Annotated in this window: 56 protein-coding genes and 1 tRNA gene (1 of these 57 only partly in view); 25 read left to right on the top strand and 32 right to left on the bottom strand. The window is 64.8% G+C overall.

The genetic code is table 11. The annotated features are described in order from the left end of the window. The 8 genes in view from nirJ to MJ956_RS14110 are tightly spaced (at most 57 nt apart) and all read right to left on the bottom strand, a layout consistent with a single transcriptional unit that may run on beyond the window. Nucleotides 1-685: the 5' portion of a heme d1 biosynthesis radical SAM protein NirJ gene (nirJ, locus tag MJ956_RS14145; protein WP_253965082.1), read on the bottom strand. 524 nt of this gene lie to the left of the window's left edge; 685 of the gene's 1,209 nt are visible here — the first part of the coding sequence; it begins with the start codon at nt 683-685; its stop codon lies beyond the left edge, outside the window. After that, nucleotides 685-1,176 (bottom strand): siroheme decarboxylase subunit beta, encoded by a 492-nt coding sequence (gene ahbB / locus MJ956_RS14140; RefSeq protein WP_253965081.1) that lies wholly within the window; start codon nt 1,174-1,176, stop codon nt 685-687. Before ahbB (MJ956_RS14140) ends, nirJ begins: the two co-directional genes overlap by 1 nt. Continuing rightward, the gene (locus tag MJ956_RS14135) at nt 1,173-1,637 is read right to left on the bottom strand and encodes an Lrp/AsnC family transcriptional regulator (RefSeq protein WP_253965080.1); all 465 of its coding nucleotides are present in this window, start codon (nt 1,635-1,637) and stop codon (nt 1,173-1,175) included. The genes ahbB (MJ956_RS14140) and MJ956_RS14135 overlap by 4 nt, the downstream gene beginning before the upstream one ends. Further along, nucleotides 1,634-2,626: a siroheme decarboxylase subunit beta gene (gene ahbB / locus MJ956_RS14130; RefSeq protein ID WP_253965079.1), complete on the bottom strand. Its 993-nt coding sequence runs from the start codon at nt 2,624-2,626 to the stop codon at nt 1,634-1,636. The genes MJ956_RS14135 and ahbB (MJ956_RS14130) overlap by 4 nt, the downstream gene beginning before the upstream one ends. 3 nt (nt 2,627-2,629) lie before the next feature. Then, nucleotides 2,630-3,772 carry a cytochrome D1 domain-containing protein gene (locus tag MJ956_RS14125; RefSeq protein ID WP_279327043.1) on the bottom strand — a complete coding sequence of 381 codons (1,143 nt, stop codon included), beginning with the start codon at nt 3,770-3,772 and terminating at the stop codon, nt 2,630-2,632. Then, nucleotides 3,769-4,068, bottom strand: a complete 300-nt coding sequence (locus MJ956_RS14120) for a c-type cytochrome (RefSeq protein ID WP_253965078.1) — start codon at nt 4,066-4,068, stop codon at nt 3,769-3,771. The genes MJ956_RS14125 and MJ956_RS14120 overlap by 4 nt, the downstream gene beginning before the upstream one ends. Nucleotides 4,069-4,075: 7 nt before the next feature. Continuing rightward, complete coding sequence (cobA, locus tag MJ956_RS14115; protein ID WP_253965077.1) at nt 4,076-4,864, bottom strand: uroporphyrinogen-III C-methyltransferase; 789 nt, start codon at nt 4,862-4,864, stop codon at nt 4,076-4,078. 57 nt (nt 4,865-4,921) lie between these two features. Further along, nucleotides 4,922-6,676, bottom strand: a complete 1,755-nt coding sequence (locus MJ956_RS14110) for a nitrite reductase (RefSeq protein WP_279327042.1) — start codon at nt 6,674-6,676, stop codon at nt 4,922-4,924. Between the two features lie 131 nt (nt 6,677-6,807). On the opposite strand from MJ956_RS14110, the gene MJ956_RS14105 reads away from it, so the two are divergent. Beyond that, nucleotides 6,808-8,874, top strand: a complete 2,067-nt coding sequence (locus tag MJ956_RS14105; protein ID WP_253965076.1) for a NosR/NirI family protein — start codon at nt 6,808-6,810, stop codon at nt 8,872-8,874. Continuing rightward, entirely contained in the window at nt 8,871-9,803 is a 933-nt protein-coding gene (locus tag MJ956_RS14100; RefSeq protein ID WP_253965075.1) for an FAD:protein FMN transferase, read from the top strand. The genes MJ956_RS14105 and MJ956_RS14100 overlap by 4 nt, the downstream gene beginning before the upstream one ends. 74 nt (nt 9,804-9,877) lie before the next feature. Here the strand turns inward: MJ956_RS14100 and MJ956_RS14095 are convergent, their stop codons facing one another. Both MJ956_RS14095 and MJ956_RS14090 read right to left on the bottom strand, forming a co-directional pair. After that, nucleotides 9,878-10,447 carry a DUF4202 domain-containing protein gene (locus MJ956_RS14095; protein ID WP_253965074.1) on the bottom strand — a complete coding sequence of 190 codons (570 nt, stop codon included), beginning with the start codon at nt 10,445-10,447 and terminating at the stop codon, nt 9,878-9,880. Then, nucleotides 10,444-11,151 carry a Crp/Fnr family transcriptional regulator gene (locus tag MJ956_RS14090; RefSeq protein ID WP_253965073.1) on the bottom strand — a complete coding sequence of 236 codons (708 nt, stop codon included), beginning with the start codon at nt 11,149-11,151 and terminating at the stop codon, nt 10,444-10,446. Before MJ956_RS14090 ends, MJ956_RS14095 begins: the two co-directional genes overlap by 4 nt. Nucleotides 11,152-11,386: 235 nt before the next feature. On the opposite strand from MJ956_RS14090, the gene MJ956_RS19025 reads away from it, so the two are divergent. Further along, complete coding sequence (locus tag MJ956_RS19025) at nt 11,387-11,614, top strand: hypothetical protein (protein ID WP_423724878.1); 228 nt, start codon at nt 11,387-11,389, stop codon at nt 11,612-11,614. Beyond that, a complete protein-coding gene (tviB, locus tag MJ956_RS14080; protein WP_253965072.1) occupies nt 11,614-12,888 on the top strand; it encodes a Vi polysaccharide biosynthesis UDP-N-acetylglucosamine C-6 dehydrogenase TviB in 1,275 nt (424 codons plus the stop codon). Before MJ956_RS19025 ends, tviB begins: the two co-directional genes overlap by 1 nt. A gap of 149 nt (nt 12,889-13,037) precedes the next feature. Here the strand turns inward: tviB and MJ956_RS14075 are convergent. Then, nucleotides 13,038-13,112 (bottom strand) — tRNA-Gln (locus MJ956_RS14075). 163 nt (nt 13,113-13,275) lie between these two features. Here MJ956_RS14075 and MJ956_RS14070 point away from each other — a divergent pair. After that, nucleotides 13,276-13,767 carry a hypothetical protein gene (locus MJ956_RS14070; protein WP_253965071.1) on the top strand — a complete coding sequence of 164 codons (492 nt, stop codon included), beginning with the start codon at nt 13,276-13,278 and terminating at the stop codon, nt 13,765-13,767. A gap of 35 nt (nt 13,768-13,802) precedes the next feature. Beyond that, the gene (locus tag MJ956_RS14065; RefSeq protein WP_253965113.1) at nt 13,803-14,666 is read left to right on the top strand and encodes an MBL fold metallo-hydrolase; all 864 of its coding nucleotides are present in this window, start codon (nt 13,803-13,805) and stop codon (nt 14,664-14,666) included. Nucleotides 14,667-14,696: 30 nt separating this feature from the next. Here the strand turns inward: MJ956_RS14065 and MJ956_RS14060 are convergent, their stop codons facing one another. Beyond that, nucleotides 14,697-15,635, bottom strand: coding sequence for a DUF1499 domain-containing protein (locus MJ956_RS14060; RefSeq protein ID WP_253965070.1), 939 nt, complete (start codon nt 15,633-15,635; stop codon nt 14,697-14,699). A gap of 48 nt (nt 15,636-15,683) precedes the next feature. Beyond that, nucleotides 15,684-17,312, bottom strand: coding sequence for a fatty-acid--CoA ligase (locus MJ956_RS14055; RefSeq protein ID WP_253965069.1), 1,629 nt, complete (start codon nt 17,310-17,312; stop codon nt 15,684-15,686). Nucleotides 17,313-17,482: 170 nt separating this feature from the next. Here MJ956_RS14055 and MJ956_RS14050 point away from each other — a divergent pair, with 170 nt between their 5' ends. Continuing rightward, on the top strand, nt 17,483-17,887 hold the full coding sequence (locus MJ956_RS14050) for a hypothetical protein (RefSeq protein WP_253965068.1): 405 nt from the start codon (nt 17,483-17,485) through the stop codon (nt 17,885-17,887). Between the two features lie 206 nt (nt 17,888-18,093). After that, nucleotides 18,094-19,878: an SLC13 family permease gene (locus tag MJ956_RS14045; protein ID WP_253965067.1), complete on the top strand. Its 1,785-nt coding sequence runs from the start codon at nt 18,094-18,096 to the stop codon at nt 19,876-19,878. Here the strand turns inward: MJ956_RS14045 and ppdK are convergent. The 5 genes from ppdK to MJ956_RS14020 form a co-directional block, all read right to left on the bottom strand. Then, the gene (ppdK, locus tag MJ956_RS14040; RefSeq protein WP_253965066.1) at nt 19,866-22,538 is read right to left on the bottom strand and encodes a pyruvate, phosphate dikinase; all 2,673 of its coding nucleotides are present in this window, start codon (nt 22,536-22,538) and stop codon (nt 19,866-19,868) included. The genes MJ956_RS14045 and ppdK overlap by 13 nt on opposite strands. 174 nt (nt 22,539-22,712) lie before the next feature. Further along, nucleotides 22,713-23,474, bottom strand: a complete 762-nt coding sequence (locus MJ956_RS14035) for a DsbA family protein (protein ID WP_253965065.1) — start codon at nt 23,472-23,474, stop codon at nt 22,713-22,715. Between the two features lie 111 nt (nt 23,475-23,585). After that, a complete protein-coding gene (locus MJ956_RS14030) occupies nt 23,586-24,083 on the bottom strand; it encodes a DUF721 domain-containing protein (protein ID WP_253965064.1) in 498 nt (165 codons plus the stop codon). Beyond that, the gene (locus tag MJ956_RS14025; protein ID WP_253965063.1) at nt 24,080-25,312 is read right to left on the bottom strand and encodes an O-antigen ligase family protein; all 1,233 of its coding nucleotides are present in this window, start codon (nt 25,310-25,312) and stop codon (nt 24,080-24,082) included. Before MJ956_RS14025 ends, MJ956_RS14030 begins: the two co-directional genes overlap by 4 nt. Continuing rightward, nucleotides 25,309-26,058, bottom strand: coding sequence for a glycosyltransferase family 25 protein (locus MJ956_RS14020; RefSeq protein ID WP_253965062.1), 750 nt, complete (start codon nt 26,056-26,058; stop codon nt 25,309-25,311). Before MJ956_RS14020 ends, MJ956_RS14025 begins: the two co-directional genes overlap by 4 nt. A gap of 87 nt (nt 26,059-26,145) precedes the next feature. On the opposite strand from MJ956_RS14020, the gene mutY reads away from it, so the two are divergent. Further along, complete coding sequence (gene mutY, locus MJ956_RS14015) at nt 26,146-27,288, top strand: A/G-specific adenine glycosylase (RefSeq protein ID WP_253965061.1); 1,143 nt, start codon at nt 26,146-26,148, stop codon at nt 27,286-27,288. Beyond that, entirely contained in the window at nt 27,285-27,917 is a 633-nt protein-coding gene (locus MJ956_RS14010; RefSeq protein WP_253965060.1) for an HAD family hydrolase, read from the top strand. Before mutY ends, MJ956_RS14010 begins: the two co-directional genes overlap by 4 nt. A gap of 6 nt (nt 27,918-27,923) precedes the next feature. Here the strand turns inward: MJ956_RS14010 and MJ956_RS14005 are convergent, their stop codons facing one another. Further along, complete coding sequence (locus tag MJ956_RS14005; RefSeq protein WP_279327041.1) at nt 27,924-29,057, bottom strand: site-specific DNA-methyltransferase; 1,134 nt, start codon at nt 29,055-29,057, stop codon at nt 27,924-27,926. A gap of 191 nt (nt 29,058-29,248) precedes the next feature. Between MJ956_RS14005 and MJ956_RS14000 the strand changes: the two genes are divergently transcribed. Continuing rightward, nucleotides 29,249-29,935, top strand: coding sequence for an HAD family hydrolase (locus MJ956_RS14000; protein ID WP_253965059.1), 687 nt, complete (start codon nt 29,249-29,251; stop codon nt 29,933-29,935). A 10-nt stretch (nt 29,936-29,945) separates the two neighbouring features. Here the strand turns inward: MJ956_RS14000 and MJ956_RS13995 are convergent, their stop codons facing one another. Then, complete coding sequence (locus MJ956_RS13995) at nt 29,946-30,479, bottom strand: hypothetical protein (protein WP_253965058.1); 534 nt, start codon at nt 30,477-30,479, stop codon at nt 29,946-29,948. A gap of 147 nt (nt 30,480-30,626) precedes the next feature. On the opposite strand from MJ956_RS13995, the gene thrC reads away from it, so the two are divergent. Genes thrC through MJ956_RS13975 form a run of 4 tightly spaced genes read left to right on the top strand, consistent with a single transcriptional unit; the run spans nt 30,627 to nt 36,922 of the window. Further along, nucleotides 30,627-32,036: a threonine synthase gene (gene thrC / locus MJ956_RS13990; RefSeq protein ID WP_253965111.1), complete on the top strand. Its 1,410-nt coding sequence runs from the start codon at nt 30,627-30,629 to the stop codon at nt 32,034-32,036. Then, on the top strand, nt 32,033-33,343 hold the full coding sequence (locus MJ956_RS13985) for a M16 family metallopeptidase (RefSeq protein WP_253965057.1): 1,311 nt from the start codon (nt 32,033-32,035) through the stop codon (nt 33,341-33,343). The genes thrC and MJ956_RS13985 overlap by 4 nt, the downstream gene beginning before the upstream one ends. An 8-nt stretch (nt 33,344-33,351) precedes the next feature. Further along, nucleotides 33,352-33,975, top strand: coding sequence for a GNAT family N-acetyltransferase (locus MJ956_RS13980; protein WP_253965056.1), 624 nt, complete (start codon nt 33,352-33,354; stop codon nt 33,973-33,975). A 49-nt stretch (nt 33,976-34,024) separates the two neighbouring features. After that, complete coding sequence (locus MJ956_RS13975; protein WP_253965055.1) at nt 34,025-36,922, top strand: EAL domain-containing protein; 2,898 nt, start codon at nt 34,025-34,027, stop codon at nt 36,920-36,922. Between the two features lie 77 nt (nt 36,923-36,999). Here the strand turns inward: MJ956_RS13975 and MJ956_RS13970 are convergent, their stop codons facing one another. Beyond that, nucleotides 37,000-37,608 (bottom strand): YqgE/AlgH family protein, encoded by a 609-nt coding sequence (locus tag MJ956_RS13970; RefSeq protein WP_253965110.1) that lies wholly within the window; start codon nt 37,606-37,608, stop codon nt 37,000-37,002. A 202-nt stretch (nt 37,609-37,810) separates the two neighbouring features. On the opposite strand from MJ956_RS13970, the gene MJ956_RS13965 reads away from it, so the two are divergent. From MJ956_RS13965 to MJ956_RS13955, 3 genes are all read left to right on the top strand, one after another. Then, entirely contained in the window at nt 37,811-38,647 is an 837-nt protein-coding gene (locus tag MJ956_RS13965; protein ID WP_253965054.1) for a protein-disulfide reductase DsbD domain-containing protein, read from the top strand. 92 nt (nt 38,648-38,739) lie between these two features. Next, nucleotides 38,740-39,225 (top strand): peroxiredoxin, encoded by a 486-nt coding sequence (locus MJ956_RS13960; protein ID WP_206455423.1) that lies wholly within the window; start codon nt 38,740-38,742, stop codon nt 39,223-39,225. A gap of 46 nt (nt 39,226-39,271) precedes the next feature. Beyond that, nucleotides 39,272-40,051, top strand: a complete 780-nt coding sequence (locus MJ956_RS13955) for an HNH endonuclease (protein WP_253965053.1) — start codon at nt 39,272-39,274, stop codon at nt 40,049-40,051. On the opposite strand, the gene rnhA is transcribed toward MJ956_RS13955, so the two are convergent. The 3 genes from rnhA to ispH are packed head-to-tail and all read right to left on the bottom strand — an operon-like array spanning nt 40,029 to nt 42,453. Beyond that, entirely contained in the window at nt 40,029-40,508 is a 480-nt protein-coding gene (gene rnhA / locus MJ956_RS13950; protein WP_253965052.1) for a ribonuclease HI, read from the bottom strand. The two genes, MJ956_RS13955 and rnhA, sit on opposite strands and share 23 nt — an antisense overlap. Then, nucleotides 40,505-41,485: a homoserine kinase gene (locus MJ956_RS13945; RefSeq protein WP_253965051.1), complete on the bottom strand. Its 981-nt coding sequence runs from the start codon at nt 41,483-41,485 to the stop codon at nt 40,505-40,507. The genes rnhA and MJ956_RS13945 overlap by 4 nt, the downstream gene beginning before the upstream one ends. Nucleotides 41,486-41,487: 2 nt before the next feature. Next, on the bottom strand, nt 41,488-42,453 hold the full coding sequence (gene ispH, locus MJ956_RS13940) for a 4-hydroxy-3-methylbut-2-enyl diphosphate reductase (protein ID WP_253965109.1): 966 nt from the start codon (nt 42,451-42,453) through the stop codon (nt 41,488-41,490). A gap of 287 nt (nt 42,454-42,740) precedes the next feature. Here ispH and MJ956_RS13935 point away from each other — a divergent pair, with 287 nt between their 5' ends. Then, entirely contained in the window at nt 42,741-43,076 is a 336-nt protein-coding gene (locus tag MJ956_RS13935; RefSeq protein WP_253965050.1) for a PilZ domain-containing protein, read from the top strand. A gap of 5 nt (nt 43,077-43,081) precedes the next feature. Here the strand turns inward: MJ956_RS13935 and MJ956_RS13930 are convergent, their stop codons facing one another. From MJ956_RS13930 to coxB, 7 genes are all read right to left on the bottom strand, one after another. Continuing rightward, on the bottom strand, nt 43,082-43,888 hold the full coding sequence (locus MJ956_RS13930) for an SURF1 family protein (RefSeq protein WP_253965049.1): 807 nt from the start codon (nt 43,886-43,888) through the stop codon (nt 43,082-43,084). Next, nucleotides 43,878-44,264 carry a DUF983 domain-containing protein gene (locus MJ956_RS13925; RefSeq protein WP_253965048.1) on the bottom strand — a complete coding sequence of 129 codons (387 nt, stop codon included), beginning with the start codon at nt 44,262-44,264 and terminating at the stop codon, nt 43,878-43,880. Before MJ956_RS13925 ends, MJ956_RS13930 begins: the two co-directional genes overlap by 11 nt. 92 nt (nt 44,265-44,356) lie before the next feature. Further along, nucleotides 44,357-45,235, bottom strand: coding sequence for a cytochrome c oxidase subunit 3 (locus MJ956_RS13920; RefSeq protein ID WP_253965047.1), 879 nt, complete (start codon nt 45,233-45,235; stop codon nt 44,357-44,359). A gap of 118 nt (nt 45,236-45,353) precedes the next feature. Continuing rightward, nucleotides 45,354-45,989, bottom strand: coding sequence for a cytochrome c oxidase assembly protein (locus MJ956_RS13915; protein ID WP_253965046.1), 636 nt, complete (start codon nt 45,987-45,989; stop codon nt 45,354-45,356). Nucleotides 45,990-46,121: 132 nt separating this feature from the next. Next, nucleotides 46,122-47,066 carry a heme o synthase gene (locus tag MJ956_RS13910; RefSeq protein WP_256477885.1) on the bottom strand — a complete coding sequence of 315 codons (945 nt, stop codon included), beginning with the start codon at nt 47,064-47,066 and terminating at the stop codon, nt 46,122-46,124. A 137-nt stretch (nt 47,067-47,203) separates the two neighbouring features. Further along, nucleotides 47,204-48,805 carry a cytochrome c oxidase subunit I gene (gene ctaD, locus MJ956_RS13905; RefSeq protein WP_253965045.1) on the bottom strand — a complete coding sequence of 534 codons (1,602 nt, stop codon included), beginning with the start codon at nt 48,803-48,805 and terminating at the stop codon, nt 47,204-47,206. Nucleotides 48,806-48,834: 29 nt separating this feature from the next. Next, the gene (gene coxB, locus MJ956_RS13900) at nt 48,835-49,746 is read right to left on the bottom strand and encodes a cytochrome c oxidase subunit II (protein ID WP_256477884.1); all 912 of its coding nucleotides are present in this window, start codon (nt 49,744-49,746) and stop codon (nt 48,835-48,837) included. 373 nt (nt 49,747-50,119) lie between these two features. Between coxB and MJ956_RS13895 the strand changes: the two genes are divergently transcribed. The 3 genes from MJ956_RS13895 (at nt 50,120) to MJ956_RS13885 (ending at nt 52,989) form a co-directional block, all read left to right on the top strand. Next, nucleotides 50,120-50,638, top strand: a complete 519-nt coding sequence (locus MJ956_RS13895) for an invasion associated locus B family protein (RefSeq protein WP_253965044.1) — start codon at nt 50,120-50,122, stop codon at nt 50,636-50,638. Nucleotides 50,639-50,768: 130 nt separating this feature from the next. Continuing rightward, on the top strand, nt 50,769-52,184 hold the full coding sequence (gene tldD / locus MJ956_RS13890) for a metalloprotease TldD (protein WP_253965043.1): 1,416 nt from the start codon (nt 50,769-50,771) through the stop codon (nt 52,182-52,184). A 100-nt stretch (nt 52,185-52,284) separates the two neighbouring features. After that, complete coding sequence (locus tag MJ956_RS13885; protein ID WP_253965042.1) at nt 52,285-52,989, top strand: NAD-dependent deacylase; 705 nt, start codon at nt 52,285-52,287, stop codon at nt 52,987-52,989. Between the two features lie 50 nt (nt 52,990-53,039). Here MJ956_RS13885 and pdxH read toward each other — a convergent pair whose 3' ends face one another. Beyond that, nucleotides 53,040-53,660 (bottom strand): pyridoxamine 5'-phosphate oxidase, encoded by a 621-nt coding sequence (gene pdxH, locus MJ956_RS13880; protein WP_253965041.1) that lies wholly within the window; start codon nt 53,658-53,660, stop codon nt 53,040-53,042. A 70-nt stretch (nt 53,661-53,730) separates the two neighbouring features. Here pdxH and MJ956_RS13875 point away from each other — a divergent pair, with 70 nt between their 5' ends. From MJ956_RS13875 to MJ956_RS13865, 3 genes are all read left to right on the top strand, one after another. Continuing rightward, nucleotides 53,731-54,159, top strand: coding sequence for an RT0821/Lpp0805 family surface protein (locus MJ956_RS13875; RefSeq protein ID WP_253965040.1), 429 nt, complete (start codon nt 53,731-53,733; stop codon nt 54,157-54,159). Between the two features lie 127 nt (nt 54,160-54,286). After that, nucleotides 54,287-55,252 (top strand): DnaJ C-terminal domain-containing protein, encoded by a 966-nt coding sequence (locus MJ956_RS13870; protein ID WP_253965039.1) that lies wholly within the window; start codon nt 54,287-54,289, stop codon nt 55,250-55,252. Nucleotides 55,253-55,389: 137 nt separating this feature from the next. After that, a partial coding sequence (locus MJ956_RS13865; protein ID WP_253965038.1) for an SDR family oxidoreductase occupies nt 55,390-56,070 on the top strand: 681 nt, incomplete at its 3' end.

Here is a 56,070-nt window from a genome sequence, read left to right as displayed (position 1 = left end):
GATCGATCAGAAGCTCCATCGCATGACGCGACCGCGACCAGCCGGCGTCCTCGCCCCGGTGCTTGTCGCCCCGTCCGGCATAGACCAGATGCGACAGGTAGAACTTGTCCACGCCTTCGGCATCGGCCAGCGCCAGCATCTCGGATAGCTGATGGGCGTTGTCCTCGGTGATGGTGAAGCGCAGACCGACCTTGATGTCGCGCTCCTTGCAGGCCCTAACGCCCGCCAGCGCCTCGTCGAAGGCGCCGACCTTGCCCCGGAACCAGTCGTTGGTCTCGCCGATCCCGTCGAGGCTGATGCCGACATAGTCGAAGCCGATCTCGGCCACCCGGTCGGCCGCCGCGCCGACGATAGCGGTGCCGTTGGTGGAAAGCGCGAGATACATCTTCATCTGCCGCGCCCGCTCGGCAATCTCGAAGACGTCGCGGCGGGCCAGCGGTTCACCGCCGGAAAGGATCAGCGCGGGGATACCGAACCCGCCGAGATCCTCCAGTACGCCCATCGCCTGCTCATGGGTCAGCTCTCCGGGAAACGCCACATCCGCAGAACTGGTGTAGCAGTGGCGGCAGCGCAGGTTGCAGCGCCGGGTCAGGTTCCAGATCACCACCGGCTTGACCGGCCCGCGGCGGGAGCGCACCGGGGTCGGGTCGACCAGCTGACGCATGTAATGCGAGAGGCGGAACATCAGCGCCCTCCTTTGCGGCCAAGCCGCAGACCGGTTTTCTTCAGGATGCGGGTCGAATAGAGGATGTCGCCGGACCGGCGGGCGGGACCAAGCAATGCCGCGATGCGCTCGCGTTTCGCCTCGACCTCGTTGCGATCGCTGCCATGCACCATGGCGAAGAGATTGTAGGGCCAGACGGGTCGCGCACGGGGCCTCAGATAGCAGTGCGAGACGAAATCCAACGCGCCCACCTCGGCGCCGAGGCGCTCTGCTGCGGCGTCCTCGACATCCCAGACCGTCATGCCGTTGGCGATCATGCCGAGCGCGTAATGATTGGGCGCCGCCCCGATGCGGCGGATCACGCCGCGTTCGCGCATGGACGCCAAGCGCTCGATTACCTCAGCTTCGTCCAGGCCCAGCTTCGCCGCGATCGCGGCATAGGGCGCGGGCGTCAGCGGAAGCCCCGCCTGGGTTGCCTCGATGATCCCGCGGTCGATCGTGTCGATGCTCATGCCGCCACCCTGAAACCGATGAAGAATTCCCGCAGCTTCGGAAACCGCAGCACGGCAAGCCCCGTCTCCGCCTCGATTTCTTCGGCGACGGCCTCGATCGCCTCCGCCGTTTCGGTCGCCAGCACGAACCACATGTTGAGACGATGCTCGCGTTGGTAATTGTGCGCGACCTCCGGATGGCCATTGACCATCGCCGCCACCGCCTCGAAACGTCCGGCCGGGACCTCCATCGCGCAGAGGCAGAAGGCCCCTCCGATCGCGGCCGCGTCGTAGAACGGGCCGAAGCGCGTGATGACGCCGGTTTCGCGCATACGCCCCAGCCGCTCGATCAGTTGGGCCTCGCTCAAGCCAAGCTGCGTCGCCGCCTCCGCATAGGGACGTGGCGTGAGCGGAAACCCTTCCTGCAAACCGTTGACGATCCGCCGGTCGGTCGCGTCGAGTTCAGGCGCGGGACGCCTCATGCCGCTGCTCCTTCCGTGGACACAACCAGCGCGCCCGTCTGCTTGAAGCAGCGAATGCTGAACAGCACCCGATGCGGCGTATCCTCAAGACCGACCTCGCGGCTGGCCCGCTCCAGCACCGCCATCGCCTCGTCGCGGCTGCGGGCATGGATCATGCAGTAGAGCGTATAGGGCCAGACACCGGGCGCGGCGCGCCGTTGATAGCAGAGCGTGACGCCGGGCACGGCGGTCAGCGCCGGGCCGACGCGATCCAGATCGGCCTCGTCCACCTCCCAGACAACCATGGCGTTGGATCGCCAGCCGAGCGCGCGATGGCGCACGATGACACCGATCCGCGACAGGATACCGGCGGCGGCAAGCGCCTTGACCCGTGCCAGCACCTCCGCCTCGGTGCGGCCGATCCCGCGGCCCAATTCGGCGAAAGGACGGGGCACCAGCGCCAGCCCGGTCGAGAGCGCCTGCATGATTGGCCGGTCCTCCGGTTCCAGTACGCCCGCGTCGATATGCTCGCGTGCCGGCGGTACGTGGCCGCCGCCGTCGAGCGAGAAGCCCAGATCGACATTGAACGCGCGCACCAGCGGCAGATCGAGAACCTCGCGTTTCGGTCGCACGCGAATCCGGTCAAGCGTCGCGTCGACATGGGGTCGGTCGGGGCCGGTCACGACGAACCAGAGGTTCCAGCGGTTCTCGCGCAGATAGGAGTGGTTCACGCCCGGCTCGCCGCCGATGACGGCAGCGATCTCGTCGATCCGCCATTCGGGAGCCGCGACGGCGGCCAGCGTGCTCGCGCCGGCGGTGCCCGGCCGGCAGGTCGCGCCGACGCGGCTGACAGCGCCAGCGGCCATCAGCTCCGCGAGCCGTTTCAGAACGTCCTCCTGACGAAGATCCATCCGCTCGGCGATGGCGGCAAACGGTCGTGGCACCAGCGGAAAATCCCGCTGCCAATTATCGAGCAGCGCGCGATCGATGGCGTCGACGGTCAAGCTCATCGCTCAGAGCCCCGTCCGATGGGCGCGCGCGGTGAAGAAAATCCCCGACGGATTCTCCGCCGCGATCTCGCCGAGCTTCTCGAAACTGCGGGCGTCATAAATGTCGACGCGCCCGGCGTCGCGGACCGAAACCCAGACCTCGTGGCCGCGGGCGGTGAATTCCATGTGCAGAACGGCGGGTCCCGGCGTCAGCGTATCGATCACCTCGATCGTATCGTTCAAGGGGTGGGCGAAATTGACCCAGACCTGACGCCCGTCCGGGCGGGCGACGGCGAAGACGGGCTGGCCGTGGGTCGCCGTGCGACCCGCCTCCGCCAATGTCCGGCTGTCGACCCAGAGCACTTCGTGCCGCCCGACGGCGGGCAGAACGAAACGCTCGCCCGCCAGCGCCCAGCCTTCCAGATGCGGCATCTTGTAGACGGGCAGCGCTTCCTCGCCCTTGCCGTAGCCCGACAAAATCCGCTGCGGGACCGGCGGATCCTGCCACAGATCGAGCGCTGTCAGCCCGTCCTCGCCGAACAGCCCCGCGATGTAGCGCCGCCCGTCGCCGGTGATCAGCGCGTCATAGGGGTTTCGGCCGATCCCGCCGATCCGGGTGATCGCCGGCTCCTCGCCGGAAAAGTCCGCGATCCACGTCTCCCCCGCGTCCCAGAGGGTGAAGACGAAGCGCCGCCCCGGCGCGTCGACCAAGCCGATGGTCTTCGACCCGGTCGGAATATCGGCGACGCTCTCCAGCGTTTCGGCGTCGAAGACGCGCACGCCGCCCGGCTCGTAATTCGAGACCGCGACGAGTTGCCCATCGTCGGAGATCGCGCCGCCGATGGCGTTGCCCGATTGCACGACGCGGCCATCGATCGACTGGGTCAGCAGATCGACTTTGGTCAGCCCGCCGTCGCGTCCGAAGACGAAAGCGAAACGCTCATCCGCCGAGAACACCACCGAGGCATGGGACAGATCGCCCAGCCCCTCGACCCGCCCGATGGCGGCGTGCTCGGACTGGTCGATGATCAGCAGCGAGCCGGTGGCCCGTTCCACCACCACGCCCAGATCGCCCGTGGCGCGGAGATCCTGCGCCGGGGCGACACCGAGGAAGGCCGCGGAGATCGACACCAGCATGATCAGACCAAGGGAAAAGCCGCAGCTCATTCATTGCCTCCGTCCAAGAGATAGCCGGCGATCCAGGCCGCCTCTGCATCGCTAAGGAGCGGGCGCCACGGCGGCATCGCGGTTCCCGGAACGCCATCGAGAATGATGGCGGCAAGCCCCTCGGACGGCGTCCCGGCCAGCGTCTCGGCCCGGATATCCGGGCCCAGCCCGCCTTTCAGCGTCATCCCGTGGCATGAGCCGCAATCCTGCAGCACCAAACGCTCGAGTTCGGCGGCCCGGCCCGGCGGCAGTTCCTGCGCCAACGCCGGTGCCCCGAAAACGAGCAGAAGCGCCACCAGAACCTCACGCATGAGCCAACGGCGGATGAACGGCGGCAAGTTGCGTGAACATTTCGGCGGGTGACGAGCGGTAGAGCGAGACGACATCGCCGATCAGGAACAGCACCGGGCCGGTCAGACGCGCCGCGGCCATGTCGCTCGCGATCCGGTCCAGACGGGAGGCCAGCCGCCGCTCGCGCGGCGTCGTCGCATTGGCGATGGCCAGCACGGGCGTCGCCGCGGGCATGCCGTGCGCGATCAGCCGTTCGGAAATCTCGGCGATGTTGGCGGCTCCCATATAGATGACCAGAGTGGTCCGGGCATCCGCCAGTCCTTGCCATTCGTAGTCGAGCGGCCTGTCACTCCGGCAGTGTCCGGTCACGTAGCGCACGCCCGTCGCCAGCCCGCGATGGGTCAGCGGCACACCGGTGACGGAGGCCGCCCCCTGCGCCGCCGTAATGCCGGGGACTATTTCGACCGGAACTCCCGCGGCCCGCAAGGCTTCGGCCTCTTCCGAACCGCGTCCGAAGATGAAAGGATCGCCGCCCTTCAATCGCACCACCGTCTGCCCTCCGAGTGCCAGATCGACGAGGATTTCGTTGATCCGCTCCTGCGGAACCGGATGGGAGGTCGGCGCCTTGCCGACCGGCACAAGCCGCGCCGTCGGCGGTGCCAGCGCCAGCACTTCGGGCGACACCAGACGGTCATGGACGACGACATGCGCCAGTTCCAGAACGCGCGCCGCTTTCAACGTCAAAAGCTCCGGATCGCCCGGACCCGCCCCGACCAAAAACACCCGTCCGCGCGTCTTCATGGCATTCTCCCCGACAGATCGAGTCGGGGGCGGCGTGTGTCGCCGCCCCCGGGCGCGTCAGTAGACGTCCTGGCGCGTGTTGAAGACGTTGAACTTGCCGGTCGGCGTGACCAGGCGCGGATCCTTGATCACATGCTTGAGTTCCAGCGTCTTGTCGTCGACGATGACAATGGCCGATTCCAGATCCTTGGCGTTCCAGACCGAGAACCAGATCTCGTCACCCGCCTGATTGAATTCGCCTTGCACGACGCGGGGCTGGCCTTCGGCGATCCCCGCCCACTCGACGATCGGCAGAACCGCGTATTCGGGCTCTTCCTTGTCGAGTTCGTCGATCTTGAAGACCGCGATTGAGGCGGTCACCTCAGCGTCGGGATTCAGCGGCGCGTCCACATAGAGATGGTTCGAGGTCGGGTGTGACTTCACGAACAGCGAACCGCCGCCCAGTCCCTCAAGCTGCTGCACCACTTTCCAGGCGTTTTCGGGGTTCGCCTCGGGGTCGGTCCCGATCAGCGCGATGGTCTCGTCGCCCAGATGCGAGGTCGCCCAGACCGGCCCGTAGACGGGATGGTTCAAATTGGCGCCACGGCCGGGATGCGGCGTCTCGCCGCCGGTCTCCAGCAACGCCGTCAACTCGCCTTCCTTGGTGTCGATCACCGCGACCTTGCCCCGCGCATTTGCGGCGGTCAGGAAATAGCGCTTGGTGGAGTCGAATCCGCCATCATGCAGGAACCGCTCGGCCTCGATCTCGGTGACCTTGAGGTTCTGGATGTCGGAGTAGTCGACCAGCAGGATCTTGCCGGTCTCCTTGACGTTCACGATGAATTCGGGGCGGTAGTGCGACGCGACGATCGCCGCCACGCGTGGCTCGGGGTGATATTCCTGGCTGTCGTAGATCATGCCCCGCGTCGAGACGATCTTCTTTGGCTCCAGCGTGTCGCCGTCCATAATGACGTATTGCGGCGGCCAATAGGCGCCCGCGATCGCGTATTTGTCCTCCCAGCCCTCCATCTTAGAGGTCTCGACCGAGCGTGCCTCGGCCCCGATCTTGATTTGGGCCACCGTCGCCGGCGTTTCCAGCCACAGGTCGATCATGTTGACCTTGGCGTCGCGGCCGATGACATAGAGATAGCGGCCCGACGCCGAGATGCGGCTGATATGCACCGCGTAGCCGGTGTCGATCACCGTATGAATCTCGTAGGTCGCGCCGTCGATCAGCGCGATCTGGCCAGAGTCGCGCAAGGTCACGGAAAACAGATTGTCGATATCGATATCGTTCATCTTTTCCGTGGGCCGATCCTCGGGCGCGACCAAGACCTTCCAGGTTGCGCGCATCTCGGGCATACCGAACTCGGGCGGTGCCGGCGGCTCGATCAGCAGGTAACGCGCCAACATGTCGATCTGCTCTTCGGAGAGCTCACCCGAAGTGCCCCAATTCGGCATGCCGGCAGGCGAGCCGTAGGTCATGAAATCCCGCAGATATTCGTAGCCGTTCTCGCGGGTGATGTCGGGGGTCAGCGCCTTGCCGGTGGCGCCCTTGCGCAGCACCCCGTGGCAGCCGGCGCAGCGCTCGAAGTAAATCGTGGCGGCCGCGTTGAATTCTTCCGCCGTAATGACCGGATCATCGGGCTTGAGGCCCGGAATTTCCACGCTGATGTCAGCGAGTGAAGTCGCGCTGTAGACATATTTCGCGGCCGGCGTGTCGCCATGCCCCTGCGGTTTTTCCTGTGCGACGGCGCCCGTCGCCCCAAGCGCGAGCGGTAAGGCGATGCCTGCGAGGAGCTTCAAGCTCCGCATTTCGCAAATGGTTTTCATGGGGCGTCCTCCGTTGGCGGGCAGGTTCAAAGCGGAAGATGCCCGCCCAGGCGGCGACGTTCCTTGACTTTCATCAAGGTGCCGGTGGGGAAGCGGCATCATCGTGGTGAAAAGCGAAAGGATGATCCGTGATGCGGCCGAGGCTGGCCTTGATCATATTCGCCATGGCCTTCGCGTTGCCGGGACTGGGAGGTGGCGCGCAGGCCGATGGCCTGCTGCAATTCAATAGCGAGCACGTGACGGTCGCGCCCGACCCGGCCCTGGCCGCGCGTCTGTTCGGTGTTGAGGGAACTCTCCGCGTAACGCGGCAGGAAGGGGCGGTGCCGAGTTGGTCGGTCACGGCACCGGACGGCCCGATCGGCCATATCGCCTCGACCTGGGAAATCACCGAATCCGTCGGCTATTCGGGACGCCCGATCGATATCCTCGTCGCTGTGACGCGCGAGGGCCGGATCGCGGGTGCCCGGCTCATCCGCCAAAGCGAGCCGGTCCTGACTCTCGGAATTTCTGAATCGGACATCGCCGACTATGTCGACGGCTTCGCCGGGGTCGATCTGACCCGCCCGCCGACCATCGACTTCGCCGACCGCCCCGACCTTCCTGATGTGATCTCGCGCGCGACCGTGTCGACCGGCGTGATCCGCGATGCCATTTTGCGGACCGCCCGCACGGTTGCCCTGGCGCTGGGGCGGGGAACGGCGATCGACCAGATCGGGTTCAGACCGATGTCCTGGGATGCGTTGCTGGCCGAAGGCGCGCTCGCGCGCACCACCGTCAGTCTCGATCAGGCGCGCGCGGCGCTCAGCGCCGCCAAGATACCGCCACCGCCGGGCGAGGCGTCGTTTCTCGATCTCTGGGTCGGGCTTCTCGACCCGCCGACGATCGGACGGAACCTGCTCGGCCAGGCGCTTTTCACCCGGGCGATGGCGGTCTTGGGCCCCGGCGAAACGGCGTTGTTCGTAGCCTCCCGCGGCCTGCATTCGCATCGGGGCACAGACTGGCGTCGCACCGGCGATTTCGACCGGATCGCGGTGATCCAGGATGAGGAAACCATCACCTTCGACAGCGGGGACTATCTCAGGATCGACCGGCTCGCGGCCGCCGGCGCACCCGACTTCAAGGAAATGAGCGTCTTTCGGCTGCCCGCCGACGGCTTCGATCCGACACAATCGTTTCGGGTCGAGGTGACGGCGAGCCGCGACACCGACGGCGAACCGGTCTCGATGCGCATAGCGGTCGATTACACCCTGCCCGGCCAGTTTCTTCTGCCACCGGAGATCATGCCGGACACGGAGCCATTGTGGGTCTCGGCCTGGCAGCGCAAGCAACCCGAGATCGTCGGCGTCGGCCTGATGCTGACCAGCCTCGCGGTGATCCTCTTCCTTCAGGAGGCGTTCGTGCGCCGTCCCGCACTCTGGCGCTGGGGCCGGATCACATTCCTGACGGTGACGCTGGTGTGGCTGGGCTGGATCGCCGGCGGGCAACTGTCCGTCGTTCAGGTGGTGGCGTTCCTGCAATCGCTGCTCACCGGCTTTCGCTGGGAGACATTCCTGATCGAGCCGGTGATCTTCATGCTCTGGGGCTTCGTCGCTCTCGGGCTCCTGTTCTGGGGACGCGGCGTATTCTGCGGCTGGCTCTGCCCCTTCGGCGCGCTGCAGGAGTTGACGAACGAGATCGCCAAGCGCCTCCGCGTTCCGCAGATCACCGTGCCGTTCGGCGTTCACGAGCGTCTCTGGGCGATCAAATACACCGCCTTCGTCGCGATCCTCGGCCTGTCGTTCTACTCGATGGATCAGGCGCTGGTGCTCGCCGAGATCGAGCCTTTCAAAACGGCCATGTCGATGCACTTCATGCGGGCCTGGCCCTTTGTCCTCTTCGCCGTAGCGCTTCTCGTCGCCGGGCTTTTCATCGAGCGGTTCTACTGCCGCTACCTCTGTCCGCTTGGCGCGGCGCTGGCGATCCCGGCCAAGCTCAAGCTGTTCGACTGGCTGCGCCGCCGCCCCCAGTGCGGACGGGAATGCAGGCTTTGCGAAACCAGATGCATGGTCGGCGCCATCGACCCGATCGGTCGGATCAATCCCAATGAATGCGTTCTTTGCCTGCACTGCCAGACGATCTACCACGATCCGAACACCTGCCTGGTGCTGAAGCGACGCGCCCGTCCGACGGCCCCGAGCGCGCGGGAGAACCCACCATGAGACCTTGCCTGACCCGGCGCCGCTTCATGACGATCTGCGCCGCCGCCGCCCTGCCCCGCCAGGCTCTGGCCGAGGCGCCGGTGACGCGCTGGCGCGGCGCGGCACTCGGCGCCGAGAGCGCCATGACGCTGGTCGGAATAGGGGATGACGCCGCCGACGAGATTTTTGCCGCCACACGGGCCGAGATCGACCGGCTGGAAGGAATCTTCAGCCTGTATCGCGCTGGTTCCGCACTGGCGCGCCTGAACACTACGGGAAAGCTGGATACTCCGCCGAGCGAGCTGGTCGAACTCCTCGCCCTGTCGGATTCGCTCCATCGCTTGACCGGCGGCGCGTTCGATCCGACGATCCAGCCCCTCTGGCAATTGCTAGCTCTGGCCGCCCAGGAAAGGCGGCGGCTCGAAGCCGGAGAGATTGCCGAGGCCAAGAGACGAACAGGTTGGATGCATCTGCGTCACAGTCGGGACGCGATCCGCTTCGAGCGCGAGGGCATGGCTTTGACGCTCAACGGCATCGCACAAGGATACATCGCCGACCGGGTAGCAGCGCTGGTCCGGGCGCGCGGACTGACCGACGTGCTGATCGACATGGGCGAGATCGCCGCTCTCGGCCGCCGCCCCGATCATAAACCCTGGCGTGCCGCGATCGCGACGCCGGACGGCGAGTTCGTCGGCGCAACCCCGCTCTGTGATCGCGCGCTGGCGACCTCGGCGCCGCTCGGCACGCAGCTGGACAAGGCCGGTCGCGTCGGCCACATCCTCGATCCGCGGACAGGGCGCGCCGAAGCCCGCTGGCGGCTGGTGTCGGTGGCGGCCGACAGCGCGGCGCTGGCCGACGGGCTGTCGACCGCCTTCTGCCTGATGCCCGGCGATGCAATTGATTCGCTGCTGCAGGCCCATCCGGATGTATCGCTCGAAGCCATCCTTTGACCTGTGATCGTTGATGGGCGCGCGAACCGGAGACGAGACAGTTCTTGGCCTGCCTTGCCGCGCCAGCCGGTTCCTCAGACCGCCAGCGCGGGCGCAAGCTCGGGCGGCAAGTCGAATTCGGCGGCGACGCGGGCGCGTCCCTTGGCCGACATCTTGCGCGCGGTCTTGGCAATGATGCCGAACACCTTTGCAGGCTCGTGCCTGGCGGCGAAATCCGCGAAATACCAGCGCAGGAACACCAGGCAGATCACGTCCTCCAGCATCTGCACCTCCGGATCGCGCTTGATCCCTTCCTTCCGCAGCATCTGGGCGACACGCACTCCGTCCGCTTCGCTGTAGCCCGCGGCCATCATCAATTCCGCTACCCGCGCGCCATGCGCCAACGCCTGTGCCCTGCGCCAGGCGTGATAGCCCTCGCGACCGTCGGGATAGGCGCTTCGCGGCAGCTTCCAGCGCTCGATGTGCTGACCGCGCGTGGCGATCCGCAGATGTTCGGACGCATCCGGGCAGATGCGGTCGAGTTCCTCCGACATCCGCCGGCCATAGACGAGTGCCGCTGGTTCGCAGGTCTCCTGCTCCAGCGTCGGATCGGCGGCATTGGCCCTGTCAATCGCCGAGATGACCGTTTCGATTTCTCCGCTCACTGGGCCTTGCTCCACGCCTCGGCGCGGTCCTCTTCGACATAGGAGCGCAACCGCCCGACATCGGCGATGGCGGCGTGATTGTGGCTGATCGCCACGCCGCGCTGTTTCAGCCGCGAGAACGCGCGGGAGAGGCTTTCCGGCTTCATGCCCAGCCGCCCTGCGATCAGCACCTTGTCATAGGGCAATGTGACGGTACATGCCCCTTCGGCGACGGGGCAGAGGTCGAGCAGGAATTCGGCCAGCCGTTGCGCGCCGGTCTGGGCCTTCAGTTGCTCGACCTGTTCGACCAGCGCGTGGAGGTGCTTGAAGGTCGCCGCCAGCATTGAGATGCAAAGCTCCGGCTGCGACTTCATCATATGCAGCACCAGTGCCGCGGGAACCTGCATCAGCCGGCAATCGGTGACCGCCTCGGCGGCGACCGGATAGACGTCGCCGCGAAACGCCACCGCCTCTCCGAAGCTTCGGCCCTTGGTGAAGGTGCCGACCACCGCCTCCGCCCCGTTATGCGCTATCCGGAAAAGCTTCACCCAGCCTTCCAGCACGATATAGACGCTGTGGGCGGTATCGCCCTGCAGGAAGATCGTCGCCGACCGGCCAAACTCGCGGATATCGGAACGGGCCAGGATCATGTCGGCGACATCCCCGGGTATGCTGGCCAGGAGGATGGACCCCTTTGCGATCTTCCAATCGCCTTCCCGCTGCATGGATTTCTCCGGTTATGGTCTGGGATCAACGAATGCCCGAACCTAACACCCGATGCCGCTATGGAATCAATGCGGAGAAACCCGGAACCGGTCCCCGTGCCGGAAACATTGCTGGTGAAGTCGAGTCTGCGATGCAACGCCACCTGGCAGGTCCTGGGCAACCCGATGAGAAGACGATGCGCTTTCGCATTCCTCACCGCAGCCGAAAGACCTTGATCCGCATGAGAGGATGGACATGAGCGAATCCGTCCACTTAACCTTCTCGGCCTACGAGCGACATAACGGCCTCGAAAGGCCGTCGACCCCTGTGTTGACCTCCGACGTCTGGTCGCTCGGCATTGTAGTGGACGAGCCAGACATCGATATCGCATTGAAAACACTGACCTTCCATCGGCCACAGACGGATCTCAGCGTTGGCGTCGCGCGGTTTGTCGACGGCCAGCGGGAAAATTCGGGAAAATAATGTCGGACCATGAAAAAAAGATCGCGATCATCGGGCTCGGTTATGTCGGTCTTCCGCTCGCCGTAGAATTTGGCAAGACCCGCCCCGTTATCGGCTTTGACATCCAGGCAGACCGTATCGAGGCATTGCTCGCGGGGCGCGACCGCACACTGGAAGTATCCGGTGATGAACTTCGAGATGCTGTGTTTTTGTCGTTCACGAGCGACCCCGCGGATCTTTCCGCAGCGGGTATTTATATCGTCACAGTTCCTACTCCGATCGACTCGCACAAGCGCCCGAATTTGTCGCCGCTGATCCGAGCCTCCGAAACAGTGGCTAAGGTTTTGAAACGCGGTGACATCGTGATCTACGAATCCACCGTCTACCCGGGTGCCACAGAAGAAGAATGTGTGCCGGTGTTGGAACGCGGTTCGGAATTGATCTTCAACAGGGATTTCTTCGTGGGATACTCTCCCGAACGGATCAACCCCGGCGACAAGTCCCACCGCTTACGCGACATTCGCAAGGTGACTTCCGGTTCGACCCATGAGGTTGCCGAAGCTGTCGATCGTCTCTATGCCAGCATCATCACCGCCGGCACCTATAAGGCGGAAAACATCCGCGTCGCGGAAGCCGCCAAGGTAATCGAGAATACACAGCGCGATCTGAATATCGCCTTGGTCAACGAGTTGGCGATCATCTTCAACAAGATGGGCCTCGACACCGAGGCTGTGCTGAAAGCGGCCGGCACCAAGTGGAATTTTCTGCCCTTTCGTCCGGGTCTGGTCGGCGGCCACTGCATCGGGGTAGATCCCTATTACCTGACCCACAAGGCCGAGGCGATCGGATACCATCCACAGGTCATCCTTGCCGGGCGGCGCATCAATGATGGCATGGGGGCCTATATTGCCGGACAGCTGGTCAAGGCCATGCTGAAGCGCCGAATCCAGGTGGATGGCGCACGGGTTCTCATTCTGGGCCTGGCATTCAAGGAAAACTGCCCCGACCTGCGCAACACCCGCGTCGTCGATGTGATCTCGGAATTGCGTGAATACGGCGCACAGGTCGATGTGCATGATCCGTGGGTCGCTACGGAGGCGGCTGTCGAGGAATTCGGGCTCACCCCCGTCGCCACGCCGCAGGTGGGCGCCTATGACGGCATTGTGGTCGCGGTCGCCCATGACGTTTTTCGCGCCCGTGGGACGGAGGGTCTGCGCGCACTGGGCAAGCCGAACCACGTGATCTATGACCTCAAATACGTCCTGCCCGTTGGGGCCTCGGATCTGCGGCTGTGATCAAGTCCGCAACCCGGCCGAGATGACATGCATTTTCTTCGCGAGCCCACTTCGCTCCCGATCACGACAAGCTGGAGTGGGGGCCATGAGGGTGAAAAGGATCAGGCAATTCAATGAATTGGGCGGTCTGGCGGGGGAGTTGGGCGGTCTGGCTGGGGCGGCAGGATTCGAACCTGCGAATGGCGGCACCAAAAGCCGCTGCCTTACCACTTGGCGACGCCCCAAAGCTTCGCGTCCGGTGGCGTGCTATAGCCGCTGGCCGGCCGTCATGCAACGACCGACCGCGCGGTAAATCAGTCCCGTGTCGCGTCGATGGCCGTCGACGGCTTGCATCGTCGGCAGCCCGCCCGATGTACCGCCTGAACAACAACGGCCGGATGACACACCATGGCAATCAACAAGTTGCCGCGACTCCGCCAACGGACCAGCGCGGAAAGCCAGGCAGACCTGCCGCTCGATCGCGGGCCGACGACCATGACCGCCCTGTTCTTCCTCGATCCGGACCGGCCGTGTGTTGTCGACGATTCGACTTGGTCGGACGTATCGGCGCCCGCCGTCACTGGCCGCCCGATCATCCGCGCATGCGACGAGGCCGCGACCATCGAGCGGGTGTCCTTCGAGCCGAAATCCGGCGATGACGGCTTCGACAATGTCGAGGATATCGACCGGGACGCCGTCCGCGGCTCCGACCATGCCGAGGGGATCGCCGCGATCGCGATCGACGGCGTAGCCAAGTTCCCGGTCGCCCATCGATTCCCGCATGCGGATCGGATCGGCCCCAAGACCCCGCATTGGACCACCGACATCCGCCAGATCGGCTCGGCGAAGGCCGCGGCGGCGAGTCGCGCGGCGACCGGCAAGGGTCGGGCGGCGCGGTGACGGACTTCGACGCCGATTTCGACCCCGCCTACGGAATGGCGGTGCCGCTCGACGAAACCATCCGGAGGGTGACGGCGCGCAATCCGAGCCCGTTCACCTTTCACGGCACCAACAGCTATGTCGTCGGCGAAGATCGTTGCTTCGTCGTCGATCCCGGCCCCGACGATACGGCGCATCTGGATGCCCTGCTCGCCGCGATCGATGGCCGGCCGGTCGATGCGATCCTGTTGACCCACACCCATCGCGACCACACCGGCCTGGTCGCCCGGCTGAAGGACGTCACCGGCGCGCCGCTTCTCGGCGGCGGGCCGCACCGCCCGATGCGCCCGCTGCTCGCCGGCGAAGCCTCATGGATCGAGGCCGCCGGCGATGCATCCCTCGTCTTCGAACGGATGCTGTCGGATGACGAGACGCTGGTCCTCGGCGGCACGACCCTGACCGTGATCGCCACCCCCGGCCATTGCGCCAACCATCTGGCCTTCGCGGTCGGCGACGATGGGACGGTGCTGTCCGGCGATCACGTCATGGCCTGGTCGACGACGATCGTCGCGCCGCCGGACGGCGCCATGCGAGACTACATGAACTCGCTCGATCGGCTGCTGAATCGCGACGATTCGCGCTATTTGCCCGGCCATGGTGGCGCTGTCGAACGGCCGAAGGCCTTCGTGCGGGCTCTCATCGGCCATCGCCGGATGCGCGAGAACGCGATTTTGACGCGGCTACGCGCGGGCGATCGGACGATCCCCGCGATCGTCGCGGCGATCTATCGCGCCACCGATCCGAAACTGCACGGCGCCGCCGGATTGTCCGTGCTGGCTCATCTGGAAGACCTGGCGGAGCGCGGACTGGTGTCGGCCGACGGGCCGCCGACGCTCGGTGCCCGCTACGAGCCGGCGTGACGGCGACGGGCCGCGCCGGGAACGACGGGTTCAGTTCCCGGTCTCGACCGTCTCCAGTCCGGCCATCGCGGTGTCCATATTTTCGAGAAACCGCTCGATGAAGCGGCGGTTCTGACCGAAATCGATATCGATCGAGCGCGATACAGACTGCAGATCGACGAAGCTTTCGTCGCCATCCTGGATGATCCGGATGCTGATGTCGCTCGGCAGGGCGAAGAGAAGATCGCGGGCGACGGCGCTGATCCGGTATCGTTCGCTATCCGGCCGGTCGAGTGGGTCGGAAGCGGCCGCGGCGTCGATTTCCGCGCGCGCCGTCGGAATCGGGATGTCGCCTGCCCCGCTGACGCCAAGGTCACCGCCGGCCAAGCCCGGGGTAGCGGCGACGGCAGCGGCCGGGCCTTCGGCGACAACCCCGCCGACCTGCCAGCCAAGATCGTCCAGCACGATACGCGCGGCGGCGTAAACCCGCGGCGCGGCGGCGACGAATCGCCGTCCCGGGACGACGCTCGGCTCCGCCAGGGCCGTTTCCGGCGCGACCGTAACCGGCGCGTCGGCCGGTGTTTGCACCACGGTCACCATGGCGGCGCCATCGGGATCCATGCCGTCGGTATAGGCGGCATTGGTCCTGGGATTTACGGCCGCGAGATAGGCCGTGTAGGCAAAGGGAGAGAGTCCGATGCTGGCCAGAACAAAGGCGCCGAGCGCCGCGCCGCCGCCGGCGACGCCCTGGAACCAGGCGCGTAGGAGCCCGTACAGGGAGATCAGCAGCGCCAGCGCAGCGGCGGCGGCGGTCAAGAGGAGAAGACCGATCAAGGCCTGCGGCAGGATCGCCCCGAGCCTGTAGATGACGAGCGTGGTCATCAGCAGGATCAGCGCGAAGGCCGCCAGCTTGCGAGCGAACCCCGCCAACCGCAATCGCTTGCGCAGGTAGTGCCCGGAAACCGGCAGGCGTCCATAGATGGAACTCATCGGCGATCCTCAAATGCAACGACCCTGTCTGTCCGGGTCGCGGATATATCAGGCGGTGGGCAGGCGATAGTCACGAAACTGATCCCTCAGCGCCGTCTTCTGGATCTTGCCAGTGGCCGTATGGGGAATTTCCGCCACGAAGGCGACGTCGTCCGGCATCCACCATTTGGCGATCTTACCGTTCAAAAAGCCGAGAATGTCCTCTTTGGAAGGCTCCCGGCCTTCCTTGCGGACGATGATGAGCAGCGGCCGCTCGTCCCATTTGGGATGGGCGAGGCCGATCACCGCGGCTTCCGCCACATCGGGATGGCCGACGGCGAGATTTTCCAGGTCGATCGTCGAGATCCATTCGCCGCCCGACTTGATGACATCCTTGGCACGGTCGGTGATCTGCATGTAGCCGTGCTCGTCCATATGGGCGACGTCGCCGGTGTCGAACCACCCCTCGGCGTCGAACGCTTCGGGACCGGTGTTCTTGTAGTAACTGCTGGCGACCGATGGGCCGCGCACCTTGAGACGGCCGAAGGTCTTGCCGTCCCACGGCCGCTCGACATTGGCATCGTCGGTGACCTTCATTTCGACGCCGAAGGGCGGGTGACCCTGCTTCTGTTCGAGATCGAGCAGCGCTTCGCCCTCAAGATCGGCATATTCCGGCTTGATGGTGCACAGGCTGCCGAGCGGACTCATTTCGGTCATGCCCCAGGCATGGATGACCTGGACCCCGTAATTGTCCTGGAATTTCTGCGTCACGGCCCGCGGACAGGCCGCGCCGCCGATGACCACTCTCTCGAGGGTGGGCAGTTCGCCACCCTCATTCTCCAGATGCTGCAACAGCATGAGCCAGACGGTGGGAACGGCGGCGCTGAAGGTGACCTTTTCCCGGGTGAGCAATTCGAAAACCGAGGCGCCGTCCATCTTCGCCCCGGGCATCACCATGGCGGCCCCTGCCATCGGGCAGGTCAGCGCGAGTCCCCAGCCATTGGCGTGAAACAGCGGCACGATCGGCAGCAGCCTGTCGCGCGAGGACAGGCCCATCGCATCGGGCTGTTGCGCCATCATCGAGTGCAGGACGTTCGAGCGATGGGAATAAAGCACGCCCTTGGGATTACCGGTCGTACCCGACGTATAGCACATGCCCGCCGCGGTGGTTTCGTCGAATTCCTTCCAGGCAAAGTCGCCGTCCGCCTCGGCAAGCCATTCCTCGTAGCAGACCACGTTGGCCAGATTCGTCTCGGGCATATGGGCGGCGTCGGTCAGAACGATGATCTTTTCCAGGCTCGGAACCTTCGGCGCGATCGCCTCGATGATGGGCATGAAGGTCAAATCGACGAAGACCAGGCGATCCTCGGCATCGTTCATGATCCAGGCGATCTGATCGGGGAAAAGCCTCGGGTTCAGCGTGTGATAGATCGCGCCGATGCCAAGGATGCCATACCAGCATTCGAGATGACGCCAGGTGTTCCAGGCCAGGGTGGCGATGCGGTCGCCGAGCTTGACGCCCTCGCTCTCCAGTCGCTGGGCGAGTTGCAGGGAACGCGCCCGGACTTCGCGATAATTGGTGCGGTGGATCGGCCCCTCGACCGAGCGCGTGACAATTTCACGGCGCGGGTGATAGGTCGCGGCGTGGTCGATCACCTTCGAGCAAAGCAGCGGCCATTGCTGCATCAAACCCTGCATCTATGTTCCTCCCCGGCGTCGAGGGTCCCTGACGGTTCCCGTTCGCGCCGCCAATGTCGGCAACGGCCTGGCGTTTGTCCAGACACCGCAAGCGAGAGGCCGCCACAGTTCGGCCGCTTGCCGGAGTCAGATTTCGATCCAGGCCGAGGTCGGTACCGGGAGCGATTGGGATGCAGGCGGACGCACAGGCGGCGATCGGCGCGGAGGCCGGGGCGGAGGTTCAGGGCGCGGTCAAGTTCGAACTTGCCCTGAACATGCAGGATCCGACACGGATCTCCTTTCAGGAATGCGTGCGTTCGGCGGCCGCCGTGGTCGGCGGGGATTTCCTTTTCGACATGCCAGCGGACGGCTCCGTCGAGGACGCATCCCGCATTGCCGCGATCCGGGTGGCCGGTCCCCAGCGCGATGACATTTTGTTCGCGATATTGAACGAGGCCGGCGACAGCATCCGTATTCCGGATCGCGAGGAGGTCGGCGAGCGCTTTTACGGATTTGCCCGCGCCTTCGTCGGCGTTCTGACCCGCATCCGCGACGCCATGCCCTTCGGCGGCATGGAAACCGAGGGCTCGGCCTGACGGGCGGCAGTCCGATGGCGGCCGGACAAGGCATGGATGGGGCCGGCCGCTTCGACCAAGGACGCCGCGCCGGCCGAATTCGGACCGCGCCGGGACCACTTGCCGAATAATCGATCTTTTATCTGGCGCGATAGGCGCGGCGGGCTTGTCAAACCTCGCGCTCGTCGCAGTTCTGATTTCTGCCGGGACCTCGCCGACGGAATTTCATGAACGCCTTCCTCACGGACTATTCCTCCTACATTGCACTGGCAGTGATAGGCGTCGTTTTCGTGGCCTTCGCGCTCGAACTCTATCCGCCGGAGGTGACCGCGGTCGGTGGCGCCGTGAGCTTCCTGGTGCTCGGCTATCTGGACGCGGACGAGTTCGCCTCGGTGTTTTCCAATCCCGCGCCGATCACCATCGCCGCGATGTTCGTGCTGTCGGGCGCCTTGGTGCGAACCGGCACGCTGGAGGGGGCGGCCGGCTGGCTTGTCGCCACCGTCGAGCGACATCCGCTCATGACCCTTGCCGTTACGGGTCTCGGCGTGATGGTCGCCTCCGCCTTCATGAACAATACGCCGGTGGTGATCGTGTTCATCCCGATCATGATGGAGGTCGCCAAGAAACTAGGCGTCGCATCGACGCGGCTGCTGATCCCACTTTCGTTCCTGACCATTCTCGGCGGCACCCTGTCGCTGATCGGCACGTCGACCAATCTTCTGGTGGACGGTGTCGCGCGCGGCCAGGGGATGGAGCGGTTTTCTATCTTCGAGATCACCCCGATCGGTATCGTCGCGTCGATTACCGGGATTATCTACCTCCTGATCGTCGGACGGTTCCTGTTGCCCGACCGCAGTTCGGCCGAGGACGTCCTGGGAGACGACACAAGCAATCTTTATCTCAGCGAGATCGTCGTACGAGACGGGGCGAGTTCGATCGGCAAACAAATGAAGGACGCCGCCTCGTTTTCGGCCAGGGGCGTTCGTCCGATCGCCATCCTGCGCGGTCCGGAAACGCTTCGCCGCGACATCGGCGAGGCGGAGATACGCAAGGGTGATCGCATCGTGCTGTTCGCGACGGCCGAAGAACTCTTGACGCTTCATGCGAGCCCGAATTTCCGCATTGCCCGGGTCGCGCCCACGGTGACCAAGGATGAGGAGCGGGTCGTCGTCGAAGCAACCGTCGCGCCGCATCGGCGCGGCATCGGCCGCCGCATCTCCGAACTGACCGGCATCTCGGGGTCCGGCGTCGCGGTTCTCGGCGTCCAGCGCCATCGACACGTGCCAGGACCGACCCTCCTCGACACCAAATTGCGGCCAGCCGACCGACTGCTGCTCGAAGGACGCCCGGAAGCGCTGGCCCGCATCGCCGAGGCCAACGACCTGATCGGTGTCGGCGTCAGCGAAGCCAGGCCGTTCCGCCGGCGCAAGGCACCCTTGGCTATCGGCGCGCTTATCGCCGTCGTCGGGGTCGCCGCCTACGGGCTTGCGAGCATCCAGATGCTGGCCTTCATCGCCATCGCCGCCCTGCTCCTGGTGCGGGTGATCGACGCCGACGAGGCCTGGCGCTCGATCCGCGGTGACATCCTCATCCTGATTTTCGCCATGCTGGCGATCGGTCTCGGAATGCAGAATGCGGGCGCCGTCGACCTCCTGGTCGGCATGATCGAGCCGCTCCTGCGCGATGCCTCGCCCTTCATCGTCCTGCTCAGCATCTATGCGATCTCGTCGGTGCTGACCGAGATCGTCACCAACAACGCGGTCGCGGTGGTGGTAACGCCGATCGCGATCAGCCTGGCCGCGGCGCTCGGACTCGATCCGAGGGCGGCCGTCGTCGCCGTGATGTTCGGCGCCTCCGCCTCCTTCGCCACACCGATCGGATACCAGACCAACACGCTGGTCTATACCGCCGGCAACTACCGGTTCTTCGACTTCGTCAAGATCGGCGCGCCGATGAACATCGTGGTCGGCATCACGACCTGTATCGCGATCTACTTCTACTACGGTTCCTGACGCCGGCCACGGCCCCGGAGCGAGCGCCCCGCGCGGATCGCCGACTGAGCCGCCGCAAGCCGGGCGATCGGTACGCGGAACGGCGAACAGGATACGTAATCGAGCCCGGTCTGCTCGAAAAATGCGATCGACGCGGGGTCGCCGCCCTGCTCGCCGCATACGCCGAGCGAGATGTCCGGGCGCGTGCGCCGCGCCTTCTCGACAGCGAGACCGATGAGCTCGCCAACGCCTTCGACATCGACCGTCTGGAACGGATCGCGCTCGATGATCCCCTGGCGCACATAGGTCGAGAGGAAATTGCCGGCGTCGTCGCGCGATATGCCGTAGACGGTCTGGGTCAGGTCGTTGGTGCCGAAGGAGAAGAATTCGGCGACCTCCGCGATCGTATCGGCGCGCACGATGGCCCGCGGCAACTCGATCATCGTGCCGACGAGATAGTTGATGCTGCAGCCGCGCTCAGCCATGACGAGTTCGGCAACGCGGTCGACCCGTTCCTTCACGAAGTCGAGCTCCTTGCGCAGGCTGATCAGAGGAACCATGATTTCCGGAACGACCGCGTCGCCGGTCTTCTCGCCGGCCTCAACGGCAGCTTCCAGGATCGCGCGCGCCTGTGTCTCGACGATCTCGGGATAGGAGATCGCCAGGCGGCAACCGCGATGGCCGAGCATCGGGTTGAATTCCTCAAGCGCGGCGATCCGGTGCTTCACGACGGCCTCGTCGACGCCGAGCATCGCCGCCGTCTCGGTGATCTCCGCATCGCTCTTGGGCAGAAACTCGTGCAGCGGCGGATCGAGCAGGCGGATGGTTACCGGCAATCCCGCCATGATCTCGAACAGCTCGATAAAATCGGAGCGCTGGATCGGAAGAAGCTTTTCGAGCGCTGTCCGCCGCCCGGCCTCGTCCGACGACAGGATCATCTCGCGCATCGCGCGGACGCGATCGCCCTCGAAGAACATATGCTCGGTCCGGCACAAGCCGATGCCCTCGGCGCCGAACGAGCGGGCAGAGCGGGCCTCGATCGGCGTATCGGCATTGGCCCGCACCCGCATGCGCCGCGCCCGATCGGCGAACTCCATAAGCGTCGCGAAATCGCCGGTAAGCGAGGGCCGGACCAGAGGCACCGCTCCCTCGATCACATCGCCGATGGAGCCATCGATGGTGATCCGGTCGCCTTCCTTAAGCACCCGGCCAGCGGCATGGAGCGTCTTTCGCTCGGCGTTGATGCGCAGCGACCCGACGCCTGTCACACACGGTTTGCCGATGCCCCGGGCGACCACCGCCGCATGACTGGTCGTTCCGCCACGAATGGTCAGGACGCCATCGGCGACGTGCATGCCGTGGATGTCTTCCGGGTAGGTTTCGTTTCGCACCAGGATCACCGGGCGATTTTCGTTGGCCAGCGCCTGAGCCCGCTCGGAGGTGAACACGATCTCGCCCGTCGCCGCGCCCGGCGAGGCCGGCATGCCGCGTCCAAGCACGACGAAATCGGCCGAGCGCTCGATGGTCGGGTGAAGCAATTGATCCAGCGACGCCGGGTCGATACGCAGAATCGCTTCCGATTCCTCGATCAGCCCCTCCTTGACGAGTTCGACCGCGACGCGGATCGCCTCCGGCGCGGTCCGCCGGGCGATCCGCGACTGCATCAGGAACAATTCGCCGTCCCCGACCATGAAATCGACTTCCACCGCATCGCCGGCATGGGCTTCGATGCGGCGAACGTGGCGGGTCAGCTCGCTCAAGTCGGCCGGAAACTCGCGACATGCGCCGGTCGCCAGTTCCGCCATGTCGAGGACCGGCGGTTTCTCGCCGATGGCGCTGGAGCCGCGGGCGCCGAATCCGAATTCTCCCGACAGCCGCGATTGCCCGCTGCGCAGGTCGCGCGAGACCGCGCGTCCGGTCCCGGAGTGATAATTGCGCTCGTTGAAGATCATCGCGTGCACGGTAACGGCCAGACCGGCATTTTCGGGAATGCCCTGGATCAGTCGGTGCGCCACAGCGAGCGGATTGCGCCAGCTTGCATAGCTCGCGGTGATGACGCTGAAGAGTTGCTCAAGCGGGGTTTGCGGCAGCACGGCACCCATCTCGCTGTCCAGGTGGTCCTGGTAACGCGCGACGAGCGCCCGCCAATCGACGGGCGTTTCCGGCTCGACGATCCAGCCCGCGCGCTCGCGTTCCTCGTCCGCGATCTCCTCGAACTGGGACGGATCGGCGTCGAAGACGAGCGCGGCGTAGCTTTCGATGAAGCGGCGGTAGCTGCGATAGGCGAAGGCGGGGTCGCTGAGCTCGCTGGCCAGACCCTCGACGGTCCGGTCGTTGAGACCGATGTCGAGGACCGTCTCGGCCACGCCCGGCATCTGCACCCGGGCGCTGCTGCGCACAGCCAGAAGCAAGGGTCGTCGATCGCCGTCGAAGCGGCGGCCGGTGACGCTTTCGAGCCACTCGATCGCCGCCCTCAGTTCAGCCCGCAACGCCTGCGGTAAACCGCCCTCGGCCCCTTGCGCCTCGCGCCAGACCGAGGTCGCGATGGTGAAGCCTGGAGGGACGGGCACATCGAGAGAAGCCAGCAGCGCCAGGTTGGCGCCCTTCAGCCCCAGCGCTTCGGCGGCGTCGGCCGTGCGATCGGCCGCTCCGCGCCTGAAGGTGAATATCCGTTTGGACATTGAATGCCGCCGACCGTCTCCCCGGTGAGTCGGGCCTTCCGCCGGAAACCCCGCCCACCTCTAGAAGAAACTCGCCGACGCGCCAATTGCTGCAATGCAGAAACCCGACTCGGTCGATCGGCGGATACCGGCTCCATTGAGAACAGGTATCCGCAATGCGATGGATCGCGGCTGTTACAGATGCGACTCGATCACCGCCGCCATCTCCTCCGGCCCAAGCGCGCCGGAATATTTGTCGCCATTGACGAAAAAGGTGGGCGTGGCGTTCACGCCGAACTCGTTCTGGCCGCGCTCCTGGGTTTCAACGACCTTCTGCCGCAATTCCTTGTCGTTGAGACACGCGGTGAAGTCATCCTGGCTCATCCCGGCCAGCTTGGCGAATTTGAGCAGTGCCGCGGAGGCGTTTTCCGCCCGGGCCCATTCGTCCTGCTGCTTCATCAAAACGTCGACCATCGCGGTGCGTTTGGCGTCATCGCCGGTGCACCGCGCCAGCATGGCGGCCGCCAGCGCGCGCGGATCGAACGGGAATTCGCGAAGAATCAGCTTGGCCTTGCCGGTATCGATGAAATCCTTCTTGATCTGCGGGTAGGAATTCACATGAAAAGCCGCGCAATATCCGCAGGTCATCGACGCATATTCGACGATGGTGACCGGCGCCTCTGGGTCGCCGACGACGATATCCGGCAGAGGCCCTTCGGCCATCAGGTCGTCGACGTCGACGGAGCCCAAGGACGGCGGCGCCTCGACAGCCGACGCCGGGGGAGTGGCAGGGGCGGTCTCGGCCTGCGCGATCCGGATTTCCTTGGCCGGCTCGGCGGAGGCGCCGGCGGCATGAGCCAGGCCTCCGGTGCCCGCCACAAGCCCGGCACTGGCGAGAAGCGCGGCGATCTTGAAAGCCAGCGGGCGGCGGGATGCGGTGGAAAACATGCTCGTCATCGATCGGAACCTTTGAGAATAGGGTGGCGTCAGTCTTTGCGATCTATGGAAGATTTGCGGTTTTTCCAATGAACTCTTCATGAACGGGCAACGTGGCGTCGCAAAGACCCATCATCCATCATTGCGCCGTATTGTCGTCTCGGCAAAGGCCCGCAAGGCGTCCCGAAGCTTCGGATCCTCGATGCGCGCGACCATGTCGTCGATGCGGCTGTAATCGCCGGGGCCGAGTTCGCGCAGCTTGGGCCTGCGGTTCGGACGCGCCTGCCGGACGGCTTTTTGCACGATCTTGATGCGCTCGACGGCCGCGAAACCGAAAAACGCGTTCACCCGGGCGATCAATTCGCTGGTCTGATGCTGTAGACGCAGGGCCGCGGCCGCCTCGCAGGCGACCACGAGCGTCGCCGGTTCGAAGGCGTCGGCATCGGGTCGCCGGGCCGGCCAGACCAGCTTTTCCGGTCGCGTCATGTCCTGCAAGCGAGGGCCGGCGATCTCGGACCAGGCGGTGACGAGGCCGCTCGTCATGCCCGCCTTGCGCCTCAGGATCGGATCCATCAGGCCGCCGATGAGATCGGCGAGCGGAACCGGCGAGGGCGCCCGGGGCCGTCTCACCCTCCGGCTCCTGCATGGCTGCTCCCATACCGCGCCCGGAACGCGTCCCGGCGGATCGCGACAAGGATGAGGGTCATGAAGGAAAAGATCGACAGGATCATCCACTCGTTCAGGAGGACACCGTGGAACGATCCGAAGGTGACGACCAGAAAGACGAAGGCATAGGAGGTCTCCGGCACGAGATGGCCGGGCGAACATCGCGTGACGCGGACGAGGAAGACCGCGAAGATCGACATGAGCAGCGCCAGCCCGACGAGACCGTTGGACGCCGCCTCGTCGACGAACAGGTTGTGCAAATGCGTGAAGGAGGCGACGAAGGCCGCGTCCGCAGCCGAGACCGCCGCGGCGACCGCATCCATTCGCTCCATTCCACCGACGCCCACGATCGGATTTTCGGAGATGACCTGGATAGCTCCTGTCCACATGACCATGCGGATGTCCATCGATCCGATCCCGACGCCCAACGCCTTCATCTGCTCCAGTTCGATCATAGCCGCGCTGATGCGCTGGTTGACAACCGAAGCAACGGGGACCGCCGCCACGATCACCACTGCGGCGGTCAAAAGCGCCAGCGAACGCCGGAACGGAATTTTCCGCCAATGTCGTATCAACGCCAGTCCGTCGAGCAGCGCGACCAAAAGGTACACGAACCACGCCGCGCGGGTGCCCGATAAAAGGACTGGCACGAAGGAAAGATAGAACCAGAGCCGGCTGTTGGGAAGAAGCGTGGCTGGACGTCGAGCGTTCAGCCGGGCGGCAAGACCGGCCGTCGCGCTCAGAAACGCGAGGATCGCGGCGTTGCCGCCGAGATCGAACCGGCCGGTGATCATCGGGTCGAAGGGAAGCAGTGCCAAGACCCCCAGGATGGCCGCGCGCGAGCCGAGGATCAGCGCGTCCAACGGTTCCCGAACCAGGCTGATCGACAGAGGCAGAAAGGCGAAGCCGAGCATGATGAGACTGTAGGAGAACATGCGGTTGCCGGCCACGGGTTCGTTCCGGAACACCATCAGCCCGATCGACCAGCTCGCATAGGCGACGATCGCCGCGCAGAAGGCCGTGTCCGCATAGCGCCAGGTCCGATGCCGGGCAAACGCCAGGTTCGCCCCGATCAGGCCGAAGAACAGAAACGTCCCCTTGGCGATGGGATTGCCGATCGCCAGCAAGGCGATCGCCAGGGCCAGGAGCGGCGCATCGAAGGACCGTCGCGCCAGTAGCCATCGCTTGATCATCGAACGCGCCGCGTCACAAGGCCGGAACGCGCCCGTCTCAGCGCTTCCGCGGTCCGAAAGAGCAAGGTGGTCAAACGCCGCCACGGCGCCAGCCGCATCGCCGCGTATTTCTTGCGTCCGCCGATCAAGCTCCGCTCGGTAAGCGGATTGCCGGCAACCAAATCCGGTTTGACGTGGCGAACCCTGACGCCGAGCGCCCAGCCGCGTTCCAGCGCCACATCATAGGGAAGCCGCATCGGAACGAGCCGCTGCCGCAGCGCCTTCGCGCCCTGCCGATTGACCAGATAGGCGGCCGAGCTGCCGGTCGGGCCGAACAGCGACGTCCCCAGCCGGCAACCGCCCCCGATCGAACGATGGGCGCGGAACGCCGGCAGGCGATGGTGCATCAGTTTAACCACGTCCCAATCATCCACGGCGACGATCCGTTCGAGCGCCGGCAGGAGCGCGGGCGTCAGCCGCACATCGTCCTCGAGAATCACCGCGATGTCGGCTTCGCTCGCCAGGAAGGCGTCGAAGACATCGATATGGCTTTGATAGCAGCCATATTCGCCGTCCATCGGAATCTTGCCGTGGAGCCGGCGGAACCCCGGCTCGTCGAGGATGTCGCGCGCCTCCGGCGCCACGGTCTTCCCATCGACCGCCTTCACCCGTATCAGGTCGATGCCGATCGCGGCGGCGTCGGCACCGATCGCCGCAAGGCGTTCCGGAGACCGATCCAGATTGATGACGTAGTAATTGATCTTCAAGACAACTCTTTCGCGGACGGGCCGCCGGTCCCTCGTTTCGGGTGTCGATTGCGCGAACATCAGGCAAAGTCAAGGCAAGCTCAGTCGATGCTCCAGCCCGAACAGCAACCCCTCTCGGCCGCTCCCGTCCCTTCGGTGGCCGGGCCGCTTCTATTCTGGTACGACCGTCACGCCCGCGCATTGCCGTGGCGCGTTTCGCCGGAGAGCCGGACGGCGGGAACTCCGCCGGAGCCCTACCGCATCTGGCTATCCGAGGTCATGCTGCAGCAAACCACGGTCGCCACGGTAAAATCCTATTTCGCCCGCTTCGTCGATCGCTGGCCGACGGTCGGGGCCGTCGCCGCCGCCCCGGAAACGGATATACTCGGCGAATGGGCAGGCCTTGGCTATTACGCACGCGCCCGCAATCTTCACGCCTGCGCCAAGACCGTCACTGACGACTTCGATGGCTGTTTTCCGCGGACCGCCGCCGAACTCAGAGCGCTGCCCGGCATCGGCGAGTACACGTCCGCCGCGATCGCGGCGATCGCCTTCGACGAGCCGGTAGCCGTGGTCGACGGCAATGTCGAACGGGTCGTCACGCGACTGTTCGCGATCGAGGCGCCGCTACCGGGGGCGAGGAAAACGATCCGCGCCCACGTCGCGGCGCTGACGCCGGATTCGCGCCCCGGTGATTTCGCGCAGGCCATGATGGATCTCGGCGCCACCGTCTGCACGCCGACGGGCCCCGCCTGCATCCTTTGCCCCCTCCGCGTCCATTGCCGGGCGGCGACCCAAGGTCGCGCGGCGCAATTTCCGGTTAAAAAGCCCAAGGCGGCCCCGCCGGAGCGCAAGGGCGCGGCCTTCGTCGCGGTGCGGCCGGCGGACGGCGCGATCTGGCTGCGCCGACGCGCCCGGAGCGGCATGCTCGGCGGCATGAGCGAACCGCCGACGACGGAATGGAGTGCGCGCGCCGATGGAGCAACCGGCGCCGAGGCCGCGCCCTTCGCGGCGAATTGGCGATACCAGGGCGCCGTCACGCACGGCTTCACGCATTTCCGGCTGGAACTGGAAGTCTACCGGGCCGAACTGACGCAGGAGCCGCCCATTGCCGGATGGTGGTCAAACGAGGCCGCGCGGGGCGGCGAGGCGCTGCCGACCCTGATGCGCAAAGTGCTCGACCGTGCGCTTGCCGATCCGGCCGAACCGCGACAATCACCAAAGGCGCAACCACGAAAGAGGGCCGGATGACCGTCGCGCACGTCGTTTTCGACATCGGCAAGGTGCTGATCCATTACGATCCCCACATTCCGTTTCGCCAGATCATTCCCGACGACGACCGCCGGGCGTTCTTCCTCGGCGAAGTCTGCTCGCACGAGTGGAACCTGGAACAGGATCGCGGCCGGCCATGGCCGGAGGCGGAAGCCGAAGCGATCGCACGTCATCCCGAGTGGGCGGAAGAGATCCGCGCCTTCCGCCGCGACTGGCGTCAAATGGTGCCGCATGCCTATGAGGGCAGCGTTGCAATCCTGCGCGGCCTTATCGCGGACGGCGTCGACGTGACGCTGCTGACCAATTTCGCCTCGGACACGTTCCGCGAGGCGCAAGAGAAATTCCCATTCCTGACGGAAACAAGGGGGGTTACCGTCTCCGGCGATATCGCGCTGATCAAGCCGGACCGCGCGATCTACGACCACCACGCGGCGCGCTTCGACCTCGACCCGGTGAGAACGGTCTTCATCGACGACAGCGCGCCGAATGTAGACGGCGCCCGCCAGGCCGGCTGGCAGGCGATCCATTTCACGGATGGCGAGCTGCTCTGCCAGGAACTCGCCACCCTCGGCCTGCCGGTCCCTTCGAGGTCGGCCCCGGCGGGCTAATTGGCCTCATGCGCTGACGGCGCCAAGCGCGTCGCGGATGCGCTGTCGCAACGCGTCGATCGGGGTCAGCGATTCGCCCGAACGCACATGCCAGAACGTCCAGCCATTGCAGGCGTCGAGGCCTTGAACCTTCGCCCCGATCCGGTGGATCGACGCGGCGTCCTCGCCGATGGCGATGGTTCCGTCGGCGCGAACCCGCGCCGTCCAGCGACCTTTCGCGTCGGTGAGTTCCGCGCCTGGCGAGACCAGTCCGGCCTCGAGAAGGCTGGCAAACGGAATTCGCGGCTCCGCCCGTTTGCCCGCCGCCATTTTCAGCGCCGAAGCGTCGAGCGGTTCAACCGCCGCGATTCGCGCCTCGGCCGCTTGGATGTAAGCGTCCTCGCGCTCGATGCCGACGAAATGACGCCCCAGCCGCTTGGCGACGGCGCCCGTGGTGCCAGTGCCGAAAAACGGATCGAGGACGACATCGCCGGGCTTCGTCGAGGCGAGAATGACCCGCGCCAGCAGCGCCTCTGGCTTTTGCGTCGGATGGGCCTTGCGGCCCGCCTCGTCCTTCAGCCGCTCCGCTCCCGAGCAGATCGGAAACAGCCAGTCGGAGCGCATCTGCACGTCGTCGTTGGACGCCTTCAGGGCGTCATAGTTGAAGGTGTAGCCCTTCGCGTCGGCGTCACGGGACGCCCAGATCATCGTCTCGTGGGCATTCTGGAAGCGCCGGCCGCGGAAATTCGGCATCGGGTTGGTCTTGCGCCACACCACGTCGTTGAGCATCCAGTAGCCGAGATCCTGCATCGAGGCGCCGACGCGGAAGATGTTGTGGTAGGAGCCGATCACCCAGATCGTGCCGTTCGGCTTCAGCACCCGGCGCGCGGCGAGCAGCCAGGCCCGGGTGAAGGCGTCATAGGCCTGAAAACTCTCGAACTGATCCCAGGCATCGTCGACCGCGTCGACCTTCGACTGGTCGGGGCGGTGCAGGTCGCCGCCCAATTGCAGATTGTAGGGCGGATCGGCGAAGATGACGTCGATCGAGTCCGCCGGCAGCGCCTCCATGCGGGCGACACAGTGCCCCTGGTGGATTCGATCGAGCCAGTCGGGCTGCTCGACCCGCACAGTCGCCAGGGACGCGGAACGCTTGCTTATCATCTTCACCACCGGTTACGCAGAAACATCAAACCGCGCTCATGGTTACCGAACGGCGTAAACAATCGATGAAACCCGGACTTTGTCGTTTCGGCGGCCCGTGGTAACGGAGCCGGCGCTTGCCGGTCGGCGGCCCCGCTAGGGCTTTCCCGAATCGGGCGCGTGACCCAACCTTCGATATGCCGGAGCCTTTCATGCCCGAACCATTGTTGGTGATCTTCGACTGCGACGGCGTGCTGGTCGATTCGGAGATTATCGCCGCCGCGGTTCAGGCCGAAATGCTGACCGAACACGGCATCGAGGTCGATGCCGCGGAATTCGCCACACGCTATGCCGGACTCACCTGGCCGCTGGTCATGGAACGGCTGACCGCCGAGACCGGCACGCGTTTTCCGGAGGATTTTTCCGCCCGTATCGATGCCGAGATCGACCGCAGGCTCGGCAGCGACGTCGAGGAGATCGCCGGGGCCCGGACCGCGCTCGATCTCATCGCCCTGCCCCGCTGCATCTGTTCGAACTCGTCATCGCAGCGGCTGGAACTGGAGCTGGAGCATGTCGGCCTCTGGGACTATTTCCATCCACACATCTTCAGCGCGCCGGAAGTGGGAACCCGGAAGGTCAAGCCGGCGCCGGACGTCTTTCTGCATGCCTGCGAGGCGTTTGGGGTGTCGCCGCGCGCCGCGATCGTCATCGAGGATTCCGTCCATGGCGTCGCGGCGGCAAGCACCGCCGGCTGCCGCGTGGTCGGTTTCACCGGCGGACGCCACACCCATCTCGGCCATGCCGAATCCCTGAGCGAATCCGGCGCGGAGACGGTGATCAGCCGGCTGGCGGACTTTCCCGCGGTCGTCACCGCCTTTGCGAGATGGCAAGACGCCTGACCGCGGCGCGTTATCCCGCCGGACCCTCGTCGTAGCCGGCATAGATGATCACGCTTCGCGCCGATGCCGGGTCGATCGCGATGGCCTCGTCGACATAGATGAACGTCTGCGCGCCCGCGTTTCGCGTGACCGGCACACTGGTCTGACCGAGCCGGGAATAGATCACGTCCTCGCCATTGAGGATCGCGATCCGGATCGGCAGCGACACGGTCCGGTTCGTCGCCGCCGGTCCTGGCGTCACCCTTCCGGCGATGCCGATCTTCATGCGCAATTTTCGGTCGACGATCCGGCAGTCGCGGGTGGTGTCGGCCACGGAGGCCACAAAGTCGATGTCGTCGCCGACCGTCTTGGTGAGGATGGCGGTGCCCTCGCGCAGGCTCACATTCGGACAATACGGCGCCTCGGTTCCCTGCGCGGCGGCTACGGACGCAGGCGGTGCCGCGCTACTCGCGAGATCGGCGCCGGAATTCGTCGGGGAGCAAGCCGCAAGCAGCGCCAGCGCGCCGCCGAATACCAGACCCCTCGCAGCGATCACCATATGCATCAGTCGGTTCTTCCCTTATTGTGGCCTGCCGTTCTATATCAGCCCCTGGACGGATAGGCGACTGATCGGAGCCTTGCGAAACGGATGGCCGACAGACCGGTCGGCCCGGTCTCGGACGCCCCCGATCCGAAGCGAAGTGGAGACGATGTGCAATATGTGAGTTCGCGGGGCGAGGCGCCGGTGCTCGGCTTCGCCGACACCTTGCTGGCGGGTCTCGCGAGCGATGGTGGACTCTATGTGCCGGAGACCTGGCCGGTCCTTTCGGCCGACACCATTCGCGGTTTCGCCGGGCGGCCCTATGCCGAGGTGGCCTTCGACATCCTCAGCCCCTTCGTTGGCGACGATATCGCCGCCGCGGATCTGAAGCAGATGGTGGAGGACGCCTACGCGACCTTCCCGCATCCGGCGGTCGCCCCCCTCGTCCAGATCGGCCCCTCGCACTTCCTGCTGGAGCTGTTCCATGGTCCAACGCTGGCGTTCAAGGACGTCGCCATGCAGCTCATCGCGCGCCTGATGGACCATGTCCTCGGCCAACGCGAGCAGCGCGCGACCATCGTTGGCGCGACCTCGGGGGACACCGGAGGAGCCGCGATCGCCGCCTTCGCCGCGAGCCGGCGGACCGACATCTTCATCCTGTTTCCACATGGCCGCGTATCGCCAGTCCAGCAGCGCCAGATGACAACCTCGGGGGCCGACAACGTCCACGCCGTCGCCGTCGACGGAACGTTCGACGACTGCCAGGCCTTGGTCAAGGCGATGTTCAATGACCGCCGGTTTCGCGAGAGGGTCGCGCTTTCGGGGGTCAACTCGATCAACTGGGGCCGGATCATGGCCCAGATCGTCTATTATTTCACCGCGGCGGCCAGCCTCGGCGCGCCGGACCGGACGGTCTCCTTCACGGTTCCGACCGGCAATTTCGGCGATATCTTCGCCGGCTACGGCGCCAAGCGCATGGGCCTGCCGGTCGAGCGGCTGGTGATCGCCACCAATGAAAACGACATCCTGGTTCGCACGCTCGATCGCGGACGCTACGAGACCACCGGCGTCCATGCCACCATGTCGCCATCGATGGACATCCAGGTCTCGTCCAATTTCGAACGTCTGATCTTCGAGGCGAGCGGACGTGACGGCGAGCTGGTGCGGCGGCTGATGCAGCAGCTCGGCCAGTCGGGCAGCTTCACGCTTCCCGAAGCGGTCCTGGCGGCGATTGGCGCTGAATTCGACGCCGGGACGACCGACGAACCGGCGACGGCCGGAACGATCAAGCGGATGCTGGCGACGACCGCCTATCTTCTCGATCCGCACACGGCCGTCGGCGTCGCAGTCGCGGAAAGCCGCCTCGGCCGCGAGCCGATGATCACCCTCGGCACCGCCCACCCGGCCAAATTCCCGGCCGCGATCGAAAAGGCCACCGGGATCTCGCCGGCGCTTCCGCCGAGCCACGCCGACCTCATGCAAAAGCGTGAGGCACTGGACCGCTTGCCGAACGAGATCGGCGCGGTCCAGGACTATATTCGCGCGCGATCGCGCGCCGTCAGTCAGGGAGCCGAAGCATGAGCGTCGACATCACGAAGCTCTCGAACGGCCTGACCATCGCCACCGAGACCATGCCGCATCTGGAAAGCGCCTGCCTCGGCATCTGGGTGAAGGCCGGCGCCCGCGACGAGGCCCCCGAGGAGCACGGCATCGCCCATTTGCTCGAGCACATGGCCTTCAAGGGCACGAATCGCCGCAACGCCCGCCAGATCGCAGAGGAAATCGAGGACGTCGGCGGCGAAATCAACGCGGCCACCAGTTCCGAGACGACTTCCTACTACGCGCGTGTCCTGAAAAACGACGTGCCGCTGGCGCTCGACATTCTGACCGACATCCTGATCGACTCACGCTTCGACGAACAGGAGCTCGAACGCGAGCAACAGGTGATCCTGCAGGAAATCGGCGCGGCCGAGGACACGCCGGACGACATCGTTTTCGATCATTTTCAGGAAGCGGCCTATCGCGGGCAGATCGTCGGCCGGCCGATCCTCGGCACGCGGCAGACGGTCAAATCGTTCAACCCGGGTAATCTGCGGAGCTATCTCGCCCGGCACTATTCGCCCGACCGGATGATCGTTTCGGCGGCGGGCGCCGTCTCCCACCAGGCGATCGTGGACCAGGTGCAGGCGGCGTTCGGACCGGGCGCGGCGTCACCGCTGCCGCTGCGCGCGGAACCGCGGACGCCGGCCGCCTACACCGGCGGCGAATTTCGCCAGGAACGCGACCTGATGGACGCGCAGATGGTGCTCGGCTTCGAGGGACGTCCCTACTATGCACGCGATTTCTACGCCTCGCAGGTTCTTTCGCTGATTCTCGGCGGCGGGATGTCGTCGCGGCTGTTTCAGGAAGTACGCGAGCGGCGCGGCCTTTGCTACGCCATCTACGCCTTTCATTGGAGCTTTTCCGATTCCGGAATTTTCGGCGTTCATGCGGCGACGGGCGAAGAGGAACTTGCCGAACTCGCGCCCGTGATCGTCGACGAACTTGTCAAGGCGGCGGCCGGGATCACCGACGTGGAAGTGACCCGCGCCCGCGCGCAGATGCGATCGAGCCTGTTGATGTCGCAGGAGAGTCCCGCCTCCCGCGCCGCGCAGATCGCCCGCCAGCTTCTGTTCAACGGCGCGACGATTACCAATGAAGAGTTGATCGGACGTCTCGACGCGATCACGGCGCCGCGCCTGTCCGACCTCGCCGAGCGGTTGTTCATGGGCCAGACCCCGACGCTCGCCGCCATCGGCCCGGTATCGCGCCTGCCGGGCACCACCGACATCGTCGCCCGCCTCGATAGCGGGGCGGGATACGAGGCCAGGGCCGCCGCAGGTCACTGACGCGGACAATGAGCATTCTCGACCATCTGACTGGACCGCAGATTCCGAGCCTGGAAGGCGATGGCGTATTGCTGCGCATGCCCCGGCGCGGCGACTACGCGGCCTGGCGAGCGCTGAGAGGCGACAGTCGCGAGTTCCTCAAGCCGTGGGAGCCGCTATGGACGGCGGATGAATTGTCGTGGGAGGCCTATCGGCTGCGCATCCGCCGCTACAATCAGGACGCGCGCGAAAACACCAGCTTCTCCTTCTTTCTGTTCGATGCGGAAGGCCGAACGCTGTATGGCGGCACCACCATCGGCCAGATCCGGCGGGGGGTCGCCCAGTCCGGCACGCTGGGCTACTGGATGGGCGAGCGCTATGCCGGCTCGGGGCTGATGCCACGGGCGGTCGATCTGATGAAGCTGTTCGCCTTCGACGTGCAGGGGCTGCATCGCATCGAGGCGGCATGCCTGCCGTCCAACACCCGATCGATAAGGTTGTTGGAAAAATGCGGTTTCACACGCGAGGGTCATCTGCGAAACTATCTGAAAATCGCCGGGCGGTGGGAGGACCACTATCTTTACTCGCTGCTCGCCGAAGAATGGTCGCGATCCAGGTCCAGGGAACGGCTCTGTGGCCTCCCCGCGGAATGATCGTGGCATGGCTGTGACGCAGAGACGCAAGAAGGCTTCGCGAACGGCTATGCGATCCATATTCCCGTCCGGGAAACTGATTCTCGCGCTGATCGCGCTCGTCCTGGCGTCTTTTCTCACCGCCGTGCCGTCGCGCGCGTTGGAGCCCGTCAGCATCTCGCGGGACGACACGGCCATCGACCTGAGACCGGCGGTCGACATCCATCGCGGCCAGGGGCGCAGCTTCCAGGTCGCCACCGTTCCCGGCGCCGACGGAATCGTGCGCCGGATCGAGATCGAGGCGAATTCGCCCGACGCCTCCGGCAATTGGGCGGTCTTCGCGCTGGCCAACAACACCGACGAGCAGATCGACCGCCTCGTGGTCGCGCCGCATTTCCGCCTCGTCGGATCAGGCATCGTCTGGCCGGATCTCGGCTCGCAGCGCATCGCCTCGATCACGCCATCCCAGGGCTTCGCGCTGGAACGCCAACCCAGCTCGGATGCGGATGTCTTTCTGGTGACCCTCGATCCGGGCGCGATCGTCACCTTCGTCGCCGAGCTGACGGCGCCCAACCTTCCGGATATCCGGCTCTGGGAGCCGAACGCCTACAAGGACACGATCAACGCCTTCACCCTGTACCGCGGCATTGTCCTCGGTATTTCAGGCCTGCTCGCGGTGTTTCTGACCATCCTCTTCGTGGTCAAGGGCTCGGCGATGTTTCCCGCGACGGCCGCGCTCGCCTGGGCCGTGCTCGCCTATATCTGCATCGACTTCGATTTCTGGCAGAAACTCGTGCCGATCCTGCCGGGCCAGGAGCGAATGTGGCGCGCCGGGACGGAGGTCGCCCTCGCCTTCACGCTGGTCGTCTTTCTCTACGCCTACCTCAACCTCAACCGATGGCACGGCCTGTTGTCGATCTTCACCGTCCTGTGGCTCGCCGCGCTTGGAACGCTGGGGGCCGTGGCCGCCTTCGATCCGGTGATCGCTTCGGGAATCGCCCGCCTCTCGCTCGCCGCGACGGCGGTCGTCGGGCTTGGTCTCATCGCGACGTTCGCCGCCCAAGGCTTCGACCGGGCCATCATGCTGATTCCCACCTGGTGCCTTATTCTGCTGTGGCTCGTCGCCGCATGGATGACGACAACCGGCCGCATCGACAACGACATCATCCAGCCGGCGCTCGGCGGCGGCCTCGTGCTGATCGTTCTTCTCATCGGCTTCACGGTGATGCAGCACGCCTTCGCCGGCGGCGGTTTCGCGCAGGGACTTTTGTCGGACATGGAACGGCGCTCCCTGGCGCTGGCGGGCAGCGGGGACGCGATCTTCGATTGGGACGTCAGCCGCGACCGCATCTTCGCCGGGGCCGACGGCGACGCTCTCGCCGGCATGCCGGTCGCGTCGATGAATGGTCCGGCGCGGGACTGGCTGCCGATTCTGCACCCCGACGACCGCGATCGCTTCAGGCTGACGCTGGATACCATCCTGGAACACCGGCGCGGGCGCATTTCGCAGGAATTCCGACTGCGCGACGAGGACGGGCACTATCACTGGATGGCGCTGCGCGCGCGGCCGGTGCTCGGCAGCGACGGCGAGGTCGCGCGCTGCGTCGGGACACTGAAAGACGTGACCGAACGCAAGAAGGCCGAGGAGCGGCTGCTGCACGACGCGCTGCACGACCAGTTGACCGGCCTGCCGAACCGCGAGCTGTTCATGGACCGGCTGGATGCCATCGGCGTCCTCGCGGCAACCCGCCCCGACGTCCATCCAACGGTCTTCGTGATCGATCTCGACCGCTTCAAGCAGGTCAACGACGATTTCGGCATCGCCACCGGCGATACCATCCTGCTCACCCTGGGGCGCCGGCTGAAGCGCCTGTTGAAGCCCGAGGATTCGCTCGCCCGCCTCGGCAGCGACCAGTTCGGGCTGATCCTGTTGTCGCAGACCGAGGTCGGGGCCGTCGCGGCTTTCGCCGAGAGGCTGCGCGACGGCATCAAGGCGCCGATCGCCTTCGCCAACCGGGAGATCGTGCTGACCGGCGCGATCGGTCTGACCGGCTGGACGGAATCGTCCAGCCCGGAGGAGGTGCTCAAGGAGGCGGAGCTCGCCATGTACGAGGCGAAGCGGGGCGGCGGCGACCGTATCGAGCCGTTCCGACCCTCCTACCGGAGCGCCGGCTATGGCCGCCTGCAGGTGGAATCGGACCTGCGCCGCGCCTTCGAACGCAATGAGCTGTCGCTGGCGTTCCAACCGATCATCCGGCTCGACGGCGAGGAAACCGCCGGCTTCGAGGCGCTGCTGCGGTGGGAGCACCCGCGGCGCGGCGCGATCTCGCCAACCGAGTTCGTGCCGATCGCCGAGAGCACCGGCCTTATCGTCCAGCTCGGCCAGTTCGCCCTCGAGGAAGCCGCCCGGCGGCTGAGCGACTGGCACCGGATGACGGGAAACCAGAAGCTGTTCATGTCGGTGAACATCTCCAGCCGGCAGTTGATCCGTCAGGATCTGATCGCCGACGTCAGAACGGTTCTGGAGCGTTACCGCCTGCCGCCCGGGAGCCTCAAGCTGGAGCTCACCGAGTCGATCGTGATGGACAATCCGGAGCGCTCGGCGCAACTGCTGACACGGCTGCGCAGCCTCGGCGTCGGGCTTTCGCTGGACGATTTCGGCACTGGCTACTCCTCCCTCGCCTATCTGATGGGCTTTCCCTTCGACACGCTGAAGATCGACCAGTCGTTCCTGAAGAACAACAGCCAGCCGCAACGCCCGATCATCCTGCACTCGATCGTCACCATGGCCCACGATCTCGGCCTGCAGGTGGTCGCGGAAGGCGTCGAGACCGACGCCGACGTCGTCCTGCTGCGTCAGCTGAATTGCGAATACGCCCAGAGCTTCATGTTCTCGCAGCCGATGACGGCGGAGCAGGCGCGCAAGGCGCTGCATGATCACATGGCTGGATTGAAACGGGCCAGCTGACGCCCCGGGGTATCAGCGCGGGACGGGAAAACCCCGGACGGCCAAGATGGCCGGAATTTGGCTCCGCCCGCCAGGGTCTAGGCGTGGCCGGCATCGCTGGCCAGGAACGCGGCATCGATACCGAGCAAGGCGAGGGCACGGCCGTATTTCTGGTCGAGCCGGTTATCGAAGACGATGCCGAGGTCGGCCTTGCAGGTCAGCCAGCCATTCGCCGCGATCTCGCTCTCCAGTTGCCCCGGCGCCCAGCCGGCATAGCCGAGCGCCATGATCGCGGTCTTCGGGCCGATGCCTTGCGAGATCGCCTTGAGGATATCGAGCGTCGGGGTGAGCGAAATCCGGTCGTCCACCGGCACGGTCGAGTCGGAATCGTAATCGTCCGAATGAAGCACGAAGCCCCGGCCCTTTTCCACCGGACCGCCCATGCAGACCGAAACCTCCATCCCCTTCTCCGGCAGGTGGATGTCGGTTTCGCTGGCGACGATGCCGAGTTGGGTCAAAAGAGCGGGAAAGCTGACCGGCTGCGGTTTGTTGATGATGAAGCCCATCGCCCCGTTCGCCGAATGGGCGCAGACATAGATGACGCTGCGCACGAAGCGCTCGTCCTCCATGCCCGGCATGGCGATCAGGAAATGCCCCTCGAGCGTAGTATCGATGCCGTCCTGTCCGATGTCGTGATCCACGTTCATGGCAACCACACATTGTTCCCGAATGTCATTGCGAAGGGTCTCATCATTCGCAGAATTAGACCAGAGCGGACGCATCACGCCCACGGGTGAAAATTCAGCCTTCTCGTCATTTTGAATGGCGCGCGGACCACCATACGCACTAGTGAGGCTTGACGGTGGCCGTCTTCGCCCGATTTCGTCCACCGCACGATGGGAGTGGATCATGAGACCGACCAGTCTGATGGAGCGCGGCTTTGCCGGCGCGCTCGGCCTTGCTCTTCTGGCCAGCGAAGCTCACGCCGAAGGCAATGGCGCGACGCTGGCGACCGACCAGGTCACCATAAGCCTGGCTCGCGAGAACGCCATGCCGGACGGCACGGTGCGCGGCGCGCTGGTCGTCGATCTCGCGCCGGGCTGGAAGACCTACTGGATCGACCCCGGCGCTTCCGGCATCCCACCGACGATCGATTTTTCCGAAACCCGCGGGCTCGGCGGCGCAACGCTTCGCTTCCCAGCCCCGCACCGCCTGGGCGACGATATCAGCCGAGCCAACGGTTACAAGCAGCCGGTCTCGATCGCCTTCGAACTCGCGCCGAAGCCGCAGGCCGCGATCGGACCGATCGAAGCGCAGATCCTGCTCGGCGTCTGCAGTGAAATATGCATCCCGGTGCAGGCGACGCTCACCGGCGAAAGCGAGGCGGCCGTCGACGCGCCGCTCGTCGCCGCGGCGTTCTCGGCTCTGCCGGACCGATCCGGCGATGTCGGCCGGATCCGATCGGCGGTCGCCGACGCCAAGGGTGACTGGCTGACGATCACCGCCGAATATGACGGGGCAGCCCACGCACCGGATCTTTTCGTGCGGGGGCCGGAAGGCTGGTATTTCGGCGAACCTGCCGCCCCGACCAGCCAAGGGGACGGCTTCGTGTTCAAGGTGGAGGTGGTGGAGCGCCCGCGCGCCGCCGAGGGCGCTCCGGAGACGATCGACGTGGTCTTCACCGATGGGCCGCGCGCCTTCGAGGCCAACGACATCGCGGTCGCGCCCAGACCGCCGCAGGGCTGACAGGCTCGACAAAAGCGCTGGGTGCCCCACATCCGGCATCGCTGGCGCTTGGCCAGGGTCAAGCCGCTTGGCGGCGCAGAGAGGGACGAAATATGGCTATCGGCGTAGGCGACAAGCTTCCGAACGCGACATTGAAGACCAAGGTGCCGGACGGGCCCGCCGATCTGTCCACCGACGAGATCTTCGCCGGCAAGAAGGTCGTGCTGTTCGCCGTGCCCGGCGCCTTCACGCCGACCTGCTCGATGAACCATCTGCCCGGTTTCCTGACCCATAATGACGAGATCCGCGCCAAGGGCGTCGATACCATCGCCGTCGTCGCGGTCAACGACGTGTTCGTCATGAGTGCCTGGGAAAAGGCCAATGACGCGGCCGGCAAGATCCTGTTCCTGTCGGATGGAAACGGCGAATTCACCAAGGCCGTCGGCCTCGACGTCGACCTGTCGGTGGCGGGCCTCGGCGTGCGGTCGAAACGCTATTCGATGATCGTCGAGGACGGCGTCGTCAAAGCCCTGAATGTCGAGGAATCACCGGGTCAGGCGGACAAATCCTCGGCCGAGGCGCTGCTCGAACAGCTCTGAGGAGGGGCCTAGCGATGGCATCTTAATTGCTGAGGACTCCTGGAATATGGTGAGAACGAGCGCGCCGATATGGATCCAGCGGGCAGGTCAGCTATGGCCATATCTGGTTGAACAAGCTGAGAAGAATGAGACGGCGACATACGGCGACGCCGGTGAGCATATCGGTATTCACCATCGCATAGTGAGGCATGCGCTCGGCCCGATACAACGGTACTGCCTGAACTCCGGACTGCCCATTCTGACAGCACTGGTAGTGCGTCGGGGCGACGGCCTTCAGGGCAATGGCTTTCTTGGGCGAAGTGACGAAATCGGACGTGTTTTGAGTTTCGATTGGAAGAAGATCGAAAACCCATTCTCAACAGTCGCGGAATCTGACCTCAACAAGCTCGCCCGCCGTGTATTGCGCGATCCGTCGAAGTCCAAAGAGGTGTTTGCGCTAATAAGAACTCGTGGCGATGAGCAACGCATATTCAGAAAAATTTTGATTAAAGCATACAGATCAAAATGCGCCGTATGCGGCACCACTTTTCTTGAATGCTTGGAAGCGAGTCATATCATTCCGTGGAGCGGGAGCAAGCCCGAAATGCGAATAGATCCAAGAAACGGAATTCTCCTCTGCTCACTTCATCACAATTTTTTTGACAAATCCATCATCAATATCGGCCCTGATTATACGATCCATTTCAAAGGAGACGGCCGGAGAACAGAATACGGTGAATACGATAGATTCATTGGATCAAATTTCGACAACAATACTTTGTATCTACCTATAGATCCTAAACTTCACCCTAAGAAGGAATGGCTTAGGGAACGCGCGGGCCGGTAGAAATGGTTGCCTTCCTCTTGAACGGCTCCATGCCGGCGCGGGCGAGTTCGTCGGCACGCTCGTTGAGTTCATTGCCGTCATGGCCGCGAACCCAGTGGAACGTGACCTCGTGGCGACCCTTCTCCGCTTCGAGCCGCTGCCACAGCTCGGCATTCTTCACCGGCTTCTTGTCGGCGGTCTTCCAGCCATTGCGCTTCCAGCCGTGAATCCATTTGGTGATGCCGTCGCGCATATAGGTGGAGTCGGAGTACAGATCGACGGCGCAGGGCCGCTTCAAAGCGGCCAGCGCCTCGATCACGGCCGTGAGCTCCATGCGGTTGTTGGTGGTCAGTTCCTCGCCACCCTTCAACTCCTTGGCCGCGCCGTTGAAGCGCAGGATCGCGCCCCAGCCGCCCGGCCCCGGATTGCCCGAACAGGCGCCGTCGGTATGGACCTCGACCCGGTTCGTCCCGCTCATGCCTTCATCCGTTCCGTATCGAACCCGTAACCCGAAGCGCTGTCGACCGAGCGGTGGAAGCGCAGCTTGCGCAGATATTCCTTCGGGTCCTTCTTGGTCACGAAGGAGCCCTCCGGCGTGTTCAGCCAGTCGTAGAGCCGCGTCAGCAGGAAGCGCAGCGACGCGCCGCGACACAGGACGGGAAGCACCGCCAGTTCCTCGTCCAGCAATGGCCGTACGGCGGCGTAGCCCTCCAGCAACGCCCGGCCCTTGGTCACGTTGAAGCTCGCATCCGCTTCAAAGCACCAGGCACAGAGGCCGATGGCCAGGTCATAGGCCAGGAGATCGTCGCAGGCAAAATAGAAGTCGATCAGGCCGGACAACTCGCCGGCGAGGAAGAAGACGTTGTCGGGGAAGAGATCGGCGTGGATGATCCCGCGCGGGATATCCGCCGGCCAGTTCGCTTCGAGGAACGTCAGTTCCGCCGCGATTTCGTCCGACAGACCCGCCTCCACCTCATCGGCGCGACCGTGGCAGCTGTCGAACAGCGGTCGCCAGTCGGCGAGTGCCAGCCCATTGGCCCGATGCAGCCGGAAATCGGCTGCTTCCGCGTGCATGCGTGCCATCGCGCCGCCGACGGCCCGGCAATGTTCCGCCGACGGCCGCCGGGTCCACATGCCTTCCAGAAAGGTGAAGATCGCCGCCGGGCGGCCGGAGAGTTCTCCGAGCGACTCGCCGGCGCGCGTGTGGACCGGCAGGGGGCAGGACAGCCCGCGCTCGGCCAGATGCTCCATCAGCCCGACGAAGAACGGCAGGTCGCCCCGGTTCACCCGCTTTTCGTAGAGCGTCAGGATGAAGGTCCCGCAGCCGGTACGCAGCAGGAAGTTCGAGTTCTCGACGCCCTCGGCGATGCCCTTGTAGCTCAGCAGCGGGCCGAGGTCGTAGTCGGCGAGAAACGCCGTCAGCTGCGATTCCGAAACGTCCGTATAAACCGCCACGCTCAGACCTGACCGTTCACGAAGGCCATGTCGGCCGCCGTCAGCGGCGTCTCGCGAAGGCTGCGCATGACCGGGAAGTTCTCGTTCTCCTCGGCTGTCCGCACCAGTTCGATCCCGACCTCGAATCGCTCGCGGAAGGCACCGACGATGGCGTCGATGAGGATTTCCGGCGCCGAGGCCCCGGCCGACATCGCGATGATGCCATCGGGAACGACCGCGTCCCAGGGAATGTCCGCCACGCCCTCGACCAGGACGCCCGTTGCCGCGCCGAAGCGCTCCGCCACTTCGACCAGCCGGCGCGAATTCGACGAGTTCGGCGCGCCGACGACGAGGAAGACGTCGGCGCCGGGGGCGGCGGCCTTCACCGCCTCCTGCCGGTTGGTCGTGGCATAGCAGATCGATTCCGACGAGGGCGCGTGCAACGCCGGGAACTTCGCCTGCAACGCTTCCACGATGCCGATCGTGTCGTCCACCGACAGCGTAGTCTGGGTGACGAAGCCGAGGGTGGCCGGATCGCTCGGGACATAGGCGGCGACATCCGCCTCGGTCTCGATCAGGGTTACTGCGCCCTCGGGCAACTGGCCCATGGTGCCGACGACCTCCGGATGACCGCGATGTCCGATCAAAAGAACATGGCGGCCGAGCCGCATGTGGCGCATCGCCTGCTTGTGAACCTTCGAGACCAGCGGGCATGTGGCGTCGAGGTAAAGCATCTCCCGCGCCTCGGCCGCCGCCGGCACCGATTTCGGCACGCCATGCGCCGAAAAGACGACTGGCTGACCGTCGTCAGGAATGTCATCGAGTTCCTTGACGAAGACCGCGCCCATGTTGCGCAAGCCTTCGACGACATAGCGATTATGGACGATCTCGTGCCGGACATAGACCGGGGCGCCGTATTTCTTGAGCGCCAGCACCACGATCTGGATCGCCCGGTCGACGCCGGCGCAAAAGCCGCGCGGCTCGCACATGCGGATCGTCAGTTTCGGCTTTGCGGCGGGGACGGGCAAGAATGGCTCCGGTGTTGGCGGGATCGATCGGTCGGCGGGCCGAATGAAGGGATCGGCCCGGGATGTGTCAAGTCTTGCCGTCCCTACAGCATGATACCGGCGACCGGAACGAGTTTTCGCAACTCGCCCATGAGGCTTCACGACCAGCGAGCGCGCGGCTGCCGCCGTTAAGGCTAACGATCGCTTTCGGTTGGCAGCGGCCGAGCTGAGATTTACTCAGGATTGCAAATGAATTCAGGAGAGGCGCGATGCTCGAACAAAGACGCAAGCGCAGAAACCGGGTCTGCCTGGCCGGCGCCGTCACCTGCGGCCCCGAAAGCGCGATCCTGCCTGTCCGGATCAAGAACCTGTCCGATCATGGCGCCGAAATCGTCGCTGCGGATGGATACATTCCCTCGCGCGATGTCGAGTTTTCCGTTCAGCGGGATGACGCGCGGATCAGATCGGCCAAGGTCGTCTGGCGCCGAATGCGGCATTTCGGCCTCGAATTCAGCGACGGTCGCGACGACCGGGGCGATACGGAGGCCACGGTCCGGCGGCTCTTGTCCGATCTCGGCAGTTCCAGCTGGACCTGCGGCGGCTGACCGTCTCAGCCCGAGGCGCCGGCGGCTGGCCGAGCCGCGCGGCGATCCCGCACCACGAGCAGGATCGTCATCACGGCCAGTACGAAGGCCAACCCGTACCAGGTGACGGCGTATTGCAGATGGCTGTTGGGAATGTCGACGACAGTCGTTCCCCCGACCGGCCAGCCGCCGGGTGCGCGTCCCGGCCCGGCATCGACGAAAAACGGCAGCAGCCTCGCGCCGCTTGCGAGTGTCAGCCCCTCGGCCATCGCACCGAGATCGCGCCAGTAGAAGGTCCGCTTGGCCGGATCGTTGTCGGGGACGAAATAGCCGGACTTCCGGTCCGGCGCGTTTCTGGCAAGACCCGTAATCGTCACGCGTTCCTTGAGTTGCCCCTCGGTCCGCGTCGATGGATCGCGCATCTCGTAGGGCACGAAGCCGCGATTGACGAAGAGGATGTCGCTACCGGTGGTAAGGAACGGCGTGTAGACGTTCCAGCCGGCCTGACCCTCGAATGTCGACAGAAAATAGCGCTCGCCCTCATGCAGAAATCGACCCTCGGCCGTCACCGGCGTGTAATCGACGTCGCCGGTTTCGGCGAAGCGGGCGACAAGCGTGTCGAGGTCGATCGGTGTTGCTCCTGCCCGCTGCTCGATCCGCGCAATCAGACCTTCCTTCCAGTGAAGCCGCTCGACTTGCCAGGTGCCGAGCACGACGAGGATCGCAATGCCGACGAGGCAGCCCCCCAGCGCCAGCCAGAAGCGCCCGCGCGGCATGCGGCCTCGCGCGTCGGCCTTTGCGCCGGGGTTCACGGGAGCGGTATCACCGGTCACGGTCAAGGCGTCCTTCCGATGCCTGGTGCTTGTACTGCAGTCCGATCATCAGCCCCTTGAGACCGCGCAGCAGCGGCAGGCTCAAGATCAGTGTCAGCGGCAGCCACAGCAGGAGATGCACCCACAAGGGCGGGCCGACCGCGACCTCCAGCCACAGAGCTAGCCCGACGACGACGAATCCGATGAGCAGGATGACGAACACCGCAGGACCGTCGCCGCTATCGATGAAGGCGTAATCGAGATCGCAGTTGGAACAGCGCGGCGCGATGGTCAAAAAGCCCGAAAACAACCGCCCCTCGCCGCAGCGGGGACAGCGGCCTCGCAATCCAGCCCTGGCCGGCTCGGCCAGCGTATGCGGCGCCCTGTCCTCGCCCATCGGTTCAGCTCCTGAAAATGCAAGAGGCGGTCGCTCACGCGCCGCCTCCTCCACAACTCCATAACATCGCCTCCGGCCGGCTGATAACCGCCTTAGCCCTCGGCGATCGGCGCGCCCCAGCTGCCCCAGATATAAATGCAGAAGAACAGGAACAGCCAGACGACGTCGACGAAGTGCCAGTACCAGGCGGCCGCCTCGAAGCCGAAATGCTTCTGCGGGGTGAACTGTCCCTTCATCGCCCTGATCAGGCAGACAATGAGAAAGATCGTCCCGACGATGACGTGGAAGCCGTGAAAGCCGGTCGCCATGAAGAAGGTCGAACCATAGATCGAGCCGGCGAAAGCGAACGGCGCATGCGCGTATTCGTAGAACTGGACGTAAGAGAAGATCAGGCCGAGAATGATGGTCAGCGCCAATCCCCAGATCAGCCCCTTGCGGTCATTGTGCAAGAGGGCGTGGTGAGCCCAGGTGACCGTTGTGCCCGACAACAGCAGCGTGATGGTGTTGAACAGCGGCAGGTGCAGCGGGTCGAGAACGTCGATGCCGACCGGCGGCCATTGTCCGCCGAGCGCTTCGACCCGAGCGGTCTGAACGGCCTCATTGGGAAAAAGGCTGGCGTCGAAGAACGCCCAGAACCAGGCGGCGAAGAACATTACCTCGGAGGCGATGAACATGATCATGCCGTAGCGAAGATGCAGCGACACGACACGGGTATGGGCGCCCTCGCGACCCTCCTTGATGGTGTCCGACCACCAGGCGAACATCACATAAAGGACGATGGCGAGGCCCACAAAGAACAGCCAGGGACTGGCAAAGTCCACGCCGAAGACCACGAACTGGTTGCCAGCGAATTGGCGCATCCAGCCGACCAGGCCGAACAGCATGACAAATGCGCCGATCGAGCCGATGAAGGGCCACGGGCTCGGATCGATGATATGGTAGTCGTGGTGCTTGGCGTGCGCTTCTGCCATTATAGGTCCCCGGTCTTATCCTCTTATGCCCGGCGATCTGCCTATCGGAGATCGTGAGCCAATTCCAGCTTCACTCTTGCCTGTGTCATGCGTGCCGGACCAGCCGTCACGCACTGTCTCACAATCTGTTCGTCGTCGGGTCGCCGCCCTCGCCCGTCTCAGGCGCAGCCGCAATGGACTCGTCCGGATCGTCCATCTTGAAGAACGTGTAGGACAGGGTAATGCCCGGCGCATTCTTCAATTCGTCCGCTTCCAGCATGTCCGGGTCGATATAGAACACGATCGGCATGTCGAGCTCTTCGCCCGGCTGTAGCGTCTGGTTATCAAAGCAGAAACAGGCAATCTTGTTGAAGTAGACCCCGGCGGCGTTGGGCGTGACGTTGAAGGTCGCCTGCCCGGTGACCGCCTTGTCCGAATTGTTTTTCACCCGATAGGACACCTCCCGCGTCTCGCCGAGCTTGACAGTGACCTGCCGGTCATTGGGCTGGAACGTCCAGGGAAGATCGGTGGCGACATTGCCGTCGAAGCGCACGATCACCGTGCGATCGATGACACGACCGGAGCCGGTTTCCGCCCGCTGGGTCGTGCCACCGTAACCCGTGACCTGACAGAACAGCTCGTAAAGCGGCACCGAAGCATAGGCCGCGCCGATCATGCCGACGGCAAAGGCCGCGCAGGAAACGGCGATGACGATGCCTTTGCGCCCGGCCGTGCGGGTTTGGATCCCCGAGGGATTGTGCTCGCCGCCGCTCATGACGACATCTTCGCGATCGAGACAAAATAGAAAATGACGACCAGCGCCACGAGGACGACGCCGATCGCTATCGAACGGTGTCGCCGCGCCCGCTGCTGCGCATCGGTGAGCCTTATGCGGTCCTCTTCCACATCAGGCTCCGATCATGGTCTGCACAGGCCCGAAAAGGGCCTCCGCCAGGAGAATCACGAACAAGCCGAACAGATAGAAGATGGAAAAAGCAAACAGCCGCTTGGCGGGGATCATCGTTTGATCACCGTCGGCCATGCGCAGTGTCGCATAGGCATGCCGGAGAAATTTCGCACCGAGCAGGATGGAGGCGATGCCGTAGACCGGTCCGGCAAAACCCAGCAGCCAGGGAGCGACACCGACCGGCACAAGCGCCAGCGAGTAGAGGAAGATCTGGATTCGCGTGGCGCGCTCCCCGGCGACATTCGGCAGCATCGGCACGCCGGCATTGTCGTAATCCTTCAGCTTGAACAGCGCCAGCGCCCAGAAATGCGGCGGCGTCCAAAGAAAGATGATCAGAAAGAGGACGATGCTCTCGACCGCAACGCCGCCGGTGACGGCGGCCCAGCCAATCATCGGTGGAAACGCGCCAGCGGCGCCGCCAATGACGATGTTCTGCGACGTCGAGCGCTTCAGCCACATCGTGTAGACGACGGCGTAAAAGAAGATCGTGAAGGCGAGCAGCGCGGCGGCGAACCAGTTCGCGGCAAGGCCCAGCATCGAGACCGCGAGCAGCGACAACCCGAGCCCGAAGGCCAGCGCCGTCTCCGGCTCGATACGACCGGTCGGAATCGGCCGCGTCGCCGTTCGCGTCATGACGCCGTCGATATCGGCATCGTACCACATATTGAGCGCGCCCGAGGCGCCCGCGCCGATCGCGATCGACAGGATCGAGATGACCGCCAGCGTCGGATGCAGGGAGCCCGGCGCCAGCGCGAGGCCGGTAATCGCGGTGAGAACCACCAGCGACATGACCCGGGGCTTGAGCAGCGCGAGGAAGTCTAGCGGCTCGGCGAGGCTGACGCCGCTGGAGCGGATTTCGCTATTGGTGGTGCCAAGAAGCGTCAAGTCGAACCTCGAACTCGTCCGTTTGACCGGTTTTCCGGTCGGGCCGGGCGGCTTCCCGGCAGGGAAGCGCCCGAATTGACGCGCCCGATCCGAAGACCGTAGCGCCTTTACCATTCCGCGTCAGCCAGAGCCGCGCACTACTTCACCCGGGGCAGTTCTTCCCACTGGTGATAGGGCGGCGGCGAGGACAGCTGCCATTCGAGCGACGTCGCGCCCGCGCCCCAGGGATTGGGTCCGGCGATCCGCTTTTTCGCGAAGGCTTCCCAGATCCCATAGAGGAAGATCAAGACGCCCACCGCGGAGAGGTAGGAGCCCATCGACGACACGAAATTCCAGCCCGAGAACGCTTCCGGATAGTCGACGTAACGACGCGGCATGCCGGCGGCGCCAAGGAAATGCTGCGGGAAGAACAGGATATTCACGCCGATGAAGGTGGTCCAGAAGTGAATTTTGCCGACCGTCTCGTTGTACATGTAGCCGGTCATCTTCGGGAACCAGTAGTACCACGCGGCGAAGATGGCGAAGACCGCGCCGAGCGACAGCACGTAGTGGAAGTGGGCGACGACGTAATAGGTGTCGTGCAGCACACGGTCGAGACCGGCATTGGCCAGCTTCACCCCGGTCACACCGCCGACCGTGAACAGGAAGATGAAGCCGATCGCCCATAGCATCGGCGTCTTGAACGACAGCGAGCCGCCCCACATCGTCGCGATCCACGAGAAGATCTTGATGCCTGTGGGCACGGCGATGACCATCGTGGCGAAGACGAAGTAGCGCTGGGTGTTGAGCGAAATGCCCGTGGTGTACATGTGGTGCGCCCACACCACGAATCCGACGACGCCAATCGCGACCATGGCGTAGGCCATGCCGAGATAGCCGAACACCGGCTTCTTGGAGAAGGTCGAGATGATGTGGCTGACGATACCGAAGGCCGGCAGGATCAGGATGTAGACCTCCGGGTGACCGAAGAACCAGAACAGATGCTGGAACAGGATCGGGTCGCCGCCACCGGCCGGCGTGAAGAACGTCGTGCCGAAGTTGCGGTCGGTGAGCAGCATGGTGATGCCACCCGCGAGAACCGGCAGCGACAGCAGCAGCAGGAAAGCGGTGACCAGCACCGACCAGGCGAACAGCGGCATCTTGTGCAGGGTCATGCCCGGCGCCCGCATGTTGAGGATGGTGGTGATGAAGTTGATAGCGCCAAGGATCGACGACGCGCCGGCGATGTGCAGCGAGAAGATCGCGAGATCCACGGCGGGACCGGGATGGCCCGAGGTCGACAGCGGCGGATACAACGTCCAGCCTGTGCCGGCACCGTTCGAGCCCGGGGCACCCTCGACGAACATCGACAGGATCAGCAGCGGGAAGGAAACGGCAAGCAGCCAGAACGAGATGTTGTTGAGACGTGGAAACGCCATGTCCGGCGCGCCGATCATGATCGGCACCATCCAGTTGGCAAAGCCGCCGATCAAGGCCGGCATCACCATGAAGAAGATCATGATCAGGCCGTGCCCGGTGGTGAACACGTTATAAACCTGCGGATCGCCGAAGATCTGCAAGCCTGGCTCCTGCAGCTCCATACGCATCGCGACAGACAGACCACCGCCGATGATGCCCGCGCAGATCGCGAAGATCAGGTAGAGCGTCCCGATGTCCTTGTGGTTCGTCGAATACACCCATCGCGTCCAGCCGGAAGGCTTGTGAGCGTCGTGGGCGTCGTGGGTGGCGCCATAGGCCATTGTCGATCTCCCTCAAACCCTGTTCGTGTTCAGCGGCCGGCAACCGCGATGGCGGACGCGGAGTCGATCCCAGCGGTCAGCTGCGCGTTGGCGTCTTCCAGGTCTTGCGAGGCGGCGGCGTACCAGCTGGCAAACTGCTCCTTCGAAACGACCCGAATAGCGATCGGCATGTTGTAGTGAGCCTGACCACACAGCTCCGAGCACTGCCCGTAGAAGATGCCTTCCCGCTGCGCCTCGAACCAGGCTTCATTGATGCGGCCGGGGACGGCATCGACCTTGACGCCCATGGACGGCATCGCGAAGGCGTGAATGACGTCCGCGGAGGTCGACAGCAGACGAATCACCGTATCGACCGGGACAACCATTTCGTTGTCGACTGCCAGGAGATGGGGATAGGCCCCCTTGTCCTGCTTGCCGACGCCGTCACGATCCTCGTCGAGCAGCGGATAGGATTCGAAGGAAACCGGCTCGGCCTGCGCCTCGGCGGACGTTGCGACCGGCTGGTATTCATAGCCCCAATACCACTGGTACCCGGTTGCCTTGACGGTCAGCTCCGGCTCGCTCGGCGGGTTGTACTGCGCGGTCAGAAGCTGGAACGACGGGATCGCCAGAAACAGGAGAATGATCACCGGTGCGACGGTCCAAACGACCTCGATCAGCGTATTGTGACTGGTACGCGAAGCAACCTGGTTGCGGCTCTCGCGGAAGCGGTAGATGGACCAGGCCAAAAGCGCCGCGACGATGATGGTGATCGGAATGATGAAGGCCAGGGCGTACCAGTTGAACCAGCGGATCTGCTCCTGGATCGGGGACATGGCGTCCTGGAGTGTCATCTGCCACTGATGCGGCTGTCCCGGAAGCAAGACCGCCTCCTGCGCAAGGGTAGCCCCGGTCGTCGCAATGAACGCCGCTGCCGCAAAGATCGATCGTCTCACTCGCATTGTCTCCCTGTCGCGCTCGCGTCAGTTTCCGGTCCCGGACTGGATACTGCCTGGATCAGGCTCACGCCAGCACCCAAAACATACGATAATCCGAATATGTCCGGTAGCCCATCGCTTCAAACCACGAAACCCGCTTTTCCGCAACATCTTAGAGTGCCATTCGCTTGCGGCATATTCGCGATGTCGCGGGCATAATCCGAGCAACATCAGTCGCTAGCGAGGTTTGCGCGTGGGAAAACCGCCCGCGCGCTGCTCGTTTCGTGCGATTGTCGCACGCGGCGGCCCTACGCCTCGCCGGCAGGCGTTGCCGCCGGTAACCAATTATTTGCCATAGATGCGGCAAATGGGAAGCAAGCCTGATTCGGATTTTGCGATGAAACATGTCCTTTTGCCGCGCCTCGCGGTCTTCGTCCTGATCGCCGCCGCGGCAGCCATTCAACCGGCCGCGGCACAATCCGGTGCGACCGGAACGGTCAAGTCCCAACACGGCGCCTGGGCTGTGGTCTGCGATCAGCCAGCCGGCGCGTCCGGCGAACAATGCGCCCTGCTTCAGAACGTCGTCGCCGAAGACCGGCCTGAAATCGGCCTGTCGATCGTCGCGCTGAAGACGGCGGACCAACAGGCCCGCATCCTGCGCGTGCTGGCACCGCTCGGCATTCTTCTGCCCAACGGGCTCGGATTGTATGTCGACGGCAATGACATCGGCAGAGCACAGTTCGTGCGCTGCTTCCAGGACGGCTGCTTCGCGGAGGTGATTCTCGCCGACGAATTGCTGGAAACCCTGTCCAGCGGCAAGATGGCGACCTTCATCGTCTTCCAGACGCCCGAGCAGGGCATCGGCATCCCCGTCGATCTCAACGGGTTCCAGGAAGGCTTTGCCGCCCTGCCCTGATCGCCGCCGGCGCGAAGGAGCGGCGCAACCTGCACCGCACGCCGTCCGTAACCGCTGTCCCCGACCGTTGGCATCGGGCCGGCGCGCTCTTATGTCGTGGCTTGTGAATCTTTCGACCGAGGAGCCTGCCATGACCGCGTCGCTGATCGAGCGCTTCGATATTTCCCGGGCCGAGATCGACGCGATCCTCTGCGAGACGCTTCACGGCGCGGACGACGGCGAACTGTTCCTTGAATATCGCGAATCGGAATCGCTGGTTTTCGACAATGGCCGCCTCAAGGCCGGCAATTTCTCCACCGACCAGGGTTTCGGCCTGCGCGCGGTCGCGGGCGAAGCGGTCGGCTACGCCCATGCGGGGGATTTTTCAGACGCCGCCCTGAAACGCGCGGCCCAGGCCGTTACGGCCGTGAAGACCGGTCATGGCGGGACCTATTCCGAGCCGCCCGCCGGCACCAATGCCAAGCTCTATGGCGACGAGAATCCAATCCCCTCACCGGGTTTCGAGGCAAAGGTCCGGCTTCTCCAGGACATCGACGCCTATGTGCGCGCCAAGGGCGAGGATGTGCGCCAGGTCTCGGTGACGCTCGGCTCGCAATGGCAGACGGTCGAGATTCTGCGCGCCGACGGGCGGCTGGCCAAGGATGTGCGGCCGCTGGTGCGAATCAATGTTTCGGTGGTCTGCGGCAGGGACGACCGGCAGGAATCGGGCTCGTTCGGCGCCGGAGGACGGACCGGGTTCGGGGCATTTTTCGTGACCGAAAGTTGGCAGCACATCGCCGACGAGGCGCTGCGTCAGGCCCGGGTCAATCTCAGCGCCGTCGCCGCCCCGGCCGGCACCTTCGACATCGTGCTCGGTTCCGGTTGGCCGGGCGTCATGCTGCACGAGGCGGTGGGCCACGGCCTGGAGGGCGACTTCAACCGCAAGAAGACCTCCGCCTTCGCCGGTCTCATGGGCAGCCAGGTGGCGGCCAAGGGCGTCACCGTCGTCGACGACGGCACCATCGCCGAGCGGCGCGGCTCGCTGACGATCGACGACGAAGGCACGCCGACGAACCGGACCGTGCTGATCGAGGATGGCAAGCTGGTCGGTTACATGCAGGACCGCCAGAACGCCCGGCTGATGGGGATGGCGGCCACCGGCAACGGCCGGCGTCAGTCCTACGCCCATTCGCCGATGCCGCGCATGACCAACACCATGATGCTGGAAGGGCCGCACACGCCGCAGGAGATCATCGCCTCGGTCAAGGACGGCATCTATGCCGTCTCCTTCGGTGGCGGCCAGGTCGATATCACCAGCGGCAAGTTCGTGTTCGGGTGCACCGAGGCCTACCGGATCCGCGACGGCAAGGTCGAGGAGCCGGTGAAGGGCGCGATGCTTATCGGCAACGGGCCGGAGGCGATGCATCGGGTGTCGATGATCGGCAACGACGTCGCTCTCGACACCGGCATCGGCATGTGCGGCAAGAGCGGTCAGGGCGTGCCGGTCGGAGTCGGCCAGCCGCATCTGCGCATGGATCAGGTGACGGTCGGCGGCACCGAGGCTTAAAGGGCACTTTATTCCTCGGGGCGGGACTATAGGTTCCTGCCCGAAACTATCATTTCTCATGGCCCGATTCAGGCCGACTTCGACGAAGCGACCGACACCTTTGCGCCCCTCTTCCATCCTCATCCTGACCGGCGCCGGCATCTCCGCGGAGTCCGGCGTCGAAACCTTCCGCGACAAGGGCGGGATCTGGTCGCGGGTGAAGCTGGAGGACGTGGCGACGCCGGAAGGCTTTGCCCGCGATCCGGCGATGGTGCATGCGTTCTACAACGCGCGCCGCGCTGGGCTCTCCACGGTCGAGCCCAATGCGGCCCATCATGCCCTCGCCAAGCTGGAACGCCTCCATGAAGGCGCGGTCACGCTGGTCACGCAGAATATCGACGATCTGCACGAACGGGCCGGCTCGCGAAACATCGTCCACATGCATGGCGAACTCACCAAGGCGTTCTGCGCGGCCTGCGGCGCCCACTCGGTTGCGGCGGGCGATCTGAGCGTCGATCTCACCTGTGCCGCCTGCGGGCATGCTGGCAGCATGCGTCCGGACGTGGTCTGGTTCGGCGAGGGTCCCTATCATATGGACGACATCTACAAGCGCCTCATGATCGCCGATCTGTTCGTCTCCATCGGCACCAGCGGCGCCGTCTATCCCGCCGCCGGCCTCGTCGCCGAGGCGCGCGCCGCCGGGATCCGAACCCTGGAACTCAATCTCGAGCCGTCGGACGGCACGCCGCTTTTCGACGAGGCCCGCCACGGCAGGGCCAGTGTTCTGGTGCCGGAGTTCGTCGCCAAAATCCTCACCCAAAGCTGACGCGGCCGCCGTCTTGGCCTCGATACAGGATACCGTCGAGCAGGCGGCGGTTACGGATACAAGCGTTCGACGCTCCAGGGCTCGCCTTGCCCCTCGCGCCAGAAGACCGCCCGGTCATGCAAGCGGAACTGGCCATCCTGCCAGAATTCGATCTGCATCGGCACCAACCGGAATCCCGACCAGTGCGGCGGTCTCGGGATCGGAGCGTCGCCATATTGCGCGTCGAGTTCAGCGACCCGGCGCTCCAGCAGCGCCCGGCTTTCGAGCCGCCTCGACTGGTCCGATGCCCAGGCGCCGACCCGGCTGCCGCGCGGCCGCGCGGCAAAATAGACGTCGGCCTCCGCGTCGCTGACAATCTCGACCGGCCCGCGCAGCCGCACCTGACGGCGCAGCGACTTCCAATGAAAGCACATGGCGGCCTTGCGGCTAGCCAGAATCTGCCGGCCCTTGGCGCTTTCGAAATTGGTGTAGACGACGAAGCCCCGTTCATCGAACCCCTTCAGGAGCACCATCCTGACATCCGGCAGCCCGTCTTCGTCGACACTGGCCAGCGCGGTCGCGCCCGGATCGTTCGGTTCAGCTTCGCCGGCCGCCTCCAGCCACGCGGAGAACAGGGCATAGGGATCGTCTCCGACCGGCTTTTCACCAAGGGTTAATAGTTCCTTCGTCATATTGAACCTGACTTACCTTTTCGGAACACCTTGCCGAATCGCGCGCGGCGACCTTAGACATAAGAGATTGATGGCACCGTTCAAAACTCTTTCCATGACCGCGCTTCTGCTCAGCCTCGGCGGATGCGTCGTAGCGGGACCGGGGCTCGGCGACATGGTGGATGAAAGCCTCATCACCGGCTCCATCGCGCCGGCGGTCAAGCCCGCGCCGGCCGGCGTCCTGGAAGGTCCGGACCAGATCTCGGACCGCCGGACGGTGCGCAACGCCGTCTCCGCGGCGGATATCGAGGGCGCCGGCGGGCGCTATGCCTGGGCCAACCCGCAGACCGGCGCCAGCGGCGTCATAACGGCGCTGCAGGAAGTGCGCGCGGGACGGCAGATCTGCCGGAAATTCCAGACCTCGCGCCAGCGCTTCGATGGCATCGCCCTCTACAATGGCGAGGCTTGCACGGTGGGCGAAGGCGAATGGGCGCTCGTGCGGTTCGACGAAAATCGCTAGCTTGCCTTTGCCGGCCGGCGGTTCGCCCTTAAATTTACCACCTCCCGCCTACATATAGGCTTCTGACGCGGCCTGGCCGCTGTTCCTCGTTCGAAATCCGTCCGCACCGTGAAGGACCCATTGCCTCATGCGCGATCCTTACGCCGCTCTTGGCGTCGCAAAATCCGCGAGCGAGAAGGAGATCAAATCGGCCTTCCGCAAGCTCGCCAAGCAGTATCACCCGGACGCCAACGCGAAGGACCCCAGCGCCGCCGCGCGTTTCAACGAAGCCAACCAGGCCTACGAGATTCTCGGTGACAAGGAGAAGCGGGCGCAATTCGACCGCGGCGAGATCGATGCCGAAGGCAAACCGAAATTTCAGGGCTTCGCCGGCTTCGGCGGCGGTGCGGGCGGCAGTCCGTTCGCCGGACGACGCGCCGGCCAGCCGGGAGGGTTTGAATTCCGCTCGTCGGGCCGGACGGAGGATTTCGGCGGGGAGAGCGCGTTCTCCGACTTCTTCGAGCAGGCATTCCGCGGCGCGGGCGCCGGCAGAGGGGGTGATCGCGCCGGCTTCTCGGCGGCGCGCGAAGCGGCGGCGAAGGCACCCGACATCAAGGCCAATCTCAGGGTGCGGCTTGCCGACATCGTCTCGAACGAAAAGGTCGAGGCCATCTTCCCGAATGGGAAGCGCCTGGCGATCCGGCTTCCCGATGGCGTCGAAGACGGGCAGACTATCCGCCTGAAGGGACAGGGCCAGCCGGCGGTCTATCCGGGCGGAGCGGCCGGAGACGCGCTCGTGACCATCAACGTCGTCGCGCATCCGCGGTTTCGGGTCGAGGGGCGCGATCTCGTTCACGATCTGCCGGTTCCGCTGAAGACGGCGGTGCTCGGCGGCAAAGTCGAGGTGGAGACGCTGGACGGACGAATCGCGCTGTCGATCCCGGCCTGGACGGATTCCGGCAAGACCTTCCGTCTTCGCGGCAAGGGCCTGACCACCAAATCCGGAGGCAGGGGGGACCTTCTGGCCACCGTGCGGGTCATGTTGCCGACCGGCGATCACGAACTCGAGGACCTGCTGCGGCAGCGGGCCGAAAGCGAGAACGCGGCGGGCTGATCGGCCGCTTCGCCACGCGTTCATCGAGCGACCGCTCGGGACTGTCCCGGGCGGCCGCGCTTGATGGCCGGGCGGGCCTATGTCATACCCGCCGCCGCAAAACCATCGATTGCCAAGACATGTGAAGGAACAACGCCATGGCCCAGTCGACCGGTCTGATGGACGGCAAGCGCGGCCTCGTCATGGGTGTTGCGAACAACCGCTCGATCGCCTGGGGTATCGCCAAGGCCCTTGCCGCACAGGGCGCCGAGATCGCGCTGACCTATCAGGGCGATGCCTTGAAGAAGCGTGTCGGGCCGCTCGCGGACGAGATCGGCGCCGTTCTTGCCGGACATTGCGACGTGACGGACGAGACGACGATCGACGCCGTCTTCGCCGATGTCGAACAGCGCTGGGGCAAGATCGACTTCCTCGTCCACGCCATCGCCTTTTCCGACAAGGACGAGTTGACCGGACGCTATGTCGAGACGTCGCGGGAAAACTTCCGCAAGACGATGGACATTTCCGTCTACTCCCTGACGGCGGTCGCGGCGCGGGCGGAGAAACTGCTGGTCGATGGCGGCTCGATCCTGACGTTGACCTATTACGGCGCCGAGAAGGTCATGCCGCACTACAACGTCATGGGTGTCGCCAAGGCGGCTCTCGAGGCGTCAGTGCGCTATCTCGCCGTCGATCTCGGCAAGCAGGCGATCCGGGTCAACGCCATCTCGGCCGGGCCGATCAAGACGCTGGCCGCCTCCGGTATCGGCGATTTCCGCTACATTCTGAAGTGGAACGAGTACAACTCCCCGCTCAAGCGCACCGTAACCACCGACGAG

Origin of the sequence: Aurantimonas marianensis, from assembly GCF_024195285.1 — a bacterium.
GTDB lineage: Bacteria > Pseudomonadota > Alphaproteobacteria > Rhizobiales > Rhizobiaceae > Aurantimonas > Aurantimonas marianensis.
Note: the sequence above shows the minus strand (reverse complement) of the source record. Positions and strands in the feature narration are given on the sequence as shown.

Bases quoted from the DNA above. Each gene is read 5' to 3' on its own strand.
- ahbB (WP_253965081.1), bottom strand. From the start codon at position 1,176: ATGAGCATCGACACGATCGACCGCGGGATCATCGAGGCAACCCAGGCG.
- MJ956_RS14135 (WP_253965080.1), bottom strand. From the start codon at position 1,637: ATGAGGCGTCCCGCGCCTGAACTCGACGCGACCGACCGGCGGATCGTC.
- ahbB (WP_253965079.1), bottom strand. From the start codon at position 2,626: ATGAGCTTGACCGTCGACGCCATCGATCGCGCGCTGCTCGATAATTGG.
- MJ956_RS14125 (WP_279327043.1), bottom strand. From the start codon at position 3,772: ATGAGCTGCGGCTTTTCCCTTGGTCTGATCATGCTGGTGTCGATCTCC.
- cobA (WP_253965077.1), bottom strand. From the start codon at position 4,864: ATGAAGACGCGCGGACGGGTGTTTTTGGTCGGGGCGGGTCCGGGCGAT.
- MJ956_RS14110 (WP_279327042.1), bottom strand. From the start codon at position 6,676: ATGAAAACCATTTGCGAAATGCGGAGCTTGAAGCTCCTCGCAGGCATC.
- MJ956_RS14105 (WP_253965076.1), top strand. From the start codon at position 6,808: ATGCGGCCGAGGCTGGCCTTGATCATATTCGCCATGGCCTTCGCGTTG.
- MJ956_RS14100 (WP_253965075.1), top strand. From the start codon at position 8,871: ATGAGACCTTGCCTGACCCGGCGCCGCTTCATGACGATCTGCGCCGCC.
- MJ956_RS14090 (WP_253965073.1), bottom strand. From the start codon at position 11,151: ATGCAGCGGGAAGGCGATTGGAAGATCGCAAAGGGGTCCATCCTCCTG.
- MJ956_RS19025 (WP_423724878.1), top strand. From the start codon at position 11,387: ATGAGCGAATCCGTCCACTTAACCTTCTCGGCCTACGAGCGACATAAC.
- tviB (WP_253965072.1), top strand. From the start codon at position 11,614: ATGTCGGACCATGAAAAAAAGATCGCGATCATCGGGCTCGGTTATGTC.
- MJ956_RS14070 (WP_253965071.1), top strand. From the start codon at position 13,276: ATGGCAATCAACAAGTTGCCGCGACTCCGCCAACGGACCAGCGCGGAA.
- MJ956_RS14065 (WP_253965113.1), top strand. From the start codon at position 13,803: ATGGCGGTGCCGCTCGACGAAACCATCCGGAGGGTGACGGCGCGCAAT.
- MJ956_RS14060 (WP_253965070.1), bottom strand. From the start codon at position 15,635: ATGAGTTCCATCTATGGACGCCTGCCGGTTTCCGGGCACTACCTGCGC.
- MJ956_RS14055 (WP_253965069.1), bottom strand. From the start codon at position 17,312: ATGCAGGGTTTGATGCAGCAATGGCCGCTGCTTTGCTCGAAGGTGATC.
- MJ956_RS14050 (WP_253965068.1), top strand. From the start codon at position 17,483: ATGCAGGCGGACGCACAGGCGGCGATCGGCGCGGAGGCCGGGGCGGAG.
- MJ956_RS14045 (WP_253965067.1), top strand. From the start codon at position 18,094: ATGAACGCCTTCCTCACGGACTATTCCTCCTACATTGCACTGGCAGTG.
- ppdK (WP_253965066.1), bottom strand. From the start codon at position 22,538: ATGTCCAAACGGATATTCACCTTCAGGCGCGGAGCGGCCGATCGCACG.
- MJ956_RS14035 (WP_253965065.1), bottom strand. From the start codon at position 23,474: ATGACGAGCATGTTTTCCACCGCATCCCGCCGCCCGCTGGCTTTCAAG.
- MJ956_RS14025 (WP_253965063.1), bottom strand. From the start codon at position 25,312: ATGATCAAGCGATGGCTACTGGCGCGACGGTCCTTCGATGCGCCGCTC.
- mutY (WP_253965061.1), top strand. From the start codon at position 26,146: ATGCTCCAGCCCGAACAGCAACCCCTCTCGGCCGCTCCCGTCCCTTCG.
- MJ956_RS14010 (WP_253965060.1), top strand. From the start codon at position 27,285: ATGACCGTCGCGCACGTCGTTTTCGACATCGGCAAGGTGCTGATCCAT.
- MJ956_RS14005 (WP_279327041.1), bottom strand. From the start codon at position 29,057: ATGATAAGCAAGCGTTCCGCGTCCCTGGCGACTGTGCGGGTCGAGCAG.
- MJ956_RS14000 (WP_253965059.1), top strand. From the start codon at position 29,249: ATGCCCGAACCATTGTTGGTGATCTTCGACTGCGACGGCGTGCTGGTC.
- MJ956_RS13995 (WP_253965058.1), bottom strand. From the start codon at position 30,479: ATGCATATGGTGATCGCTGCGAGGGGTCTGGTATTCGGCGGCGCGCTG.
- MJ956_RS13985 (WP_253965057.1), top strand. From the start codon at position 32,033: ATGAGCGTCGACATCACGAAGCTCTCGAACGGCCTGACCATCGCCACC.
- MJ956_RS13980 (WP_253965056.1), top strand. From the start codon at position 33,352: ATGAGCATTCTCGACCATCTGACTGGACCGCAGATTCCGAGCCTGGAA.
- MJ956_RS13975 (WP_253965055.1), top strand. From the start codon at position 34,025: ATGCGATCCATATTCCCGTCCGGGAAACTGATTCTCGCGCTGATCGCG.
- MJ956_RS13970 (WP_253965110.1), bottom strand. From the start codon at position 37,608: ATGAACGTGGATCACGACATCGGACAGGACGGCATCGATACTACGCTC.
- MJ956_RS13965 (WP_253965054.1), top strand. From the start codon at position 37,811: ATGAGACCGACCAGTCTGATGGAGCGCGGCTTTGCCGGCGCGCTCGGC.
- MJ956_RS13960 (WP_206455423.1), top strand. From the start codon at position 38,740: ATGGCTATCGGCGTAGGCGACAAGCTTCCGAACGCGACATTGAAGACC.
- MJ956_RS13955 (WP_253965053.1), top strand. From the start codon at position 39,272: ATGGTGAGAACGAGCGCGCCGATATGGATCCAGCGGGCAGGTCAGCTA.
- rnhA (WP_253965052.1), bottom strand. From the start codon at position 40,508: ATGAGCGGGACGAACCGGGTCGAGGTCCATACCGACGGCGCCTGTTCG.
- ispH (WP_253965109.1), bottom strand. From the start codon at position 42,453: ATGTGCGAGCCGCGCGGCTTTTGCGCCGGCGTCGACCGGGCGATCCAG.
- MJ956_RS13935 (WP_253965050.1), top strand. From the start codon at position 42,741: ATGCTCGAACAAAGACGCAAGCGCAGAAACCGGGTCTGCCTGGCCGGC.
- MJ956_RS13925 (WP_253965048.1), bottom strand. From the start codon at position 44,264: ATGGGCGAGGACAGGGCGCCGCATACGCTGGCCGAGCCGGCCAGGGCT.
- MJ956_RS13920 (WP_253965047.1), bottom strand. From the start codon at position 45,235: ATGGCAGAAGCGCACGCCAAGCACCACGACTACCATATCATCGATCCG.
- MJ956_RS13915 (WP_253965046.1), bottom strand. From the start codon at position 45,989: ATGAGCGGCGGCGAGCACAATCCCTCGGGGATCCAAACCCGCACGGCC.
- ctaD (WP_253965045.1), bottom strand. From the start codon at position 48,805: ATGGCCTATGGCGCCACCCACGACGCCCACGACGCTCACAAGCCTTCC.
- coxB (WP_256477884.1), bottom strand. From the start codon at position 49,746: ATGCGAGTGAGACGATCGATCTTTGCGGCAGCGGCGTTCATTGCGACG.
- MJ956_RS13895 (WP_253965044.1), top strand. From the start codon at position 50,120: ATGAAACATGTCCTTTTGCCGCGCCTCGCGGTCTTCGTCCTGATCGCC.
- tldD (WP_253965043.1), top strand. From the start codon at position 50,769: ATGACCGCGTCGCTGATCGAGCGCTTCGATATTTCCCGGGCCGAGATC.
- pdxH (WP_253965041.1), bottom strand. From the start codon at position 53,660: ATGACGAAGGAACTATTAACCCTTGGTGAAAAGCCGGTCGGAGACGAT.
- MJ956_RS13875 (WP_253965040.1), top strand. From the start codon at position 53,731: ATGGCACCGTTCAAAACTCTTTCCATGACCGCGCTTCTGCTCAGCCTC.
- MJ956_RS13870 (WP_253965039.1), top strand. From the start codon at position 54,287: ATGCGCGATCCTTACGCCGCTCTTGGCGTCGCAAAATCCGCGAGCGAG.